This window comes from Streptomyces sp. SAS_270, assembly GCF_052543295.1.
In genome coordinates this window covers 55,814-112,310 of record NZ_JBMNDS010000012.1, presented here as the reverse complement: position 1 = coordinate 112,310, position 56,497 = coordinate 55,814, and the positions used below count along the sequence as shown (strand labels likewise).

52 protein-coding genes (1 of these 52 only partly in view) are annotated in these 56,497 nt (G+C 70.9%); 29 read left to right on the top strand and 23 right to left on the bottom strand.

The window, feature by feature from the left end:
• The first annotated feature begins 64 nt into the window (after positions 1-64).
• From ACN6LB_RS11360 to ACN6LB_RS11330, 7 genes are all read left to right on the top strand, one after another.
• Entirely contained in the window at positions 65-481 is a 417-nt protein-coding gene (locus ACN6LB_RS11360) for a pyridoxamine 5'-phosphate oxidase family protein (protein ID WP_356144076.1), read from the top strand.
• A 198-nt stretch (positions 482-679) separates the two neighbouring features.
• Positions 680-1,174, top strand: a complete 495-nt coding sequence (locus tag ACN6LB_RS11355) for a MarR family winged helix-turn-helix transcriptional regulator (protein ID WP_445025704.1) — start codon at positions 680-682, stop codon at positions 1,172-1,174.
• Positions 1,175-1,336: 162 nt separating this feature from the next.
• Positions 1,337-1,957: a DsbA family protein gene (locus ACN6LB_RS11350; RefSeq protein WP_445025743.1), complete on the top strand. Its 621-nt coding sequence runs from the start codon at positions 1,337-1,339 to the stop codon at positions 1,955-1,957.
• Positions 1,958-1,991: 34 nt separating this feature from the next.
• On the top strand, positions 1,992-2,798 hold the full coding sequence (locus ACN6LB_RS11345) for an MBL fold metallo-hydrolase (protein ID WP_445025703.1): 807 nt from the start codon (positions 1,992-1,994) through the stop codon (positions 2,796-2,798).
• Between the two features lie 5 nt (positions 2,799-2,803).
• Complete coding sequence (locus tag ACN6LB_RS11340) at positions 2,804-3,226, top strand: nuclear transport factor 2 family protein (RefSeq protein WP_445025742.1); 423 nt, start codon at positions 2,804-2,806, stop codon at positions 3,224-3,226.
• 196 nt (positions 3,227-3,422) lie between these two features.
• Entirely contained in the window at positions 3,423-5,492 is a 2,070-nt protein-coding gene (locus ACN6LB_RS11335) for a pectinesterase family protein (RefSeq protein WP_445025702.1), read from the top strand.
• A gap of 113 nt (positions 5,493-5,605) precedes the next feature.
• A complete protein-coding gene (locus ACN6LB_RS11330; protein WP_445025701.1) occupies positions 5,606-5,986 on the top strand; it encodes an ANTAR domain-containing protein in 381 nt (126 codons plus the stop codon).
• Between the two features lie 167 nt (positions 5,987-6,153).
• Here the strand turns inward: ACN6LB_RS11330 and ACN6LB_RS11325 are convergent, their stop codons facing one another.
• From ACN6LB_RS11325 to ACN6LB_RS11310, 4 genes are all read right to left on the bottom strand, one after another.
• Positions 6,154-6,945 (bottom strand): SigB/SigF/SigG family RNA polymerase sigma factor, encoded by a 792-nt coding sequence (locus ACN6LB_RS11325; RefSeq protein WP_356149469.1) that lies wholly within the window; start codon positions 6,943-6,945, stop codon positions 6,154-6,156.
• 350 nt (positions 6,946-7,295) lie between these two features.
• On the bottom strand, positions 7,296-8,132 hold the full coding sequence (locus ACN6LB_RS11320; protein ID WP_445025700.1) for a VOC family protein: 837 nt from the start codon (positions 8,130-8,132) through the stop codon (positions 7,296-7,298).
• Positions 8,133-8,241: 109 nt separating this feature from the next.
• Entirely contained in the window at positions 8,242-8,544 is a 303-nt protein-coding gene (locus ACN6LB_RS11315; RefSeq protein ID WP_445025699.1) for a DUF3040 domain-containing protein, read from the bottom strand.
• A 381-nt stretch (positions 8,545-8,925) separates the two neighbouring features.
• Positions 8,926-9,303, bottom strand: a complete 378-nt coding sequence (locus tag ACN6LB_RS11310) for a DUF6479 family protein (protein ID WP_356149478.1) — start codon at positions 9,301-9,303, stop codon at positions 8,926-8,928.
• A 202-nt stretch (positions 9,304-9,505) separates the two neighbouring features.
• Between ACN6LB_RS11310 and ACN6LB_RS11305 the strand changes: the two genes are divergently transcribed.
• Together ACN6LB_RS11305 and ACN6LB_RS11300 are read left to right on the top strand one after the other, a co-directional pair.
• Positions 9,506-9,967: a CBS domain-containing protein gene (locus tag ACN6LB_RS11305; protein ID WP_445025698.1), complete on the top strand. Its 462-nt coding sequence runs from the start codon at positions 9,506-9,508 to the stop codon at positions 9,965-9,967.
• 169 nt (positions 9,968-10,136) lie between these two features.
• Positions 10,137-11,432 (top strand): ArsB/NhaD family transporter, encoded by a 1,296-nt coding sequence (locus ACN6LB_RS11300; RefSeq protein ID WP_445025697.1) that lies wholly within the window; start codon positions 10,137-10,139, stop codon positions 11,430-11,432.
• Here ACN6LB_RS11300 and ACN6LB_RS11295 read toward each other — a convergent pair.
• From ACN6LB_RS11295 to ACN6LB_RS11285, 3 genes are all read right to left on the bottom strand, one after another.
• Positions 11,414-16,252: a DNA repair ATPase gene (locus tag ACN6LB_RS11295; protein WP_445025696.1), complete on the bottom strand. Its 4,839-nt coding sequence runs from the start codon at positions 16,250-16,252 to the stop codon at positions 11,414-11,416. The two genes, ACN6LB_RS11300 and ACN6LB_RS11295, sit on opposite strands and share 19 nt — an antisense overlap.
• Before the next feature lie 97 nt (positions 16,253-16,349).
• Positions 16,350-18,431, bottom strand: a complete 2,082-nt coding sequence (locus ACN6LB_RS11290; protein ID WP_445025695.1) for a flotillin family protein — start codon at positions 18,429-18,431, stop codon at positions 16,350-16,352.
• 81 nt (positions 18,432-18,512) lie between these two features.
• Entirely contained in the window at positions 18,513-19,130 is a 618-nt protein-coding gene (locus ACN6LB_RS11285) for a hypothetical protein (protein WP_445025694.1), read from the bottom strand.
• A gap of 227 nt (positions 19,131-19,357) precedes the next feature.
• Here ACN6LB_RS11285 and ACN6LB_RS11280 point away from each other — a divergent pair, with 227 nt between their 5' ends.
• The 3 genes from ACN6LB_RS11280 to ACN6LB_RS11270 all read left to right on the top strand — a co-directional run bounded on the left by ACN6LB_RS11280 (position 19,358) and on the right by ACN6LB_RS11270 (position 22,443).
• Positions 19,358-20,416 carry a PucR family transcriptional regulator gene (locus ACN6LB_RS11280; RefSeq protein ID WP_445025693.1) on the top strand — a complete coding sequence of 353 codons (1,059 nt, stop codon included), beginning with the start codon at positions 19,358-19,360 and terminating at the stop codon, positions 20,414-20,416.
• Between the two features lie 164 nt (positions 20,417-20,580).
• Complete coding sequence (locus ACN6LB_RS11275) at positions 20,581-21,321, top strand: DUF4142 domain-containing protein (protein WP_356137580.1); 741 nt, start codon at positions 20,581-20,583, stop codon at positions 21,319-21,321.
• Between the two features lie 198 nt (positions 21,322-21,519).
• Complete coding sequence (locus ACN6LB_RS11270) at positions 21,520-22,443, top strand: ribonuclease BN (protein WP_445025692.1); 924 nt, start codon at positions 21,520-21,522, stop codon at positions 22,441-22,443.
• A gap of 49 nt (positions 22,444-22,492) precedes the next feature.
• Here ACN6LB_RS11270 and ACN6LB_RS11265 read toward each other — a convergent pair whose 3' ends face one another.
• The 3 genes from ACN6LB_RS11265 to ACN6LB_RS11255 form a co-directional block, all read right to left on the bottom strand.
• Complete coding sequence (locus tag ACN6LB_RS11265) at positions 22,493-23,401, bottom strand: transferase (protein ID WP_445025691.1); 909 nt, start codon at positions 23,399-23,401, stop codon at positions 22,493-22,495.
• The gene (locus ACN6LB_RS11260; protein WP_445025690.1) at positions 23,398-24,663 is read right to left on the bottom strand and encodes a glycosyltransferase family 4 protein; all 1,266 of its coding nucleotides are present in this window, start codon (positions 24,661-24,663) and stop codon (positions 23,398-23,400) included. Before ACN6LB_RS11260 ends, ACN6LB_RS11265 begins: the two co-directional genes overlap by 4 nt.
• Before the next feature lie 97 nt (positions 24,664-24,760).
• Positions 24,761-26,365 carry a protein kinase domain-containing protein gene (locus ACN6LB_RS11255; RefSeq protein ID WP_445025741.1) on the bottom strand — a complete coding sequence of 535 codons (1,605 nt, stop codon included), beginning with the start codon at positions 26,363-26,365 and terminating at the stop codon, positions 24,761-24,763.
• Between the two features lie 262 nt (positions 26,366-26,627).
• Here ACN6LB_RS11255 and ACN6LB_RS11250 point away from each other — a divergent pair, with 262 nt between their 5' ends.
• Complete coding sequence (locus tag ACN6LB_RS11250) at positions 26,628-27,458, top strand: aldo/keto reductase (RefSeq protein WP_445025689.1); 831 nt, start codon at positions 26,628-26,630, stop codon at positions 27,456-27,458.
• Between the two features lie 163 nt (positions 27,459-27,621).
• Here the strand turns inward: ACN6LB_RS11250 and ACN6LB_RS11245 are convergent, their stop codons facing one another.
• Positions 27,622-29,067, bottom strand: a complete 1,446-nt coding sequence (locus tag ACN6LB_RS11245; protein WP_445025688.1) for an MFS transporter — start codon at positions 29,065-29,067, stop codon at positions 27,622-27,624.
• A gap of 109 nt (positions 29,068-29,176) precedes the next feature.
• Between ACN6LB_RS11245 and ACN6LB_RS11240 the strand changes: the two genes are divergently transcribed.
• The 4 genes from ACN6LB_RS11240 to ACN6LB_RS11225 all read left to right on the top strand — a co-directional run bounded on the left by ACN6LB_RS11240 (position 29,177) and on the right by ACN6LB_RS11225 (position 33,332).
• A complete protein-coding gene (locus tag ACN6LB_RS11240) occupies positions 29,177-29,761 on the top strand; it encodes a helix-turn-helix domain-containing protein (RefSeq protein ID WP_445025687.1) in 585 nt (194 codons plus the stop codon).
• Positions 29,762-30,012: 251 nt separating this feature from the next.
• The gene (locus ACN6LB_RS11235) at positions 30,013-31,383 is read left to right on the top strand and encodes a phosphatidylinositol-specific phospholipase C domain-containing protein (protein WP_445025686.1); all 1,371 of its coding nucleotides are present in this window, start codon (positions 30,013-30,015) and stop codon (positions 31,381-31,383) included.
• Between the two features lie 118 nt (positions 31,384-31,501).
• The gene (locus ACN6LB_RS11230; protein ID WP_445025685.1) at positions 31,502-32,515 is read left to right on the top strand and encodes a hypothetical protein; all 1,014 of its coding nucleotides are present in this window, start codon (positions 31,502-31,504) and stop codon (positions 32,513-32,515) included.
• A 337-nt stretch (positions 32,516-32,852) separates the two neighbouring features.
• Positions 32,853-33,332, top strand: a complete 480-nt coding sequence (locus tag ACN6LB_RS11225) for an ATP-binding protein (RefSeq protein ID WP_445025684.1) — start codon at positions 32,853-32,855, stop codon at positions 33,330-33,332.
• A 142-nt stretch (positions 33,333-33,474) separates the two neighbouring features.
• On the opposite strand, the gene ACN6LB_RS11220 is transcribed toward ACN6LB_RS11225, so the two are convergent.
• The gene (locus ACN6LB_RS11220) at positions 33,475-34,206 is read right to left on the bottom strand and encodes a GAF and ANTAR domain-containing protein (protein ID WP_445025683.1); all 732 of its coding nucleotides are present in this window, start codon (positions 34,204-34,206) and stop codon (positions 33,475-33,477) included.
• A complete protein-coding gene (locus ACN6LB_RS11215) occupies positions 34,206-35,057 on the bottom strand; it encodes a GAF and ANTAR domain-containing protein (RefSeq protein ID WP_445025682.1) in 852 nt (283 codons plus the stop codon). The genes ACN6LB_RS11220 and ACN6LB_RS11215 overlap by 1 nt, the downstream gene beginning before the upstream one ends.
• A gap of 834 nt (positions 35,058-35,891) precedes the next feature.
• Between ACN6LB_RS11215 and ACN6LB_RS11210 the strand changes: the two genes are divergently transcribed.
• Together ACN6LB_RS11210 and ACN6LB_RS11205 are read left to right on the top strand one after the other, a co-directional pair.
• The gene (locus ACN6LB_RS11210; protein ID WP_445025681.1) at positions 35,892-36,302 is read left to right on the top strand and encodes a MarR family winged helix-turn-helix transcriptional regulator; all 411 of its coding nucleotides are present in this window, start codon (positions 35,892-35,894) and stop codon (positions 36,300-36,302) included.
• Complete coding sequence (locus ACN6LB_RS11205; protein ID WP_445025680.1) at positions 36,299-36,787, top strand: hypothetical protein; 489 nt, start codon at positions 36,299-36,301, stop codon at positions 36,785-36,787. Before ACN6LB_RS11210 ends, ACN6LB_RS11205 begins: the two co-directional genes overlap by 4 nt.
• Here the strand turns inward: ACN6LB_RS11205 and ACN6LB_RS11200 are convergent.
• The 3 genes from ACN6LB_RS11200 to ACN6LB_RS11190 all read right to left on the bottom strand — a co-directional run bounded on the left by ACN6LB_RS11200 (position 36,780) and on the right by ACN6LB_RS11190 (position 38,658).
• The gene (locus tag ACN6LB_RS11200) at positions 36,780-37,313 is read right to left on the bottom strand and encodes a potassium channel family protein (RefSeq protein WP_445025679.1); all 534 of its coding nucleotides are present in this window, start codon (positions 37,311-37,313) and stop codon (positions 36,780-36,782) included. The two genes, ACN6LB_RS11205 and ACN6LB_RS11200, sit on opposite strands and share 8 nt — an antisense overlap.
• 158 nt (positions 37,314-37,471) lie before the next feature.
• Positions 37,472-38,140, bottom strand: a complete 669-nt coding sequence (locus tag ACN6LB_RS11195; protein WP_445025678.1) for an SDR family NAD(P)-dependent oxidoreductase — start codon at positions 38,138-38,140, stop codon at positions 37,472-37,474.
• Positions 38,141-38,274: 134 nt separating this feature from the next.
• Entirely contained in the window at positions 38,275-38,658 is a 384-nt protein-coding gene (locus tag ACN6LB_RS11190; protein WP_445025677.1) for an STAS domain-containing protein, read from the bottom strand.
• Positions 38,659-39,092: 434 nt separating this feature from the next.
• Here ACN6LB_RS11190 and ACN6LB_RS11185 point away from each other — a divergent pair, with 434 nt between their 5' ends.
• From ACN6LB_RS11185 to ACN6LB_RS11170, 4 genes are all read left to right on the top strand, one after another.
• Positions 39,093-39,836 carry an ANTAR domain-containing protein gene (locus ACN6LB_RS11185; RefSeq protein ID WP_445025676.1) on the top strand — a complete coding sequence of 248 codons (744 nt, stop codon included), beginning with the start codon at positions 39,093-39,095 and terminating at the stop codon, positions 39,834-39,836.
• 214 nt (positions 39,837-40,050) lie between these two features.
• Positions 40,051-40,920: an AAA family ATPase gene (locus ACN6LB_RS11180; protein WP_356137546.1), complete on the top strand. Its 870-nt coding sequence runs from the start codon at positions 40,051-40,053 to the stop codon at positions 40,918-40,920.
• Entirely contained in the window at positions 40,917-42,332 is a 1,416-nt protein-coding gene (locus tag ACN6LB_RS11175) for a VWA domain-containing protein (protein ID WP_445025675.1), read from the top strand. The genes ACN6LB_RS11180 and ACN6LB_RS11175 overlap by 4 nt, the downstream gene beginning before the upstream one ends.
• A 54-nt stretch (positions 42,333-42,386) precedes the next feature.
• On the top strand, positions 42,387-42,821 hold the full coding sequence (locus ACN6LB_RS11170) for a cupin domain-containing protein (protein ID WP_445025674.1): 435 nt from the start codon (positions 42,387-42,389) through the stop codon (positions 42,819-42,821).
• A gap of 237 nt (positions 42,822-43,058) precedes the next feature.
• Here ACN6LB_RS11170 and ACN6LB_RS11165 read toward each other — a convergent pair whose 3' ends face one another.
• On the bottom strand, positions 43,059-44,393 hold the full coding sequence (locus tag ACN6LB_RS11165) for a glycoside hydrolase domain-containing protein (protein WP_445025673.1): 1,335 nt from the start codon (positions 44,391-44,393) through the stop codon (positions 43,059-43,061).
• A 494-nt stretch (positions 44,394-44,887) separates the two neighbouring features.
• Positions 44,888-45,943, bottom strand: coding sequence for a glycoside hydrolase family 5 protein (locus ACN6LB_RS11155; RefSeq protein ID WP_445025672.1), 1,056 nt, complete (start codon positions 45,941-45,943; stop codon positions 44,888-44,890).
• An 824-nt stretch (positions 45,944-46,767) separates the two neighbouring features.
• Between ACN6LB_RS11155 and ACN6LB_RS11150 the strand changes: the two genes are divergently transcribed.
• From ACN6LB_RS11150 to ACN6LB_RS11140, 3 genes are all read left to right on the top strand, one after another.
• Positions 46,768-47,859 (top strand): LacI family DNA-binding transcriptional regulator, encoded by a 1,092-nt coding sequence (locus ACN6LB_RS11150; protein WP_445025671.1) that lies wholly within the window; start codon positions 46,768-46,770, stop codon positions 47,857-47,859.
• Positions 47,860-48,021: 162 nt separating this feature from the next.
• A complete protein-coding gene (locus tag ACN6LB_RS11145; RefSeq protein ID WP_445025740.1) occupies positions 48,022-49,185 on the top strand; it encodes an MFS transporter in 1,164 nt (387 codons plus the stop codon).
• A 96-nt stretch (positions 49,186-49,281) separates the two neighbouring features.
• A complete protein-coding gene (locus ACN6LB_RS11140) occupies positions 49,282-49,932 on the top strand; it encodes a hypothetical protein (protein ID WP_445025670.1) in 651 nt (216 codons plus the stop codon).
• 91 nt (positions 49,933-50,023) lie between these two features.
• Here ACN6LB_RS11140 and ACN6LB_RS11135 read toward each other — a convergent pair whose 3' ends face one another.
• The gene (locus ACN6LB_RS11135) at positions 50,024-50,647 is read right to left on the bottom strand and encodes a histidine phosphatase family protein (RefSeq protein ID WP_445025669.1); all 624 of its coding nucleotides are present in this window, start codon (positions 50,645-50,647) and stop codon (positions 50,024-50,026) included.
• Positions 50,648-50,756: 109 nt separating this feature from the next.
• On the opposite strand from ACN6LB_RS11135, the gene ACN6LB_RS11130 reads away from it, so the two are divergent.
• On the top strand, positions 50,757-51,500 hold the full coding sequence (locus tag ACN6LB_RS11130) for a maleylpyruvate isomerase family mycothiol-dependent enzyme (protein ID WP_445025668.1): 744 nt from the start codon (positions 50,757-50,759) through the stop codon (positions 51,498-51,500).
• A gap of 42 nt (positions 51,501-51,542) precedes the next feature.
• On the opposite strand, the gene ACN6LB_RS11125 is transcribed toward ACN6LB_RS11130, so the two are convergent.
• Positions 51,543-51,947: a MarR family winged helix-turn-helix transcriptional regulator gene (locus tag ACN6LB_RS11125; protein WP_356137528.1), complete on the bottom strand. Its 405-nt coding sequence runs from the start codon at positions 51,945-51,947 to the stop codon at positions 51,543-51,545.
• A gap of 85 nt (positions 51,948-52,032) precedes the next feature.
• Here ACN6LB_RS11125 and ACN6LB_RS11120 point away from each other — a divergent pair, with 85 nt between their 5' ends.
• Positions 52,033-53,538 (top strand): MFS transporter, encoded by a 1,506-nt coding sequence (locus ACN6LB_RS11120; RefSeq protein ID WP_356137526.1) that lies wholly within the window; start codon positions 52,033-52,035, stop codon positions 53,536-53,538.
• 72 nt (positions 53,539-53,610) lie between these two features.
• Positions 53,611-53,886 carry a DUF6332 family protein gene (locus ACN6LB_RS11115; protein ID WP_356137524.1) on the top strand — a complete coding sequence of 92 codons (276 nt, stop codon included), beginning with the start codon at positions 53,611-53,613 and terminating at the stop codon, positions 53,884-53,886.
• Here the strand turns inward: ACN6LB_RS11115 and ACN6LB_RS11110 are convergent.
• The 3 genes from ACN6LB_RS11110 to ACN6LB_RS11100 all read right to left on the bottom strand — a co-directional run.
• On the bottom strand, positions 53,847-54,512 hold the full coding sequence (locus tag ACN6LB_RS11110) for a response regulator (RefSeq protein ID WP_445025667.1): 666 nt from the start codon (positions 54,510-54,512) through the stop codon (positions 53,847-53,849). The genes ACN6LB_RS11115 and ACN6LB_RS11110 overlap by 40 nt on opposite strands.
• Positions 54,509-55,780 (bottom strand): histidine kinase, encoded by a 1,272-nt coding sequence (locus ACN6LB_RS11105; RefSeq protein ID WP_445025666.1) that lies wholly within the window; start codon positions 55,778-55,780, stop codon positions 54,509-54,511. The genes ACN6LB_RS11110 and ACN6LB_RS11105 overlap by 4 nt, the downstream gene beginning before the upstream one ends.
• Positions 55,781-55,880: 100 nt before the next feature.
• A protein-coding gene (locus tag ACN6LB_RS11100) for an MFS transporter (protein ID WP_445025665.1) crosses the window boundary here: on the bottom strand, positions 55,881-56,497 show its 3' portion. 607 nt of this gene lie beyond the right edge of the window; 617 of the gene's 1,224 nt are visible here — the last part of the coding sequence; its start codon lies beyond the right edge, outside the window — the gene reads right to left on this strand; it ends in the stop codon at positions 55,881-55,883.

The window sequence follows — 56,497 nt, the reverse complement described above, 5'->3', positions numbered from 1 at the left end:
TCGCAGTCGTGGGAGACCGGGGGCTCGCCGAGCGTCGGTGTGCGGGGCGGGCCGAGGGGGCGTCGTGAGCGCCGGCCCGCCTCCCCAGGTGCGCATGGTCGAACTGGGCCGCCACGAGGCCCTGAAACTGCTGGGCAGCGCGCAGTTGGGCCGGGTGGCCTTCACCGACCAGGCGCTGCCCGCGATCCGGCCGGTCAACCACGTCATGGACGGCGACACCATCGTGATCCGCACCCACAGCGGTTCGGCCCTGCTGAAACGCACGCTGGACTCCGAGGTCGTGGCCTACGAGGCCGATCTGCTCGACCCCGCGGCCCGCACCGGCTGGAGCGTGGTCGTCACCGGCATCGCGACCCGGGTGTCGGACCCCGACGACCTGGCCCGCTACCAGGCGCTGCTGGTCCCATGGGTCGACGCCGAGATGGGACATGTGGTGTGCATTCAGCCGGACATCGTGAGCGGGTATCGGCTGGAACGCTGAGGCGGGCGGACGCGGCGCATCAGGCCCCGGGTCGTTGTCCACGTCCGAGAAGTTGATCGCCACCCGCACCCGGCAGGCCGTGCCGCCGGGGAACCAGCCACTCGACGCCACCCGCAGCGGGCCGATCCACGGCATGATCAGTGCGGCACATGTCCGGCAGGCAGAGCAGGCGGAGCAGGAAGAAGGGACGGCGGTCGCGTGCGCGGTGACGCGGAGATCTCGACGGCGAAGGAAGCCGCCGACCATGATCTGATCCTGGCCTTCGGCCGGCTCCAGGGGGCGGCCAACCGGCTGGAGTACATCCTCGGGCGGGCGATAGAGGCGGAGTGCGGGATCAGCCACCTCATGTACGAGGTCCTGCTGATCCTCGGACGGGCGGGCGGACCTGGGCTTTCGATGCGGGCCATCGGCCGGGAGCAGGTGATCAGCACGGGCGGGGTCACCCGCCTGGTGGACCGGATGGAGGCGGCCGGGCTGGTGGAGCGCACCGACGACCCCGACGACCGCCGCGGCCGGCTCGTGCGGCTGACCCCGCTGGGCGAGGAAACGGCCGTACGCGCGTCCCATGTGCACGTGGAGAACATCAAGCGCTACTTCCTCGAGCCGCTTCCCGAAGACCATCACGAGCGCTTCGCGGAGGATCTGCGGATCCTCAGCCACGCGGCCCGTGACCTGCTGCCCCGCATGCCCTGAGCCTCCGGGACCGGCCGGGCGACCAGCTCCTCTCGGGGCGCGCCCCTTTCCCCGTCATGTGAGACTCAGGTCACACCTAGGGTGAAATATCTGACTGCGCAGATACTGTTGTGTCAGATGAATCGCTCGCGTCGGGTGAGCGCCCCACCGGTAGAGGTCCTCATGAAGCTCGTCTACGTCTTCGACGCCTACTGCGGCTGGTCGCACGGGTTCTCCCGCACTCTGCTGGAAACCACCGAGCTCCACCCCGCGCTGCCCGTGGAGGTCGTCTCGGGAGGCCTGTTCACCGGGTCACGCCGGGTGCCGATCCGCGAGTTCGGCTACGTACAGGGCGCGAACGCCAAGATCGCCGAGCTGACCGGGGCCGAGTTCGGCGAGGGCTACGCACGACTGATCGCCGACGGCTCCTTCGTGATGGACTCCTCGGCCGCCGCCCGTGGGGTCGCCGCCCTGCGCCAGGCCGCCCCCGACCGGGCGGCGGAGCTGGCCACGGCGCTCCAGCGGGCCTTCTACGTCGACGGCCACAGCCTGTCCGACGCGCGGACGTACCGCACGGTCGCCGAGGCGGCCGGACTCGACGCCGAGTCCGTGGTCGCGGCCTTCGCCTCGCCCGCGGCCGAGGCAGCCGCCCTCTCCGACGTCAACCGCGCCGCCGAGCTGGGCGTCGACGGATTCCCCACCCTCCTCGCGGTGGACGGCGAGCGCGTCACCGTGCTCGCCCGCGGTCACGCCACCACCGACGAGGTGTCCCGACGCCTGTCCGCCCTCACCACCGTCTCCTGATCCGCTCCCCCTACCTCACCCCCAAGGAGCTTCCATGAGCACGCTCGACTTCACCGTCCTGGACCTCGACTTCCCGGCCGGCAGCAAGAACAAGACGGCCACCCTCGTCACCGGTGAGAGTGAGGCACTGCTGGTCGACGCCGCTTTCACCCGCGCCGACGGACACCGGCTCGCCGCCGCCGTCCTGGACTCCGGCAAGACGCTGACCACCGTCTTCGTCAGCCACGCCGACCCGGACTTCTACTTCGGCGCCGAAGTACTCGCCGACGCCTTCCCCGAGGCCGTGTTCGTGGCGACCCCGCTGGTCATCGAGCACATCCGCGACTCCTACGAAGGCAAGCTCAAGGCGTGGGCGGCGCTCGGCCCGAACCTGCCCACCCGGCTGATCGACCTCGAGCCGCTGACCGGCGACCTCACCCTCGAAGGCCACCGCTTCCAGCTCAAGGGCGGCATCGCCGAGCTGCCCGACCGCCACTACCTGTGGCAGGCCGAACAGCGCGTCCTGCTCGGCGGGGTGCTGCTGTTCCAGCAGGAACACGCCTGGGTCGCCGACACCGCCACGCCCGAACAGCGCGCCGCCTGGATCGGCCTACTGGACGAGATGGCCGCCCTCGACCCGCAGCTGGTCGTGCCCGGCCACCGGCTGCCCGGGACGCCTGCCGACGCCACCGCCCTCACCAACACCCGCGCCTACCTCGTCGCGTTCGAGGAGGAGCTCGCCAAGGCCGCCGACGGCGCCGCGCTGACCGACGCGCTCGTCAAGCGATACCCCGACCACGGCATGCTGATCGCCGCCCAGATCGGCGCGAAGGTCGCCAAGGGCGAAATGAAGTGGGGCTGACCGAGATGACCGACCACCTCACCGACTTCGCCCGCTCCACCGCCCCGGCCGACGTGGTCCGACGCCAGTACCTGGCCTCGGCCGCCGGCGACCTCGACGCGCTGCGGGCCACCCTCGCCCCCGACGTGGAGTGGACCGAGATGGCGGGCTTCCCCCTCGCGGGCACCTACCGCACCCCCGAGGGCGTCACCGCGAACGTGATGGAGCAGCTCGGCAAGGCGTGGGACGGCTGGGCCGCCCATGACGACACCTACGTCGTCGACGGCGAGAACGTCGTCGTCCTCGCCCGCTACACGGCGGCCAACAAGGCCACCGGCAAGGCGATCGCCGTACGGGTGGCCCATCACTTCGTCGTACGCGGCGGCCTGATCGTGCGCTTCGAGCAGTTCGTGGACACCGCCAAGGTCCGCGACGCCATGGCCCCGTAGGACGCCGGGCAAGGTGCGGTCACGCCGGGCGAGGAGACACCCCTCGTCCGGCGTGAGCGCCTGCCGACCGAACAGCCACGCGCCGCACGCAGCCGGCGAATCGTCCACGACACGGTGCCAACATTCCCGGCAACCTTTTCTCGACGGGTGACGACTGATCAACAACCGTCCCCCGCACAGGAAAAGGAAAAGCGTAATGAGTGAGCTCCGTGGCAAGGCCCGGCACCGCAGGCGCAGAACCGCTCTGATCGTCGGCATCCCCCTCGCTCTGACCGCCGCCGGCACACTCGCCTACGGAACCGTCTTCGGGGTGTTCGGCGAGGACGCCCAGCCGAAGGCCTCCGCCGCCACCGTGCCCGCCTGGGCCACCGCGACCGCCGACGGCTTCGCGTCGGTGAACGCACTGGGCCAGAACGGGACTTACGGCGGGCGGGGCGGCACGATCGTCACCGTGAAGACCCTCGCGGACCTGGAGAAGTACGCGACGGCCCAGGATCCGTACGTCATCGTCGTGGCCGCGGCGATCACCATGGACCCCAAGGGCAAGGAGATCAAGGTCGCCTCGAACAAGACGATCATCGGCTCCGGCAGGTCCGGACACATCGTCGGCGGCGGCTTCTTCCTCGGCCAGGGCGTGCACAACGTGATCATCCGCAACCTGACGATCCGGGACGCCTACATGGGCACCTGGAACGACAAGGAGCACGACTACGACGGCATCCAGATGGACGGCGCCCACCATGTGTGGATCGACCACAACGACATCCATCACATGGCCGACGGCCTGATCGACAGCCGCAAGGACACCACTTACCTGACGGTGTCGTACAACAAGCTGAGCAACGAGAACAAGGCGTTCGGCATCGGCTGGACCGACAACACCACCGCGGACATCACGATCCACCACAACTGGATCCGCGAGACCGAGCAGCGCAACCCGTCGACCGACAACGTCGCCCACGCGCACCTCTACAACAACTACCTGCAGGACGACGCGGGCACCGACATCACGTCCTCGTACGGCAACTACGCGCGCGGCAAAACGAACATGCTGCTGGAGAACTCCTACTTCCAGGGCATGAACAACCCCGTCATCCGGGACAGCACCGCCACGCTCGTGCAGCGCGGCAACGTCTTCTCCGGCACCAGCGGCCGCAACGAACAGGGCGGCAGCGGCGCGGCCTTCGACCCGAAGACCTATTACAGCTACACCCCGGACAAGGCGGCCGACGTACCGGCGCTGCTCAAGTCCAAGGCGGGGCCCCAGAGTTCACTCGGCACGACCGCCACGACGACGAGCACCTCGTCAGGTACGACCCTGACGGTGGCGGCGGACGGGTCCGGCCAGTACAGGACGGTCCAGGCCGCCGTCGACGCGGTGCCCGCGAACAACGCCTCCCGCGTCACGATCGCGGTCAAGCCGGGCACGTACCGCGAGACGGTCAAGGTGCCCTCCAACAAGCCGCACCTCACCATCCAGGGCACGGGCAGCAGCCGTAAGAGCACCGTGATCGTCTACAACAACGCGGCCGGTACCAAGAAGCCCGACGGCACGACGTACGGCACGGCCGGCAGCGCCACCGTCGCGGTCGAGGCCGACGACTTCCAGGCCCGCAACCTGACGGTCACCAACGACTTCGACGAGGGCGCGAACCAGAACGTCACCGGCCACCAGGCCGTCGCCCTGCGCACCGCCGCCGACAAGGTCCTCCTCGACAGCGTCATCGTCAACGGCGACCAGGACACCCTGGAGATGGAGACCGCCGGTGCGGACAAGCTCGGCCGCGTGTACGTCACCAACTCCTACGTCACCGGCAATGTCGACTTCGTCTTCGGCCGGGCCACCGCGGTGATCGACCACTCCGTCATCACGCTGAAGAAGCGCTGGGACGGCTCCTCGGCCGGTTTCGTCACCGCGCCGAGCACGGCGGCGAACCGCAAGGGCTTCCTGATCAACAACACCACGGTGAACGGCGACGTCTCGGCCGCCAGTTTCTCACTCGGCCGCAACTGGCACCCCGGCGGCAGCACCACGGTCGACCCCCAGACGACGTTCCGCAACTCCAACCTGAGCTCCGCGATCAGGTCGGCCCCGTGGTCCGACATGGGCGGCTTCTCGTGGAAGGACGACCGCTTCGCGGAGTACAAGAACACCGGCGCAGGTGCGGGCGCCGCGAGCAGTGACCGCCCCCAGCTCACGGATTCCCAGGCCAAGGACCAGACGGTCGCGGCCTGGCTCGGCGACTGGACGCCGACCGCTTCCTGACAGGGGCTTTCGGGCAATCCGAGGCTCCGCGCACTGGCATCCGGGGGCCGGAATGGCGACCATGGAGTCGAAGGAGGGTATGAACTGTCCCGCACGCGTACTCGGAGGCGATGATGCCCTCAGACGTCCGCCCGGCCGGCACCGAGCCGCCCGGCGGTCCCGACGAAGGGGTTTCGTCCGTCGACGCGACGACGGACGAGATCTTCGAACTGCAGGAGGAGATCGGCCAGCTGAAGCAGGCCATCACCTCTCACGCCGTCGTGGACCAGGCGATCGGCATGATGGTCGCCCTGGGCCGGGTCACCCCTGATCAGGGGTGGGTCGTCTTGCAGGAGGTCTCCCAGCACACGAACGTGAAACTGCGCGACATCGCGGAGATGATTATCGCTTGGGGCGGCGAGGGAGACATGTGGCCCGATGTCCGCGCCGCCCTGGAGGAGACGCTCGACAAGTACGGGCCCACCCAGATCCCCGACGATCCGCCCGACTCGTAGACACTGCCCGGCCCTGGGGTGTTTCGGCTGCACCACGGGGTCAACCCGAGAGGAAGCGACGCACTGCGAATCGTTCCCGGGAGGGTTCGGCAGTGAGCTCGCCGCCCGGCCGCCCGGAACAGGGAGACCTGTTCCGGGCGGCCGAGTGTGACGCACCGCTTCCTGGGCTATGCCGCGTCGGCGAGCACCTCCTCGCGGAGTTCGGCGCAGCACCCGGTGATGAGCCGGGAGACGTGCATCTGCGAGATTCCGAGCTGCTCCGCGATGCGGCTCTGGGTCATGCCGCGGAAGAACCGCAGGTAGAGGATCGTGCGCTCACGCTCGGGCAGTGCCTGCAGGCAGGGCTTCAGCGCCTCGCGGTCCACGACGAGGTTGAATCCGGGGTCGGGTTCGCCCAGGGCGTCGCTCAGCGCGTAGCCGTCCTCGCTGCCCGGCACCTCCGCGTCCAGCGACAGCGTGGTGAAGCTGTCGAGGGCCTCCAGGCCGGTGCGTACCTCGTCCTCGCTCAGCTGGGCCTGTGCGGCGATCTCCTCGATGGTGGGCCGACGGCCTGAGGTGGTCTGCGACAGGTCCTTCAGGGCGGTGCGCACCTGGTTGCGCAGGTCCTGGACGCGACGCGGCACGTGCAGGATCCACATGTGGTCGCGGAAGTGCCGCTTGATCTCGCCGGTGATGGTGGGCACGGCGTAGCTCTCGAAGGGGCCGCGTGCGGGATCGTACCGGTTGACCGCCTTGACCAGACCGAGCGCGGCGACCTGCCGCAGGTCTTCCAGGGCTTCACCCCTGCCGCGATAGCGGCCGGCTATGCGGTCCGACATCGGAAGCCACGCGCAGACGATGTCGTCGCACAGGACCCGCCTCTCGGGGCCGTCGGGCAGACCGGACAGCCTCTCGAAGAACAGGGCGGTGTCCGGAGCGTCGTCGTGCGGGTGCTGCTTCGTTCTGGACTTGATCCGCATGGTGCTTGCCAACTCCCTCAAGGGGTGCTGCGTGGACAGTCACCGCGGGAGGGCGCACACGAACCTCAGAGGCACACCCGCAACCTGTCGAAACAGGCTCCGCGGAGGTGCCTCCTGTCCGAAGCACTAAGGGGTGAATTCCCCCTCTTCGAGATCTAAAACGACATTTCGAACATTCTTCCATCGAGGTCACACAGCGCAGTCATGCAATTCCAAATGGTGACGGCAGAAAAGTACGCGGTGGAATGCGCAGCGGAATGCGGGGCCCATGCTCTTCGAATGTCGCGCCGAAATTCGCGCCGAACGGGGCTGTCCCTCGAAGGAGTGAACACGCGGGGAGGCAGCAAGCGCTACGGGCGTTCCGCCGGGTCCGCAGCCCGGGCCCCGGTCCGCTCGGCCTGCTCGGTCACCGTGAAGCGGGCGCCGTCGGGATCGCCGAGGACGGCCTCGTCCGGGTCGGTGCGGCGCTGCAGCACATAGCCGCCGTGGGCCCGTGCAGCCGCCGCGCACGCCGCCACGTCGGCGACCGCGAAGTGGACCCGCCAGTGCGGCCTGATCGCGGGATCGGGCGCCGCCCCCACCGCTCCGGAGTGGATACGGGCCACCACGTCTCCCCCACTGCGCAGGAGGACCTCGTCACCGTCGTAGTGCACCTCGCAGCAGCCGGGGCGATCGGAGGCCCAGTCCAGGACCTCGCCGTAGAAGATGGCGGCGTCGAAGGCGTCGCGGGTGTGCAGGCGCACGAAGGCCGGGGCGGCGCGGCGCCACTTCTCCCAGCCGGCGACGAGTTCCCCTTCCCACACGCCGAAGACCGCCCCGTCACGGTCGGACAGCAGCGCCGCGCGTCCCGGCGGGAGGGCGATGGGCCCGACCGCTCGGGTGCCGCCGCGCTCCTCGACCCTGGCCACGGCCTCGTCGGCACTGGGTACGGCGAAGTACGGGGTCCAGGCGACAGCCATCTGCCAGATGGAGGCGACCGCGGCGATCCCGGCGACCGGCACCCCGTCGACCTGCGCGATCCTGAACCGCTCACCGAGGTCGGCGGGGCTCCACTGCCAGCCGAGGACCGCCCCGTAGAAGTCCTCCGTGGCCTCCACATCGCGTGTGGTCAGGCTGACCCAGCAGGGGGCACCGAACACCGAATGGCTGGAGACCACCTGACGCCGCAGGGTCCTGTTGTCGCTCATCCCACCACTGCTCCGTCTCGCCGACACTCTTTCCAGCATCGCGCGGGTCGGCGCCGTCCGCAGCACACAGGCCACCCGTCAGAGCCCGGAAAGGGCCCGCGCGGGGTATTCATCGCGACGCCTTCACTGATATTCCGTGCGGTGTGGTGCACCTGCACAGCAGCCGGAAAGCCTGCAGCAGAGCGAAAGGCCACACTGCTGCGAATGCCCAGATGACGGCCGGGTCCGAGGTGCGGATACCCGCCACCATCAGGAAACCCGAGGCCGCAACCAAAAAGCCCACCGCAGTGGGCAGCCATATCGAGCGGCGCGGGGTGCGCAGGGGGCCGCCTGTTCGGCGGCCCCGCCTGAGCGCGGACTCGATGTCCTTGAGGATGAGCCACTCGCGCAGCGACAGTCTTACGTCGTCCATGGCACTGAGCTCAGTCCATGCCTCGTACGATGTTGCTCTCCACGTCATCGGCGGGCATCTCACCGCCGGCGTCCCGATCGGGAACGCGACTCGCGGGAATCACCGTCGCGCTGTTCTTGACTCCGTGCTCGTCATGGTCCGATCGGGCATCTGTCCTGGTCCGGGTATCCATCAGGACACCTCCTCTGTCATCGCCCCGAGTACCCCGGCGGCGACCGGCAACACGCCTTCCGTCAAAGGCCGAAGCGGCGTCGCGGACCTGCCCTGGCGGCGGCCGAGGGTGTCATCGCCGGGCCGCCCCCGCTAAGCGCGCGAAGAGGCGTCCACGCAGGGCGAAGCCGGCGCCGGTGGTGTGCCGACGCCGGTGACGGCGCGGTCGGGTCAGGTCCTGCCGGGGCCGCCGCTGCCGAACGAGCCACTGGAGCCGGGGCTCCAGCGCCGCCGGTGCTGATCGCCGCTCTTCCTGCTCGCGACGTTGCCGACGCCCTTGATCTCGTACGGGGTCAGCGGATGACCGCTGTCCGCGGACTTCGGCATCTCGTCGGGCTCCCGCATCTCCGAGACCTCATGGACCGCCCCGTACTCGGGCAGTCGGGGCTGCTCCTCCGGGAGTGGAGGCGGTGATTCCGCGCTGCGCACCTTCATGCCGAACCGGACGGCCCAGACCAGGGCACCGGTGATCAGAATGCCCGCCACCACCGGCGCGATCCCGTGGACGAGCCAATCCGACACGGCCAGTACTTGGCTCAAAGTGTTCATGAGGTCCGAGTACCCCACACCACCGGTTTACCTGTGCGCACGGAAATCTTCCGGACGTCCGCGCAGGTCGTCGTCGGCGGGCCACCCCGGGCCGTCCTGCCCGGACTGGGCCACCGACATCATGCGCCACTATTTACTGGCGGCAGGACCACTGACGGCAGGGTTACCGGCAGCGGGGCGCAGCGGGAGACGGGAGCCGATCGTGCGGGCACGTGACCTGGCGGTGGAGTACGAGACGGTCGGCGTCGACGCGGACGCCATGGCGGCGGCGCGGCTGATGGCCGAGCGCCGGCTGCCGGCCCTGCTGGTCGTGGATGACGACGGCGCGCCGAGGGCGATCCTGCCCGCGTCCCAGATGATCAAGATCCTGGTGCCGGGGTACGTGGTCGCCGATCCGACGCTGGCCGCGGTGGTCGACGAGCGCCATGCAGACCGGCTCTGCGAGTCCCTGAAGGGCCGGACCGTACGCGACTGTCTGTCGAAGGACGTGCCCGCGCCGCCGGTGGCCGACCCGGACGCCACTGCGCTGGAGGTGGCGGCGCAGATGGCACAGGTCCGCAGCCCCTTGGTCGCGGTCGTGGACAAGGACGAGACCGGCGCCCGCCTCCTCGGCGTCATCACCGCCTCCGATCTGCTGCAGCGGCTCCTCGGCGCGACTGCGTGACGGAAGCGGCACCTTGCCGGGGCCCGGCAGCCCAGGGGCTCCACTGCTGCGCGTCAGGAGGCTGTGAGAGAAGCGTCAAGGACGAGTAAGGTGCCCTCGGTGTGCCGGGAAGTCTGGTCGGCGAGGAGGGGACAACTCCCTCTTCCCGGCGGCACTTCGGCGGAGAATCGTGAACGACTGGCACGGCTGGGCGGCGATCGTCGTCTTCGTCGGGGCGTACGCCCTCATCATCAGCGAGAAGGTCCACCGGGTCGCCGTGGCCCTGGGCGGCGCTGGGCTGATGCTGGCGATCGGGGCGACGGACGACGTCTCGGCGTTCTACTCCGAGGACTCCGGCGTCGACTGGAACGTCATCTTCCTGCTGATGGGCATGATGATGATCGTCGGCGTGCTCAAGAAGACAGGCATGTTCGAGTACCTGGCGATCTGGGCGGTCAAGCGCGCCCGCGCCCGGCCGTTCCGGGTGATGGCCATGCTCGTGGTCATCACGGCATCGGCGTCCGCCCTGCTCGACAACGTGACCACGGTTCTGCTGGTCGCCCCGGTGACCCTGCTGGTGTGCGAGCGGCTCGCACTGCCCGCCGCGCCGTTCCTGATCGCGGAGGTGATGGCCGCGAACATCGGCGGCACCGCGACGCTGGTCGGTGACCCGCCCAACATCATCATCTCCAGCCGCGCCGGTCTGACCTTCAACGACTTCCTCGTCCATCTCGCCCCGCTCGCCGCGGTGTTGGTGGTGGTGCTGCTCGCCCTGTGCCGGGTGATGTTCCGCTCGACCTTCGCCTACGACGAGGACCGCGCCGCGGAGATCATGGCACTGAAGGAGGGTGAGGCCATCCGTGATCGGCGTCTGCTGGTCCAGGGATTGGTGGTGCTGACCCTGGTGGTGGCCGGGTTCGTCCTGCACCCGGTGCTGCACTACGAACCGAGCGTCGTGGCCCTGCTCGGTGCGGGCCTCCTCATCGCCGTCGCCGCCGTCGACACCCATGACGTGCTGGCTGAGGTGGAGTGGCCCACGCTCGCCTTCTTCGCCGGACTCTTCGTCATGATCGGCGCACTGATCGACACCGGCGTGGTCAGCCGGATCTCGCAAGGGCTCGCGGACGTCATCGGAGGCAGTGAACTCGGCGGCTCCATGGCTTTGTTGGGCGGTTCGGCGGTGCTGTCGGGGATCGTGGACAACATCCCCTACGTCGCCACCATGGCGCCCATCACCAACGACCTGGTCCATGACATGGGTGCAAACGGCCATGTCATGTGGTGGGCCCTCGCCCTCGGCGCCGATCTGGGCGGCAACGCGACCGCCATCGGAGCGTCCGCCAACGTCGTTGTCCTCGGCATCGCCGAACGCAACCGACAGCCCATCTCCTTCTGGCAGTTCACCAAGTACGGACTGGTGGTGACCGCGGTGACGGTCACCATCTCCCTCGGCTATGTGTGGCTGCGCTACTTCGCCCTCGTCTGACCCGTGGCGGGGCCGGTCGCGCGGATGATGGCGGACTCGACAGCGGCGACCCGGTCGGCCAGCAGGCCGAGGGCGGCGACCGCCCGGGCCAGAGGATCGGCCTCCGGGCCGCCGAGGGCCTGCGTGCGGACGTACGTTGCCTTCAACTCGGCCCACCGGTCGGCCTGTTCGGGGGTGAGCGTGCCGCGCAGCTCGCCCAGCTTCAGCAGGTTGGCCTCGGCGCCGGTGGTCAGGGTCTGGGCCTCGGCCGCGTAGTGGTCGTCGAGGACGGCCGCGAGCTCGGCGCCGTTCATGACCGGCTGGATGCGCTGGGCGATCTTGTTCATGTCGCGGTAGGAGCCCTGGAGCCGGAAGGGCGGTTCGGTGCGGGTGGCGTCGGCCTGCGCGGCGGAGGCGATATGGGCCCCGTTGACGGCGAGGACGGTGGTCCGGACGGTGAGCAGATGGCGCAGGACGGCGAGGACCTGGTCCAGTTCGGCGGGGGCGTAGGGGTGGGTGAGCCGGTCGGCGCGGGCCGTGGGATCGGCGGCGGCCAGCCGGAGCAGCAGGTCGAGGTCGGTGCGGTCGCGGCTCGCGAGCGGGGCGAGCACCGGGTTGGCGGTGAGCGCGTTCTCGACGAAGCTGAGCGCGAAAACGTCCTCCTTGCCCGTCAGCACATCACCGAGATTGCGCACGTCGGCCCGGTTGGCAAGCATGTCGGGGATGCGGAAGACCGCGCCCGACTCGGTGCAGGGGTTGCCCGCCATGCAGACCGCGAAGCGCTTGCCGCGCAGGTCGTAGGTGCGCGACTCGCCGTTCCACACGCCCTCGATCCGGCGGGTGGCGTCGCACAGCGGGATGAACCTCTGCAGCAGTTCCGGCGAGGTGTGCTGGATGTCGTCCAGGTACAGGAGCGTGTTGGTGCCCGCCTCCAGCGCGAAGTTGATCTTCTCGACCTCCTGGCGGGCCGTGGCGTTCGGGGCTTCGGCCGGGTCCAGCGAGGTGACCGCGTGGCCGAGCGCGGGCCCGTCGACCTTGACGAGGAGGAGGCCGAGGCGGTCGGCGACGTACTCCATGAGGGTCGTCTTGCCGTAGCCGGGCGGGGAGACGAGCAGCAGCAGGCCCCCGGTGTCCGTACGCCGGGACTCCCCCGTCGTACCGAGCTGTTTGGCCAGGTTGTCGCCGATGAGCGGCAGATGGACCTCGTCGATGAGGCGGCCTCGCACGAACGTCGTCAGCACTCGGGGACGGTAGGCGTCGAGGCGCAGACGGGAGCGTTCCGCGGCGACCAGGGTGGTGCGACGGCGGGCGTAGGTACGGTGGCCGGGGGCCTCGGTGGCGCGGAAGTCGCGTGTGCGGGCGAGGAGTTCGTCGATGCGGAAGGTGAGCGATCGGCCGGTGAGGCGCGGGTGGGTGCCGAGCAGACCGTCCACGGTGGCGGTGAGCGGCGCGTCGGACTCGTAGCGGACGAGGTCGGGGCAGAGTTCGGCGGCGACGGCCTCGGCGAGGTCGCCGGGTGGGAGGTCCGTGCCGGTGGAGGTCGTGTACGCGGACAGCCAGGCCTCCACCAGTTGGCGGCGGGCGTCAAGCCCGTCAAGTACGGCGAGGTCGTCGTCGTAGGCCGAAGTGCCCACCGTGCGGCGGAACTTGTCGAGCAGCGTGCGGGTGCCGGAACTGATGACGAACCCTTCCGGTCCGGACGTCAGCTCCTCGAAGAGGTACGCGGCGGCCGGCCCACCGGTCACGGCCGCCAGCTCCGCCTGGAAGTCGGCGATCGCCGGGGCGAGCCCGAACGTCTCCCGGGCCCGCGCCAGCGACACCGCCCGCCGCGTCCAGCCCTGCCGCTGCTCGGCGGTGGTGGCGTGCGCCCAGTACAGCTGTGCGGCGGCGCGTGCGGCGGGTTCGTGACGCAGGGCCCCTGCGCCCTCGTGCAACCGCAGCAGCGCGGTGAGGATCGCGGTGGCGTCATGGTCGTGCACGCCGCGTTCGTGGCCTTCGTCGTACGACGCCTGCGCGGCCCGGCGTACGAGTGCGGGCAGGTCGGCGTCGGCCAGGGCGGCAGGGCCGTGCTCGGCCAACAGACGAGCGGCCAGGTGCTCGGCGCGGTAGACGGACGGGGACTCCGAGGGCAGCGGGCGGTCCCAGTAGGGGCGGGTGGCCGCGAAGTCGGGGTCGGTGACCGGGGCGCGGTAGTCGGTGCCGGTGAGGGCGAAGGCGAGGCCGTCGCCGTGCGGGACCAGGGCGAGATCGAGGGGCTGGGTGTTGACGGCGAAACGGTGGCGGCCCAGGCGCAGGGTGCGGCCGTCGTGGGCGTACAGATCGGTGCGGTCGCGCAGGACGCGGGTCGCCTCCTGGCGGGCGGCCTGCAGGCGGCCGTCCAGTTCCTCCGCCCTTACCGGGTCGCCGAGTCCGCGCAGTTCGTCGGCAGTTCGGCGGAGCTTCGTGACCATCGGATCGGAGGCGAAGTAGGTGCTGATCTCGTCGGCGCCGGTGAGAGCGGCGGCCCGGCGGGCCACGGTGTCCAGGACCCGGCCGCCGGCGGCGGCCAGCTGTTCGGCACGGCGGGCGCGGGCGTCGGCGAGGGACTGTTTGCGGGCGGTGAAGGCCTCGTAGACCTCGGTGCGCTTGTCCGCCAGCTCGCCGAGGAAGTCGTCGAATTCCGTGAAGCGGGCTTCGAGGTTCTCCAACTGAACGAGCACGGCGGCCAGTTGTTCGTCGCAGGACTCCTCGCCGTCCACCACTGCCAGCGCGCTCGTGACCGACTGGCCCAGCAGCGCGAACTCGGCGGTGAACTCGGCGCGCCCCTCGCGGTCACGGAGTTCGCGGTGGCGGGCGTCGAGGCAGGCGCGGGCACGGTTGATGCCCGCCAGCACCTCGGCGACGCGTTCCAGGATCGACGTACGGAGGATGGCGTCGCCGATGTCGAGGCCGGCGACGACCTCGGTCACGGTGCGCAGGCCGTGGGCGAGGTCGTCGAGGCGGGCGGCGAGGGGTGCGGCCTCGGCGACCGTGGGGAGGGATGCGGCGTCCGCGACCAGCCGTTCCAAGTCCTGGTGGGTGGCGGTGAAGGCGTCCTCGCGGGCCAGGAAGGCCACGGCGCGCTGCCCGAAGCCGGCGAGGTCCGCCCCGGCCTCGGCGGCCAGCTGGTCGATACGGTCCGTGTCTGCGTAACGCAGCTCCTTCAGATTCAGCAACTGTCCCTGGGTGCGCCGTAGTTCGCTCAGGCCGGCCACCCAGCCGGCCGCGTCACGGGGAGCCTCGCCGCGCAGCCGTCGCACGAGTGCGGTCAGGCGTCCGGCGGCTTCGGCGAGCGCTTCGGCGGCCTGCCGGGTGAGCGCCCGGACGGTGTCGAACTCCGCCACCACCTGCTCGGTGGTGACACGCATGGCGTCCAACGGGGCACGCAGGTCACCGAGTTCGGGATCGCCGAGCCAGTGGTAGGTGTCGGCAGCGCGGACGCAGGCGGCGCGCAGCGCCTCGTACACCTCGGTCGTCGGTGTCGTCCCGGTGACGGAGCCGGCCAGGGAGAGGCAGTCGGAGATGCCGCGCACCAGGTCGGCGTTGCCGATGCGGGACATTGGCCCGGTGCCGGTGGGGTGGGTGGCGGCGTGGGTGTCGGAGACGTACGGGGACATCCACAGCTGGAGCGGGTGCACGCGCGCCGGCTCGTCCGCCCCTGCCGCAGGGTCCGCGCGCAGCACCACGAGCGTACCGTCGTCGAGGAGCGCCCAGCCGTGGCAGGACAGCGGAGTCGCGATCTCCTTGCGGATCATGTTGTACGGGAGGAGCAGGCTGCGGCCCGCGGCGCGCGCGTGGTAGGCGAACAGCACGTCCTCGCCGTTGGGTGAGCGCACCTCACGCTCGAACGCCAGCTCCGCGGTGTTGAGTTCGAAGGTCTTGTGGCCGCCGGTGGCCAGGCAGTAGCCGCCCGGGAAGACGATGCCCTGGTCCTCGGGAAGACGGCGGCAGGACTGCCCGATGCCGTCGAGGCGGACCACCTCCTTGGTGAGTGTGTTGAACACCAGGTGGCGCCACGCCTCCTCCTTGTAGGGGCGAATGCGCAGGACGATCAGGGCGCCCACGCGCGCGTACGCGATGTCCGCGTCGGCGAGCGACTGAAGCGGTTCGTCGACCGGCTCCGCGTGGACGCCCTCGCCGGTCTCGGTGTTGTCCTCGGTCTTGACGGTGAGACTGCCGCCGACCGTGTCGACGAAGACCTCGCCCTGGATGGAGACATGCGGGTGGCGGCCGAGGACGTGGTCGTCGCGGGTGGTGTCCGTCCACGCGAAGTCGTGCGACGGCGGGAAGACATGATCGCGCTCGCCCTGGGCGTCGCGGAACGTGGCCCGGCCGTCCTCGGTGAGGCTCCAGCGCAGGACCCGGATGTCGCCCGGCTCCTCACCGGTCCGGAAGACGGCCAGCAACCCGCCGTCCACGTGGCGCAGTTGCAGCAGGTGTGCCTGCCGGTAGTAGCGGTACAGCGCCGCGAACTCACGGACGAAGCCGGGGTCGTCGAGGAGGCCGGGCACCGCGTCCTCGGGCAGCCGGTTCAGGTCGCGGTCGTACAGCGCGAACACATCGCCGACGGCCGTCTCGGGCCTGGAGCCGAGGAACACGTTGGAGCCGAACAGGAGCCTGTCGCCGACGCAGACGATGTCCCGGGGCACGCACTGGTGCTCGGTGAGCAGCCGCTCCGTCCCGGTCAGCGTGAGCCGCATCGAGCCGAACTCCTCGACACGGCGGGCGTTGAGCGCCTCGGCGCGCCGGGCCAGGTCCGCGGCCTGTGCGGCGAGGCGGTCGCGGAGCACCTCGTACGGACCGGTGACCGGGCCGGTTGCCATGGATCGGCTTCCCTTCGGGCAAGGAGCGGATGGGGTGCGGACGAGAGGCCCGGAGCCGCCGTCCCCTGTGCGGCGGCCCCGGACCCGGCGGTGACGGTCAGACCCTGGCGCTGCCGTTCAACGCGGTGAGCGGCAGGTCGGACAGACCCAACTCGCCTGCCTTGTCCATGAGTTGCCGCAGCTGACCGGCGTTCGCGCCGCCGCCCGACTTCATGAGACCCATCAGCAGCGCGGAGACGGTCAGGTTCTGCACGTCGGCCGTGGAGACGGAGCCGAGGATGCGGCCGAGGTCGTCGGGGAAGCTCGACGAGCCGTCCAGCCAGGGCCCGGCCAGCGACCGCGCGGTCGCGGAGTTGTCCACGAAGGCGTCGACGCCCTTGCCGAGAGAGACCGAGTTGACCAGCCGGTCGAAGAAGACGGAGTCGCCGCCGACGATGTCGATGTCGGCGTTCTCCAGGCCGGTCGCGAGGACGGTGGCCTGCGCCTCGGCGACCTGCCGCTGGGCGTCGAGCCCGGCCAGCCGGATCTCCTTCTCCGCCTGCAGGCGGAGCCGGTACTCCTCGTGGCCGCGGGAGGCGTCGTCGAGGGCGGCCATCGCCGCCGCCTTCTGGGTGAGACCCTCCGCCTCGGCCTTGAGCTTCTCCCCGATGGCCGTGGCCTCGGCGAGCGCCTTGGCCCGTGCGCCCTCGGCCTCCGCGCGCAGCCGTGCCTCGGTGCCCTCCGCCTCGGCGCGCATCCGCGCTCCGGTGGCCTCGGCCTCGGCGCGGCCCGCCTTCTCGATGACGTCGGCCTCCTTGTCGCGCACCTGGACCTCGGCGAGGCCGGCCGCTGCGCTCTCCGCCTGGACGCCCTCCGCGAGCCGGAGCTTGGCGCGGGCGTCGAGGTCCGCGGACTTCAACCGGGCCTCGGCGAGGGTGAGTTGTTCGGCCGCGCGGTGCTTGGCGGCGGCCTCCGCCGCCTCGGCCGCCTTGATGTCCTTGACCAGCTTCTCCTGGGCTTCGGCCTCCGCCGCGATGATCACCGACTGACGGCCGCGCTCGGCCTCCTCGACCACCCGCAGCTTCTTGATGGCCTCCTCCTGCTCGGCGACCGTGCGGTCCACGGCGATCCGCTCCCGGATGACGTCCGCGACCTCGCGGCGCTCGGCCTCGACCTCCTTGTCCTTGGCGATCCCGGACAGTGAGGTCTCGCGCTCCCGGGCGATGACCTCGAGGAGCCGGTCCTTCTCGATGCGTTCGTTCTCGACGGCGATGACCCGCTCACGGTTCTTCTGCGCGACGGCGATCTCCCGCGCCTGGTTCTCGCGCTGGACACCGAGATGCTCCTCGGTGCGCAGGAACGCGGTCTGCGCGCCCAGGCGTTCCTCCTCCTGCACCTTCGCCGTGGTGGCCTCCTCGCGGGCCCGCAGCGTCTCGACCTCGCGGCGCTGCTTGATCTCCGCCTCGGCCTGGCGGCGCTCCAGTTCGAGGATGGTCTCCCTGGCGTCGACGTTCTGCCGGGTGATCTCCTTCTCCTCGGTGCGCTGGAACTCGTTGGTGCGCACATGCTCGACCGTGGTCAGTTCGGTGATCTTCCTGATGCCCTGGGCGTCGAGGATGTTCGCCGCGTCGAGCTGCGACATCGGCGTCTGCTCCAGGAAATCGATCGCCGCGTCGTCGAGGTGGTAGCCGTTCAGGTCGGTGCCGATGACCTGGATGATCCGGTCCCGGAACTCCTCGCGCTTGGTGTAGAGGTCGACGAAGTCGAGCTGTTTGCCGACGGTCTTCAGCGCTTCGGAGAACTTCGCCGCGAAGAAGTCCTGGATCGCCGCGGCGTCGCTCGCGGTCTGCGTGCCGATCGCCTGCGCCACCTTGATGACGTCCTCGACCGTCTTGTTGACCCGGACGAAGAAGCTGATGTGGATGTCGGCGCGGATGTTGTCCTGGCAGATCAGCCCCTCGCGGCCGGTGCGGCGGATCTCGATGGTCTTCACCGAGATGTCCATGTATTCGGCCTTGTGCAGCACCGGCAGGACGACGGCGCCGGTGAAGGTGACGTCGACCTTCTTCGTCTTGGAGATGATCAGCGCCCGCCCCTGCTCCACCTTGCGGAACAGTGTGCTGATCATCAGCAGCGTCGTGATCATGATGAGCAGGACCACGGCCACGAGCACGCCGAGACCCACGGTGATGGCATCCATGAGAGTCCTTGGGGACAGAAGCAGAAGAGTGCGAAGGCGTAACAGGGCGAAGTGCTCAGGTGACGTACTCGGGCGCCGCGCTCACGTCGGCCCGCGCGGATCGAGCGCGGTGTCGTAGGGCGCGACCCAGAAGAACTCGCCGGCCTCGTCGTAGGCGTACAGCAGTCCCGTACAGCCGCTGCCGAGCACCTCACCCGCGGTCTGGCGGACCTGGACCACCGCCGTGGAACCGTCCGCGGCCGCGACCTCGGCCTGCCCGAAGCCGGCGTCCACCCGGCCCGTGCGGATGGTGCAGGTCAGGCCGACGAAGTCCAGGCGGGAGGGCCCGGGGCCGTCGGGGAAGAGGCGCTGCAGCGGCCGTACGAGCAGGCGGGTCAGCCGCCAGGCGAGCAGCGGCGCGGCCGCCAGGATCGCCAGCCGGGTCAGACCGCGGACGAGGGCCGAGGGCATCAGCGGGTCGAGCAGCACGGTGGCGCTGAGGCTGAGGAACCAGGCGAACGCCGTCAGCAGCGAGAACGGGATCGTCACCGGCACCCCGCCGAACCTCAGGGCGGGGGCGTGCGGATGGGCGTGGGCGTCGAAGCCGTGCGACTCCGCGGCGCCGATGGCCACCAGCAGCCAGAAGGCGACGACCACCATGAGGGCCGACGTGAACAGGACGGTCGGAAAGCCGACGGAGGCCGCGAGAAACGCACTCACTCACCCCACCCCCGACCTTCCTTGCCGTGCACGGCTCCCCTCCGGGTTTCGGTGCCGTACACCCTGCCGGTGTCCGGCACCGAAACCATCCGCCGTGCTCCCCTCGGGCCATCCTGCATGCCCTGAACTCGCCCTCGCATTGCCGGTTTCCGGCAGTGTTCACTAGGGTCTGCATGCCGGTGACCGTCAAGAAAACGTCACCGGGGCATCAGGAAACCGGGGGCGAAGTGACGGAGCGGGACATACCTGGGCAGTATCTGGACGGCTATGCCCAGCTCCTGGCGGACGTCTCGGCCACCGGCCGGCGTCTCACCCGCGACGAGATCGAGTCACGGCGCGCCCTCGGCGAACAGGCCGCCCACGCGGGCCACACCCTGCGTGTCCTCATCACCGCGCACCTGACCGCCACCCGCGTCGCCTGGCCCGACACGCCCGGCTCCTCCGACAGCACCCTCGCCGCTGTACAGCAGGTCATCGACGCCTTCGCCGAGGGCTACGAACGCGCCCAGCGCGTCGCCGTCCGCCAGGAGGAGGCGGCACGGCGGGAGTTCATCGACGATCTTCTGTACGGCCGCAGCGATCTGGGCCGCCTCGCCGAGCGCGCCGAGCGCTTCGGCCTGCGGCTGTCCCACACGCACGCCGTCGCCGTGGCCCAGGGGCCGCTCGCGTACGACGAGGGCGCCGCGGCGTCGCGCCAGGTGGAACAGTCCCTCATCGCCCGTTTCGGGGACCGCAGCATCCTGCTGACCACCAAGGACGGCCGGATGCTGTGCATCGCCCCGGGCGACCAGGACGACGTGCTCGCCTACTTCGCCAAGCAGGCGTACGCGGCCACGGAGGGCGGACGCATCGCCATCGGCCGCGCCCAGCCCGGCGCCGGCGGTGTCGTCCAGTCCTACGAGGAGGCCCTCAACGCCCTCGACCTGGCCGATCGCCTGGAGCTCGACGATCCCGTCCTGCACGCCGCCGACCTGCTCGTCTACCCCGTCCTCACCCGTGACCGCCAGGCCATGGCCGATCTCGTCCTCAGCGCCCTCGGCCCGCTCACCGGCGCCCGTGGTGGCGCCGGGCCGCTCCTGGCCACCCTCGCCGCCTACTTCGACTGCGGCTGCGTGGCCGCCGAGGCCGCCCGCAGGCTGTCCCTGAGCGTGCGCGCCCTGACCTACCGGCTGGAACGCATCCACCAGCTCACCGGGGCCAACCCGGCCGACCCGGCGCACCGTTACACGCTCCAGACCGCGGTCATCGGTGCCCGGCTGCTCGACTGGCCCGCCCAGCGCCTCTGAGCTCTCCGCCGGCGCGGCTGCGGGAACCCTGACCGCCCACTGGATCTCTCACCTCATGTGACACACCGCACAGAGCAGAGCGCAAAATCTTCTCTGCTCGATGATGGATCCGTGCGGCACATCCGTATCCCTGGGCGTACGAGTCGCTCAAGGTCGGAGGCGTCATGCCCATCTCCCGTAACGTGGCAGGGTCCGTTTTCGTGTTCGGCGCGCTGGGGCTGACCCTCACCGCCCTCGCGTACCCCGCCATGCTCGGGGTCCAGACGACGTCCAGCTCGCAGGACCGCATCATCGCCAACACCCAGTGGGGGCCGCTCACCGAGGCGGACCGCGACTTCGTGGTGAAGGTGCGTGCGGCCGGGCTGTGGGAGTACCCCCTCGGTGAGATAGCGCTGCAGAAGGGCACGACTCCGGAGATGAAGGAGGCGGGCCGGCACCTGATCGTCGGGCACGCCGGGCTCGACGCCGCATGCCGCAAGATCGCACCCGAGCTGGGCATCACCCTGCCGAACCAGGCGTCCCCGCAGCAGCAGCAGTTCGTGGCGACGGCGTCCGCGGCCAACGGCAAGGAGTTCGACTCCACCGCGGTCAACATCATGCGTGTGACGCACGGCCAGATCTTCCCGGTCATCGCCAAGATCCGCGCCAACACCAAGAACTCCCTGGTGCGTCAGCTGGCCGTACAGGCCAACTCCACCGTCCTCGACCACATCACGGTTCTGGAGAAGACCGGACTGGTCAACTTCGACCAGGTCAACTTCCAGCAGACCACCCCGCCCAAGCTCCCCAAGGACCAGATGACCCCGCCGGCCCCGCAGCCGGGCTCCCCCATCCTCGTACTCAAGCCCCGCCCGGACCTGAACGTGAACACCGCCTCACCCGCGCCCACACCGACGGTCCGCTGAGGGGCCGCCGAGGCGGGCCCCCTACCCCAAAACAGCGTGGCGACACCGGTGAGCGCCCGCTGAACCGGTTCCGGCCGGGCGACGCAGGATTCACCTGCGCATTCCTGGTTAGCCGGACGGTGTGAGCGACAAGGCGTGCGTCGGCGAAGCGAGCGGGGCGGCCGGCCCGCGAGCCCGCCCCCGGGTACGGAGACACCCGTGAACCGGCCGGGGAGCAGGGCCCACGGCGGATGGCAGCGGCTCGGCCTCACCGAGCTCCTCCGGCGCGGCAAGGAGCTGGAGCTGCTGCACCGCTCCATGGGATTCGCCACGTTCGCCCTGGTCACCCTGGCGCCGCTGCTGATCGTGGTGGCGGCGGCCGATCCGCTGGGGCACGGCGGATTCGCGCTGTGGCTGGTCGACGGGATGGGCCTGTCGGGCCGCTCCGCGCACGCCGTCACGCATGTCGTCAGTCCGCCCCGCAAGGTGGTCGACACCGCCACGGTCTGGAGCGTCGCGCTCCTCGCACCGTTCGGCCTGGCCTTCGCGTCGAGCGTGCAGAACGGCTACGAGAAGATCTGGGGGCTGACCACCCGGCCGTGGCACCGGATCTGGCGGCAGACCGTCTGGCTCGGCATGCTGACCCTGTATCTCTACCTCCAGGTGGAGACCAGGACGGTCCTGGAGGGCACGGCCCGCATCGTCCTCGGCTCGGTGACCGGCCTGCTGTTCTTCTGGTGGGGACCGCGGTTCCTCCTCGGTCGGCGGGTCCGGCGCCGGGAACTGCTCCCCGGCGCCGTCGCCACCATGGCCGGCCTCGTCGGGCTCAGATGGTTCTCCACCCTGGTGTTCACGCCACTCGTCGCCTCGAACGCGATCAGTTACGGCGCCGTGGGCACCATCCTGGTGGTGGAGTCCTGGTTCACCGGCGTCGGATTCGTGATCTACGGCGGCGCCCTGCTGGGCCGCCACCTGTGGCACCGGTTCGGGCCCGCCGAGGAGTCCTCCCGCCGGACCGAGCCGGACGGGCCCGGCTCGGAGGGGAACGGCTCGGAGGGGAACGGCTCGCAGGCACCGGGCCCGGAGACGGCCGACTCCTCCGACGCGGACCGGCAGGCGTCCTCCCCTCACTGGACCCGCTGAGGCCGCTTCCCGCCCCTGGACGCTGAGGCCGCCTCCCGTCAGGCGTGGGTCAGTCCGCCGTCCGCACCTCCACGGCAAGATCGTTGTCGACGGTGTAGTAGGGGCGCACCAGGGCAGCGCCGACCGTGGCCGCCGGGTACACGAAGATCTCCTTGCGGTCCGCCACGTCGTCGAGCAGCCGGGCGACCCGCACGAGCGGGGCCTGCGCCGCAGGCCGGACGAAGACGTCCCAGACACGGTTGCCACCGCCCCCGGTAGCCAGCTCCTCGCAGTCGAACGTGAAGGAGAAGTCCCGTCCGTCGCCCTCGGCCCGCGCCCCGAGGGTCCGTACGACGCCGTCCCCGCCCCGCAACCGCAGCCGTACGGCGGCTCCATCGGCGAGCGTGGCGCCGTGCAGGCGGGCCCTGACCGTCATTGTCGTCGACCCGGACGTGACAACGATGCCGTCGGCTTCCGCGTGGGCGGTGCGCAGCCAGGCCCGCAGCGCGAGGTAGCCGTCCTTGGTGACGTACGGGACCCGGACGGCCACCGGCGACGGCCGGTCACGGACGTGTCCGTCGACCAGGGAGCGCAGATCCCGCAGCCCGGGGCGCAGCCGCTCTCGCTCCCCTCCCGGTTCCCGCAGCAGGTAGACGTCCCAGCGGCCCTCCGCGAGTGCGGGCCGCGGCTCCAGAACGGCCCGCCGGCGCTCGCCTCCGGCCGGTTCCAGGTCGAGGAGGTGAAGGGTCTTCTCGGGCTGCCCCTTCTTGGGGCGCAGCCGCAGCAGGAGCTGCGGCCGGCTCGCCGAGGGGAGCGGCAGGCCGAAGGTGATGCGGCCGTCGGCGTCGACCGTGCAGCCGACCCGCGGCCGTACGGCGCGCTGCGCTCTCGTCGCCGTCCCTTCCGCGTCGCGCTGCACTCCGGTCCCCGCCCCTTCTCCCACTGTCGCCTCTGCCTCTGCCTCGCGTTGCGCGCTCATCCCCGCCCCCTCCGTACCGTGCGCAGTGCACTGCCGACCGCGGCACGGGCGGCGTCGCGGGCCGCGAAGCCCTGGCTGACCAGGACGCCGTTCATCCGGCCGCGTTCCCGTGCGACGCGTCGGCCGCCCTTCCTCGCCGCGATCGCCTCGTCGAGGAGTCGCTCGGCCTGCGCCACCACCGGGCCCGGGGCGAACCGTCCCGCGTTCTCGACGGCCCTGCGGCTCATCCGGTGGCGCCTCTCGTCGTCGCGGACGAGTTCCAGCAGGGCGGCGCCCATCGCGTCACGGTCCCCCACGGGCACCAGCCGGCCGTCCGCACCGTCCTCGATGATCTCGCCCGGGCCGTACGGGCAGTCCGTGCTGACCACCGGCAGTCCACAGCGCATCGCCTCGACGATGGTCATGCCGAACGGCTCGAAGTTGGAGGCGGCCGCGCCGATCGAGCCCTTGACCCACTCCGCCTCCATGGGGGCCGCCGCGCCCATCAGGAAGACGTTGTCGTGCAGCGCCAGGTCCGTCACGAGGCGGCGCAGCCTGTCGTGCTCCTCGCCCTTGCCGTAGATGCGCAGCTTCCAGTCCGGGTGCTCGGCCGCGACCAGGGCGAACGCCTCGATGAGCAGGTCGTAGCGCTTCACCGGGACCAGCCGGCCGGCCGCGACGACCACTTTCGCGGTGCCGTCGGCGACGGGCAGTTCGGGATCGGGAACGCTGTTCGGAAGTGCTTCCACACGGACGCCGGGCAGCCGCATCTTGCGCCGGTAGGCGGCGGCGTCCGCCTCGGTGACCGTGGTGAGCGCGTCGAGCCGGCGGTAGGCGCGGCGCAGAGCGGTGCGCAGCGCCGGCGGGTGGTTGTCGAGGGTGAGGTGTTCCTGCCCGAGGCGCACGACGTGCTGCGGGGCCTGGAGGGCGAGGTGCACGTTGAGCCCGGGCCGGGTGCCGATGACCACGTCGGCGTCGGTCGATTCCAGGTAGGCGCCGATCCGCTGGTCGGTCAGCTCGCTGTACTGCTGGTAGCGGTACTCGGCGGCGGGAAAGACCCGGGCCGGCCGCTGGTACAGCGGATGTTCCTGCTCGTGGCGGAGGTCCACCAGTGGCCGTAGCGACACCCTCGGGTCCAGGGTGAAGTTCGGATCCTCGCGGTGCCGCAGCACGGAGACGATCTCCACGTCGTGGCGCTCGGCCAGCGCCTGGGCCAGGTTGAACGTGGTGGTGATCGTGCCCCCGATCCCGTAGGCGTTGTGTATCAAGAAAGAGACCTTCATGGCGGACTAGACCGCCCCAAGTCCCCTACAGTTGCCCACCGTTACCGCTTCGTGGCCCTCGCCCGCGGTGCTCCGCTCATCCGGCGGAGACGGCACCTCACCCCGCGTTCGTCGTGGTGAACCCGTCCTTGGCCTTGTCGAAGACAGGACGGTAGGTGTCCCAGCGTGCGTCGGGCGCCGAGAGGTAGAGGTCGTACTCCCGGCCGCCCTCGCGTCCGAAGCCGAAGTCGATGGCACGGAACAGCCGGGCCCGTCCCTGGAAGGTGAACTCCCAGACGGCTGCGGGCAGTTCGCGGTACGAGGTCTTCTCCAGGCGCAGCTTGCGGTAGGTCGAATAGTTGACCTTGGTGTTCGCCTCGATGCTCTCGAAGTGCGTCACGGGGTTCGGCCCCGCGGGATCCACCATGCCGATGGTGAGCTCCGCCAGGCCGGACGGGTCGGTGTACTTGACCTGCTCGGACGTCTTCGTCCTGGCCTTCCACCCGTCCGGCACCGGGAAGGACACACCGAGGCCCTTGTCGCTGACGAGGTGGTAGCCCTGGGGCACGGGCGGAGGGGTGTACGTCGGCGTGGCCGAGGCGGAGGCCCCCGCGCCCCCGCCCCCGTCGCCGTGGAGCGCGTAGTAGAGGCCGCCCGCCACGGCCGCGGCCACGGCCGTCACGGCCACGACGGCGCGGAGTGGCCCGCGCCGCTTGCCGCCGCGGCGTCGGCGGCCGCCTCCGTCCCGTGTCCGGTCGGCGTCGGGTCCCTCGGGCGTGGTCGGCTCCGGTGCCACGCGGGTGGCCGCAACCCCACCATCTCCGAAGCCGTTCCCGTCCAGCGGGCCGTTCCCGTCCCCGAATCCCTGCCGGGCGCGGACCGTCGGCGCGGCCGCGGCCATCGGCCCGCCCTCCCGTACGACGCGCAGTGCCCGTTCCGTCTGCTCGGCGCTCGGCCGCTCGTCGGGTTCCTTGACGAGCAGCGCCTCGATGAGGGGCTCCAGCGCTCCGGCCTGCTTCATCGGCGGCAGCGGGTCGACGGCGATCGCGTACGCCGTCTCGACCGCCGTGACCTTGCGGAACGGGGGCCTGCCCTCCACCGCCTGATAGAGCGTCGCTCCCAGCGCCCACAGGTCGGAGGCCGGGCCCGGGGTGCGTCCGCGCATCCGCTCAGGCGCCATGTAGTCGATGGAACCGACCATCTCGCCGGTCTTGGTCAGCGTGGACGTTCCGGTGGTCAGGGCGATGCCGAAGTCGGTGAGGACGACGCGGCCGTCGGCGGCGAGCAGGACGTTGCCGGGCTTGACGTCCCGGTGCAGTACGTCGGCGGCGTGCGCGGCGCGCAGCGCGGCGACCATGCCCTCCCCGATGCGGGCGGCCTCCTCGGGCGGCAGGGTCCGGCCGCCCTTGAGCAGGTCCGCGAGCGTTGCGGAGGGGATGTACTCCATGACGATGCAGGGCAGTCCGTCGTCGTCCACGACGTCGTGGACCACGACCACGTGCGGATGCGCGATCCGGGCGGCGCTGCGCGCCTCGCGACGGGTGCGCTCGTACACGGTGGCGAGTTCGTCGTGGCTCAGATGCGGGTGCTCGTGCAGTCGCTTGAGCGCGACCTGCCGGTCCAGGACCTCGTCCTGGGCACGCCAGACCGTGCCCATGCCGCCCTGTCCGATCCGCTCCACCAGCCGGTACCGCCCGGCGACGAGCCGTCCCTCGTCCGACACAGCCCAGCCTCCGGCAACCTTGTTCACGTCCGATCGGTTCCGCCACAATAACCGCCGCAAATTTCCGGCATGCCGACGGCACCCGTGATTCCCGGTCTCTTACGGCGTCACGGACAGCCCCGGCCCGGCGCGGCGCACGCCCGCCGCCGTCGACGCAGGCTCGTCGCAGACACCGTCCACTTCGTTCGCGCCGTCCGCCCGGCTCCGTGCGGCGAGTCCGCCCATACTGGCTGTACCGCACAGTCAATGGGAAGGGCCGATCGTGATCAGCATCCGGGCGCACACGCTCAACGACAGTACGAGGATTCCCGCCCTCGGGCTGGGCACCTGGCCGATGGACGACGCACAGGCGGAGCAGGCGGTGGGCGACGCCCTGGCCATGGGCTATCGCCTCGTCGACACGGCGACGAACTACCGCAACGAGACCGGGGTCGGCCATGGTGTCGCCCGCAGCGACGTCCCTCGCGAGGACGTGGTGGTCACGACGAAGCTGCCGGGCCGCCATCACGGCTACGAGGAGACGCTCGCCTCGTTCGAGGAGTCGCGCAGGCGTCTCGGGCTGGAGTACGTGGACCTGTACCTGATCCACTGGCCGCTCCCCCGCGTCGGCAAGTACGTCGACTCCTGGAAGGCGATGATCAAGCTCCGCGAGGACGGGCTGGTCCGCTCGATCGGCGTCTCCAACTTCACGCCCGAGCACCTCGAACGACTGGAAAAGGAGACCGGCGTCCTGCCGTCCGTCAACCAGGTCGAGCTGCACCCCTTCCTCCCGCAGGACGAACTGCGCTCCTTCCACGCCGAGAAGGGCATCCTCACCGAGGGCTGGAGCCCCCTGGGCCGCGGCACCCGGCTGCTGGACGACCCCGCCGTCGCCGCGGTCGCCGAGGCCCACGGAGTGACGCCCGGCCAGGCAGTGCTGCGCTGGCACACCCAGCTCGGCGCGGTCCCGATCCCCAAGTCCGGCGATCCCGGGCGCCAACGCGAGAACCTGGACGTGTTCGGCTTCGAGCTCTCCCTCGCCGAGATGGGGGCCATCGCCGACCGTCCGGAGAAGCGTATGGGCGGGGATCCGGAGGTGCATGAGGAGTTCTGACGGGCCGCACCACCGATTCGGCAGACGGTCGTACGGCCACGGCAGGCACGGCCGTGGCGTACGGGCTGACGGGCCGGTACCCGGTCGGGCAGTGCGCCTGAGCAGGAACGGCTTCCGCGCACACCCGGCCGGGCACCTCGCGGGTGCGGTGGCCCCGTGCGGCTCACTTCACCTGCGGGGATGCCGTGTCGGCGGTGTCCTTCCGCGGGCGCGACGCGTGGGCCACGAGGAACAGGAAGAGTCCGCAGGCCGCGACCAGGACCCAGCCCGGGCGGGACGCATGGGCGAGCCTCGCCGGCCCGACCCCCGTGACCAGCCCGCCGGCGACGGCGATACCGAGCGCGGAGCCGAACTGGCGCGCGGTGGACGTGATCGCTCCCGCCACACCGGCCCGGGCCGGAGGCAGCCCGCTCACCGCGGTGTTGGTGATCGGCGCGTTGGCGAAGCCGAACCCGATGCCGATGAGCAAGTAGGCCGGCAGGAGCAGCCGTACGTTCGTGTGCTGATCGAGCCCGACCAGGCAGAGCCCGCCCGCCGTGATGAATCCGCCCGCCAGGACAAGCGGCAGCCGCGGGCCGACACGACCGACCAGCCGGCCGGACACGGGGGCGCAGACCGTCGCTCCGACGGCCATGGGCAGGGTCGCCACCCCGGCGGCCAGTGGTGTCCAGCCCCGCGTGTGCTGGAGGTAGAGGGTGTTGAGCAGCAGGGTCGCGTTCAGGGCGACGAACACCGCCACGGCGCCCAGCACCGCGCTGCTGAAGGCCGGACGCCGGAAGAGCCGCGGGTCCATCAGCGGCTCGGGCCGACGGGACTCCGCCCACACGAACCCGACCGCCGCCAGGGCAGCGATCGCGTACGCGGCCAGCGCCGTGGCCGATGTCCAGCCGATGTGCGGCCCCTCGATGAGAACACCGACCGAGACCCCGATGACCACGGCCAGCAGGGCCTGTCCCGGCAGGTCGAGCCGGCGGGCCCGCGGCGCCCGGGACTCGGGCACGAAGACCGTGCTGAGCACCAGCGCGGCGACGATGACCGGCGCATTGATCCAGAACACCGACCGCCACCCGAGCCCCTCGATGAGAGCGCCGCCCGTGACGGGGCCGACAGCCATGCTGAGCCCGAAGACCGACGCCCAGACACCGATCGCCTGCGCTCGCTCCTTGGGGTCGGGCATCGCGTTCACCACGATCGCGAGCGCCACGGGACTGAGCATCGAGGCGCCGACCCCCTGAACGGCACGGGCCGCGATGAGCACACCCACCGAAGGGGCGACCGCACAGAGCAGCGAGGCCGCGCCGAACACGACCAGTCCGGACTGGAAGACCCGTCGGCGTCCGAACCGGTCGGCGAGCGCACCGGAGGAGACCAGGAGGCCGGCCAGGACGAGGGTGTAGGCGTCCACGGTCCATTCGAGACCACGGGTCCCGACGTCCAGGCCTCGCCCGATGGCGGGCAGGCCCACGTTGACGATGGTGGTGTCCAGGCCCACCAGGAACATGCTCAGGCAGCAGACGGCCAGCACCGTCCAGCGCCTGCGCGCACTCAGAACGGGCTGAGCGAGTTCAACGGGCTTTACGGGCTGAACTGGCTGAATCGTCGCGGTCATGGCCCACCTCTCACATCCGGGAGCATCTGCCCGGCCATGCTCCGGCCGGACCGCGGCAGCGACCCATCGAATTTGCGAAGACCGCAAAACGAGCCCGCACAATGGCTCCATGGACGAGGAGCTGGAACAGATACTCGACGGCATCGGACCCCGGCTGCGCACCCTGCGCCGGGACCGGCGGCTCACGCTGGAGTCGCTCGCGGTGACGACCGGGATCTCGGTGAGCACGCTGTCCCGTCTGGAGTCGGGCAAACGGCGCCCGACCCTGGATCTGCTCATCCCGCTCGCGCATGCGCACCGCGTCGCGCTCGACCAACTGGTCGCCGCACCGGCCAGCGGTGACCCCCGGGTTCACCTCAAGCCCCTGCGCAAGAGCAACGGCAGCGTCCTCGTGCCCCTGACCCAGTACCCGGGCCGGGTGCAGGTGTTCAAGCAGGTGCTTTCTCCCCGCGAGCCGAAACTTGTCACCCACGACGGCTACGAGTGGCTCTACGTTCTGGCGGGCGAACTGCGCCTGATCCTCGGAGAACGCGACTGCACCCTGCGTCCCGGCGAAGTGGCCGAGTTCGACACCAGGGAACCGCACTGGTTCGGCCCGGCGGACCTCAACGCCGTAGAGATCCTGCATCTGTTCGGACCGCGCGGCGACCAAGTAGTCGTCCGCGCAAGCCCCTCCACGAACGATCCCGCCTGATGCCGTGGGACCTGTTTCAGCCAGGGTCACCGGGCGTCTTGACCGTGCGATTGGTGTAGTCCACTCTTGCCGCTGCACGGGGGTCGGAGACTGCCGTCCGGAGGCTGATGATGAGCGTTCCCAAGCGTGCCCGGTTGCCGCGAAGGGCCCCGTGGCGGCTGCCGCGAAGACCTCTCGGGCGGGCGCGAGGAGCCGTCGCCTGCGCGGCGGCCACTGTGGTCGTCGCACTACTCGGCCCCGGCGGTACGGCCATGGCGCAGCCCTCGACGTCCACGGACGCGTTCAACAGCCTGACCTCGCAGAGCCACCCCGACTGGATGGGCGGAGCGTCCGACGCCCTCGGCCTGGGGAACATGTCGCTGCCGGGCACACACGACACGCTGGCCATCCACGGCGGTTCCCTGTTCCCGTCCGCGTACGAGGCCCAGGAGAACCACGGCGACAGCGCGGCAACCCTCACGGCCCAACTGAACGCCGGAATCAGGGCGATCGACATCCGCGTACGCGTCGTCAACGGCGGGACCGCGTTCGCCATTCACCACAGCGACGTGTACCAGAACGCCAACTTCGACGACGTACTCGCCAGGACCCGGGACTTCCTCGCCGCACACCCCACAGAGACCGTCCTGATGAACCTGCACGGGGAGTGCGACGCGGACACCACCGAGGGCGGCAGCGGCAGCGGTTCGATCGGCCACTGCGCCGACGACCCGTCGAACACGACGACCGAGGACCGAACCCGCATTTTCAACGGATACGCGTCCCGCTACCCGGGCCTGTTCTACGCGCCCACCGTGACCGGCAACTCCACCGCGGCGACACCCACGCTCGGGCAGACCCGCGGCCGCATCGTGCTGACCCAGTTCACCGGACCCCGCGGGCAGGTCTACGGCGGCTACGGGCTGACGCAGCTGACCAGCGGCGACTGGGGCCAGTACGTGGAGAACGACTGGACCCAGTGCGGCCTGGACACCAAGTGGAACGAGGCCCGGGCCAACCTCGCCAAGGCGGCCGGCGACTCCTCGGGCGCCCTGTACATCACCTACACCTCCGCCAACTGCGCCCCGTTCGGGGCCACTCCGGCCGACGTCGCCGGTGGCTACGGCGGCGGCTCCGGCCTGGACCAGCGGACGCTGGACTACCTGAGCGGCGGCGGTTCGGGCCGTACGGGCATCCTGATGACCGACTTCCCCGGGCACGCGCTCATCGCCGCGATCATCCGCCGTCAGCCGGGCGGCCTGAGCGGCTCCGTCTCCTCGGGCCTCACCGGCAAGTGCCTGGACGCGTACGGCGGTTCGGACTTCAGCGGCACCAAGGCCGACCTGTGGACGTGCAACGGCAGCGCCGCCCAGCACTGGACCGCGGCTGCGGACGGGAGCGTACGCATCGGCGGCGCATGCCTCGACGTGACGGGAGGAAGCAGCGCCGACGGAGCCCTGGTCCAGCTGTGGACCTGCACGGGTGGCGCCAACCAGCGCTGGACCCAGGGCGCGGGCGGGCGGCTGATCTCGGACCAGTCCGGCAAGTGCCTGGACGTACCGGGTTCGTCCACGGCCGACGGAGCGCAGCTGGAGATATGGACGTGCCACGGCGGCGCCAACCAGCAGTGGTTCCTGCACTGAACCTCACCCCCGACGCCACGAGCGTGGCGGACCGCGAAACGCGTACGGATCACGATCGATACGATATGGACACGATCGATGCGATTGTCTGTACGAGCGTGGCAGGGGGAGAAGCGACTTGCTCCGAACGGCGGAGGGACGTCGTGGCCAGGACGGGGACGACGTTGCCTCGGGCGAAGGGCGGGACGGCGAGGGACCGCCACCGGCCTCGGATCCCGGGAGCGACGACAGCAGCGGCCCCGTCGGCAACAGCACCGGTGACGACAGCCCGCACAGAACCGGCGGCGACGTGCCGGGCAGGGCGGGCGCCGCGCTGCGCCGGTTCCTCCGGTTCGTGGGGCGCACGCTCTACGGGGAGTTCCAGGGCATGGTCGTCGATCCGGTGCGGCAGCTGCTGCGCCGCGGGCCGTCCGCGCTGTCGCTGGCGCTCGTGGCCGTCTTAGGGGTCATCTTCTTCCACGCGATCGCCCAGCGGCAGGCCGGCGCGGAGGTGGTGCGACTGATCGGTGGCGTACAGGGCGACCTGTCCCTTCCGCTGGCGCTGCTGCGTACGCCCGTGTCGCTGTACGTGCCCGCCCTCGACCTGCCGGTGTGGGCGGGCATCACCCAGCTCTTCCTCGCCTTCGCGCTCGCCGAACTCACCCTTGGCCGGGCCCGCACGCTGGCCGTCGCCTACGCCACCACTCTCATGGGCACCCTCACGGTCCGGGTGATGCTCGCTCTCGGGCCTGGCTGGTGGGGGCTGGGGCTGCCGCCCGAGGCGGGCCAGGTGCTCGACACCGGGCCGTCCGCCGCGGTGGTGGGCCTGTTCACCTACCTCTCGGTCGTCCGGCGCGCGCCCGTCGTCTTCACCCTCACCGGCGGTTCGATGGTGTGGGAATCGATCACCCACCCGAACCTGGCGGGGCGCGAACACCTCATCGCCGTCGGCGGCGCGATCCTCCTCGGCCTTCTGCACGGACGCGGCCAACCCTGGCGGGACGCACTGACGGCCCGGCTGCGGTCCTGGACATCGCGCGGCAAAGAGCCCGAGGACACACTCTCCGCGGCAGACGAGTCGCACCCGTCGGCTCCGGAGCCTGTTCCCGCCTCCCCGCCCGGGATCCCGCACAGCGGTCGATGCCACGGCTGACGGTTTGGCGACCGGCGAAGTTCGGCCGTTTTTCGCACGCACGTGCGTGTGCCCGGCGCATTATCCGAACGTATCCGCGACAAGACGGACGGGGTCGGTCCATCCGTTGTCCCGTCCGTGACAGCCCCGTTGAACTGTGGCGCGGGCCGGCGCGCCCCGCGGGCGGGCGCTCTCCCCCGTACACGTCATCACAGGCGGAATCCGGTAGGAGGCCCGGATTCCGCCTGCCCGGCGGTGTCGCGTTCCTGCCGGGGCCGCCCGACGCGGACTGTCGCCGGGCGGCTGCCATGCGCTGCACTTTGTGCGGAAACCGTGTGCGCGGCAAGGGGGATGTGCGGTGAGACGCGACGCGTTCCGGGTGCCCAGGCATCCGTCCTCGGTGGGCCTGGCCCGGCTGCGTGTGTGCCGGCATCTCGCCGTGTGCGGCCACGAGACCGGCAGCGAGGCGGCGGACGCGGCGCTCCTGGTCGTCTCCGAGCTGGTGACGAACGCCGTACGGCACGGCCCCGTGCTGGAACGGGAGGTGGAGATCGCCGTCACGGCGCTGCACGACGGATCCTGCCTGGTGGAGGTCCGCGACGAGAGCACGACCGTGCCTCACGTTCGCCCCGCGAACGACGGGCAGGGCGAGCAGGAGGAGAGCGGCCGCGGGCTGTCTCTGGTCGGGGCGCTGGCCGAGGCCTGGGGTGTGGCACGGCACCGCGACGGCCGGGGCAAGACCGTCTGGGCCCTGCTCCCCTCCCCCGCCCCACCACGCGCGACGCACTCCGAGGTGTGCGCACTGAGCCACGCCGACATCGGCACAGCCGTGCGCTGAGGCTCCGGAAGCGCCGACGCCGCCCGGCGTGCGGAACGCATCTCTTACGACAGCCAGGGCGTGGCGGTCGAGCACGGTCCCCCCGCCGTCCCGCCCCCGCGCCCTGGCGCCCCACCCCGAGCCCGCCGGGGGCGGCGTCCGATCAGCGACTGGCGCCGAGTACCTCTTCCAGCCGCAGCGTGCGCTGGACCAGGGCTCGGGCGGTGTCGATGAGACGGCAGTTGTTCCCGGCGGCGTAGACGTGCAGGGCGGACAGCGCCTCGGAGGGGCCGAGGCCGCCGTGCTCGGCGATCATGCCGGTGGCCATGTCGACCATGGACTTGACCGCGACGGCGACCTGCAACCGCGTGTGGATGTCACTCGGCCTGGTCCGCTCCACGCTCCAGTGGATCAGCGCGAGGGCGGCCACGTCGGCCAGCGCCTGCGCCAGCACCAGATCGGCCTGGGGCAGCCCGCCCGGAATATCGAGCAGCAGGTTGACCGCGCCGATCGTCTGGTGGTTGACGCGCAGGGGCAGCGCGTGCGCCGAGCGGAAGCCGGACCTGCGCGCGAGCGGCGCCCACTCCGGCCAGCGGTCGGTGTGCGCGTCGAGGTCCTGTGAGTCGACCGGCACGCCCTTGCGGTAGCACTCCAGGCACGGTCCTTCTCCGGCCTGCAGTTCCAGGAGTTCGAGGAAGCCGGTCCGCTCGTCGGTGACCGCCATGGTGCGCAGGTCACCACGGCTGGTGGCCATCATGATCCCGACCCCGTCGGCCCCGATGATCTCCACGCAGTGGCGGGCCAGCCGGTCCAGCAGTATGACCGGGTCGACGTCGTCGGCGAGGGTGTCGGACAGCCCGACGAATGCCGCGGCGAGCCGTTGTTCGCGGTTCATCACCGTTCACCGTCCAGTCCCTCTCGACCGCCGCGGTGCGGGTAGTCGTCCCGACTGCGCCTCCCCTGCGTCTCCGGCCAGAAACGCAGCTTGCGTGCGACGACGTCGTGGGCCACCTGGCTCACCGAACGCCCCTGTGCGAAGGCGCGCGCCCGCATGCGGTCCAAGGCCTGTTGCGGATCCGCGTCGAGTTGCACCATCACCATGCCGACCGCCTGGTGCACCTCGGTGTGGTCCGCCTGCGAGGCCTCTACCCATGACGCCACTCCGTCTCCGGCCACCTGTTCGACCACGTCGTGCTCCGTCTGTAGATTCAGCACGGCGAAAGTGACCGCGTCCCGCACCAGCAGGGCGATCCGCAGGGCGCGGTCCGACAGGGATCCGGTGGTGTCCCGGTACAGATCGAGGGTGCCGATCGCCATTCCGCCGATGCCCAGCGGCAGCGAGAAGACCGCCCGCGCCCCCATCCCGACGGCCTGCTGGGCGAAGAGCGGCCAACGGCGCGCGTCCCTGCCCGTGAGGTCGGGAGCCAGTACGGGCACGCCCAGGTCCAGCGCGCTCTGGCACGGCCCGTCCCCCAGGGTGTACTGCGCCTCGGCCAGCTGCCCCGACGTGTCGTCGCTTGCGCACCAGGTCGCCCGCATGACCCCGCCTCCGGAGAGGGAGACGGACGCGCCGGTCACCGGCACCAGTCCCACGCAGGCGCGGCACAGCGCCTCGGGCACCAGCCGGGCATCGACATCAGCGGAGGCGGCCGACAGCGCGCCGGTGATGCGCCGGTGATCCTGCTCCTCGGTCGGTTCGCCGCCGTCAATCTGATCGTCGCGGTGGTCGCTATGCTCGGGCCGCATCCCTATCACCCCTGCCCGGTCGCGTGCGGTCCGCGCACATGATCCATCACTATCGGCCATGAGTCAGCCCCAGGGAGCGTTGTGTGCGGAAGCCGTCGGCGAGCCGGTCACCGACGGCTGCGGCCTGGCCTTCCGGCCTGCGCGTCCACAAGGGGTCTACGTGCCGAGTGCCCACGTCTCCGTCAGGCCACCGCCCCAGGGGGCATCTTTCTTGACCATGCCACCGCCCGCGGGCGCCGATGTCGCGCCACGCCTACGTCGAGGCTTCGCAGGCGCAGTTGGCGGGAGGGCGCAGGTGACGTCATCCTGCGCCGGGGAATCGCTGCCGCCGACGCCCGTGGGCCGTACGGCAGCAGCGATTCAGGATGTTCACACCCGTGCGGCGCCGATCCGCTCCCTGGCGATGCTGCGCGGCCATCGCCGATCCTCCGTCACGGAAGCACGGGATTCCCCGTTGTGAGCCGGGGTCAGTACGGCAGCAGGCGTCCCGACGGGGTCCGCCGGTCGATCGTCGTGTCGCGCGGGGTGGTGGGCCTGCGGGTGGGGCGGATGCGGATCTGTCGGTTCATGACTGCCTCCTCATGCCTGACACGACCAGGTTCCGCGCTCACGCGGCCCGGCACATCGTGCCCGCGGAGGCTTCTGCCCTGCCCCCCGAGCAGCAGTCACCAGGAACGACGTACTCCCGGGGGAGGACGCTGACCCCTTACACACAGTCCTGGCCCTGCCTCGGCCATGCTGTTTCAGCGCTGCCCTCACGACGTACCCACCGCCGTGCGCATGGCAAACGGGAAGGGCCCCCCTATACCTGCGGCAATTTCCTGGGGCCCTGTCATGCACCACCCCTTGCCCTCGCTCTCCAGCGGGCCACCCACGCCACCCTGCAGGCCCTCTCCGCGGAACTCGCGGATCTGGACCTCACCGCGTCCGAGATCAACGCTGGCCAATCTGGCCGACGGCCACGGGCGCACCGTCTCCGAGCTGGGCGCCGCCGTCGGCACCCGTCCCACCACCCTGACCAGCGTCCTGGACCGGCTGGAGCGGCGCGGCCACATCTCCCGGGGCGCCCGCTCTGGAGACCGTCGCGCCGTACTCGTCGAACTCACGCCCTCCGGACGCCGGACCGCCGCCAGGATCCGGCAGGCGTTCACCGACCTGGAGCACCACGCGCTCGCGGCCCTGCCCGCCGAGACGGTCACCGCCCTGCGCACCGCTTTGCAAGCCCTGACGGAGGTGTCCTCGTGACGCCGCAGCCACCCCGACCACCCGACGACGACGCCTCCGCCTTCGAGGAGCTGATGGCCGAAGTCATGGCAGCCGCCGACCGGTTCGGACACCGCGAGCACATCCACCTGACCTGGCCGGCCGTGCGGCGCTGCGGTGTACCCGCCGCGATCAGCCTGGTCGGTGAGGGCATCCGCCGCACCGCCCGGTACGCGGGCGCACCGCAGAAATACCACGCGACCGTCAGCCGGGCCTGGGTGGAACTCGTCGGCCATCATGCGACCGCGCGCCCCGCGGACACACCGGGCGGCGGTGACGGCGTCGGGGACAACGGGGGTGACGGCGGGGGTGGCGACTTCACCGCCTTCGCCGAGCATCACCGCGCGCTGCTCGACAAGCGGCTGCTCACCCGCTTCCACCGCCCGTCGACGCCGGCCGCCGCGCAGGCGAGGACCGGATGGGTGGAGCCCGACCTCGCACCGTTCCCCTGGAAGCGCCTCACCTGACGTAGGGGTCGGTCGGCGGTGGGGAAGGCGGTCCGGGGCCGTCGCGACGGGCGAGTTCGCGCTCCAGCCGGTCGAAGCGCTCGTGCAGGGCCCGTGCGGTCTCGTCGCCCATGCGGTGCGCGGCGCGGCCCGCGGCCTCCGCGACCTCCGCGACCTCCGCGAGGTGTCCTCGGCGCTTCCCCTCCCGGCCGACGAACCAGGTCGCGAGGGCCGCCGTCACCATCCCGTACGTGGTGATGCCCACGCCCATCACCACGGCGGCGACGATCCGGCCCCACAGGGTGACCGGGTAGAAGTCCCCGTACCCGACCGTCGTCGCGGTCTCCACCGACCACCACAGAGCTCTCGGGTACGACGTGAGCGTGGCGCCCCGCGCACCTTCCTCGGCGGCGACCACCGCCCGGGAGCCGACGAGCAGTGTCACGGCGAGTACGGCGGTCGCGCCGCCCGCCGCCTTGAGGTGCAGCGAGCGCCCCTCGCGTCCGAGGAACAGTTCGATCGCTCTGCCGAGGAATCCGGGCAGCATGTCAGCGGCCTCCGCCGGTCCGGGTGGGGCGCCGTGCGTCGCTGCGCCCGCGCCATGGAGCCAGTCTGCGGGCGGTGATCCACGCGGGCATCCCGGGCGGGGCCGGCGCGCGAGCCGTAGCGGCCGGCGCGCCGAGGCCCCCGCCCGGTCGCGCGCCGTCAGGCGGCGTCGAGATCGTCCGCGAAGTGCCGGAAGCCGTGCCGGTCGCGGTGAATGGTCCACAGGAGGTCCGCCAGCACGGCCGGGTCCTTCCTCGGGTGTCCGGGAACGATCGCTCCCGGGACGATGAGCTGCCCGACGTGGATGCCGTCGTCGGCGAGCGTCTCGTGCAGGAGATGGCCGTACGCGCTCTCGGCGGCGAAGGCGATCGAGGTGCCGGCGCGCTCGGGGTGCGGAACCGCGGCGGTGCCGCCGTTGACGAAGAGGACGGTGCCGCGACCCAGCCGCCGCATGCCGGGCAACACCTGTCCTACGGCGGCCACGGGCCCGTACACGGAGAAGGCGATCGGCCCTGCCAGGTCGGCCGGGCCGGTCTCCAGGACCGGCCGCATGAAGTCCTTGTGCGGAACCGGACTGTACTGCAGGACCTCGATCGGGCCCAGCGCCCTGCCCGCGGCTTCCAGCGCTGCCGCGAGAGCGTCCGGATCATGTACGTCGGCGGCGAAACCGGCCGCGGTCACACCGTCCCGGGTGAGACCGGCGGCGAGCGCGTCGAGGTGCTGCTGACTACGGGAGATCAGGGCGACGTCGTGTCCCGCGCGGCCGAACCGCCGGGCGACGGCCGCTCCGAGGCCGGGGCCGGCTCCGACGATGGCAAGGGTGGTCATGTGTCCTCCTTGGGTGCGCCCTTCATGGGATCACGCGCGCGGCGCGGCGCCCCTGCGACGCGGCTGTCTCCCCTGCCGTCGGCCGCGTCTTCCCCTGCGATCCGGCCCCGCAAGTGCGGACGGGGTCGGGCGGATCATGCCGGCACGTCCGTGTCGTCCGGCGTGTCGTCCGCCGCGAAGGGGACGGGCAGTTCACCGAGCACGGTGAAGACGCCGTCCACACCGGTGATGCGCAGGACCCGCAGGATCTGCGGACTGTCGAGGACGAGCCGTACCCGGCCCTTCCGCCGCGGCGACCGCTCGCTGATCCGCAGGAGCAGCCGCAGCCCGCCCGCGTCCAGGAAGGTCACCGACCGCAGATCGACCAGAACGGCACGCCGGCGACGGCGGAGAAGGGCTGCCACGCGCGGAGCGAGTTCCAGATCCGCCCAGGCGTCCAACTCCCCGTGGAATTCAAGGAGCAAGGTGTCCGCCACCATATGGTGACGCAGTGCGAAGGTGAAGTGACGGGTGTCCATGGGCCCACCCCCAGGTGTGCTCCTCCCGCGCGGAGCGACGGCACGTCAGATGGCGCGACTGATGGATGCGGCGCCAGACGCCACCAGGGTCCGGGGTGGCACCACAGTGGTAACCCCATCGTGCCCGTAACGGACCTGTTCGTACCCTCTGTCGGGCCGTTTTCGGCAGGCGATTCCCGGGCGTACGAGTCCCGGGACGCCGTCACTCCAGGACTTCACGCAGTGGCATCGGACGGACGAGCCACCTTGCGTGCACGTGACCCGAGCTGACAGAGAATCCGTTCGGCAGGCATCAACTCACAGTAACGGGGCAGCAGCTCGATGTGCTTGCCTGCTGGGTCGAGCGACCGCTTCGGAAGCCCGAGCGTCCGCTCATGAGGCCGTGCTCTGGGGCGCGGTCCCCATCGAACGACCAGCAACCGATGGATGGAGCGATGGCACCCCCGGTTCACGAACACCAGGCCGCCGAAGCACTTCTCGCTCTCGCCGCCGCCCCGCACCAGGGTGAGGACGAGGGCGATCTCCTACGGCGACTGGCCTGTAGCGCAGTGCATGTCACCGGCGTGGACGCAGCCGGCTGCAGTCTCGCGGACGGCGGCCCGGGCCGACCCCACCGCCTGGCGGGATCCGACGACATCGCCGTTCAACTGGAGCACGATCAAATGGAGTTGCAGGAGGGGCCGGGTCTCGACACGGTCCGCTCCGGCAGCCCCTTGACCGACCTCCCGATGGTCCGTACGCACGGCCGCATCCGGTGGCCGCGGTTCACCCGCCGCGCCCTGGATGCGGGGTTCACGGCTCTCTCGGCCCTGCCCCTCACCCACCAGGACCGCGTCTTCGGGGCCTTGGTCCTCTATCACCGACAAGGCGTCCTGCACCCCGAGGACGTGCGATGGAGCCGACTCCTCGCCGACGCCGCGGGCGTCGGCCTGGCGCACCGCAGTGTTCTGCACGAGGCCCAGTGCCGCACCGAGCAGTTGCAGGCCGCGCTGCACAGCAGGATCGCCATCGAGCAGGCCAAGGGCATGCTGGCCGAACGCCTCGGCTGCACGTCCACCGAGGCCTTCGCCCTGATGCGGCGGCATGCGCGCACTCACCGCGTGAAGGTCACCGATCTCTCTGCCGAGATCGTGAGAGGACCGGCTGACACAGGACCTTTCCCGAAGCCCCCGCACTGAGGGTCGGACATCCGCCCTCCCCCTCCGGACCCTCCCGAACCGCGGAACACAGAGCCAAGGACTACCAACCCTTCGCCCGCCGGCGCCGGGCCGTGACGTTCGACGCAAACAGCGTCTGCCTCTTGTGGACGGTGCACGGGACCTGATCACGTAGCAGGGAAGACGCAGCACGCCGCCGTCGAGCACGGTGGGTCGAGACCCGGGGGCACACCGCATGACGACCGGTTACTTCACATCCGTCGAGGACGTCTCCGCGCGCCTCGCCGAGACCGGCTATCTGGCCTCGCCCGCCGTCGCCACCACCGTCTTCCTCGCCGACCGCCTGGGCAAGCCCCTGCTGGTGGAGGGGCCGGCGGGGGTGGGCAAGACGGAGCTGGCGAAGGCGGTGGCCGAGGTCGCGGACGCGCGCCTGATCCGCCTGCAGTGCTACGAGGGCGTCGACGAGTCGCGCGCGCTGTACGAGTGGAACCACGCCAAGCAACTGCTTCGTATCAGCGCCGGTCGCGACGAGACATGGGACGAGGCGCGCACGGACATCTTCGGCGAGGAGTTCCTGCTGCCGCGCCCGCTGCTCACGGCGATCCGCGGCGACGAGCCGAAGGTGCTGCTGATCGACGAGACCGACAAGGCGGACGTCGAGGTGGAGGGCCTGCTTCTCGAAGTGCTCAGCGACTTCCAGGTCACCGTGCCCGAACTGGGCACGATCGCCGCGACGCGCCGCCCGTTCGTGGTGCTCACCTCGAACGCGAGCCGTGAGCTGTCCGAGGCGCTGCGCCGGCGCTGCCTCTTCCTCCACATCGGCTTCCCCGACGAGGAGTTGGAGCGTCGTATCGTACGGCTCAAGGTGCCGGGTCTGGATGCCGCGCTGACCGAGTCCGTCGTACGGGTGGTCGGGGCGCTGCGCGAGATGGATCTGCGCAAGGTGCCGTCCGTCGCCGAGACCATCGACTGGGCGCGTACGCTGCTCGCGCTCGGCGCGGACACCCTCGACGAGACCGTCGTACGCGACAGTCTCGGTGTGCTCCTCAAGCACCAGGAAGACATCCTCAAGGCGGCCGCCAAGCTCGATCTGGACGCCGTGTGAGTGCGCCGGCCGGAGTGCCGGAGCGGCTGACCGGGCTCGTTCAGGCGCTGCGCGGGCACGGCATCCGGATCGGCACCGGCGAGACCGTGGACGCCGCGCGGGCTCTGGAGGCGCTCGGTCTGACCGACCGCGCGTATCTGAGGGAGGGCCTGGCTTCCGCGCTGCTGCACGGCACCGCCCAACGGGCCGTGTTCGACCCGGTCTTCGACCTCTACTTTCCGCGCAGTGTCGGAGCCCCGGTTCTCGACCGCGACGGCGAAAGCGATGACGAGGGGGCCGTGCGCCGCGGCGACCGGGACGATCTGCGGGATCGGCTGGCGGCCGCCCTGGCCGCCAACGACCAGGCGTTGATGGGGCAGTTGGCCGCGGAGGCGGTGGATGCCTTCGGTGCGTACGGGAGTTCACCGGGATCCTCGTCCGGGTCGGACGGCTGGTCGTCGTACCAGACGCTGGACCGGCTGCGTCCGCAGACGCTGCTGGCCCGCGTCCGCGCGAGTGTCCGTGCACAGGGCGCGCAGTCCTCCGCGGCCGCCTTCACGGACCGTCTCCTCGACGACGAACTCCGGCAGCGGATCGAGGAGTTCAGACGGCAGGTGCGCACCGAGGCGCGCCGCAGGGTGGCCGAGCGGCGCGGCAGGGACGAGATCGCCCGCCGGGCCGTCGTCCCGACCGCCGACCGGGTCGACTTCCTGCTCGCCGGACGCACCCAACTCGCCGAGCTGCGGCGGACGGTGCATCCTCTCGCCCGCAAGCTCGCCACCCGGCTGGCCGCGCGCCGCCGCCGTGCCTCGCGCGGCACCATCGACCTGCGCCGCACCCTGCGCGGCTCGCTGTCGACGGGTGGCGTGCCGATGCGTCCGGTGCTGCGCCGACGCCGCCCGGTGCGTCCCGAACTCGTGCTGCTGTGCGACGTGTCCGGATCGGTGGCGGGGTTCTCCGACTTCACGATGCTGCTGGTACAGGCGCTGCACGACCAGTTCAGCAAGGTACGAGTCTTCGCCTTCGTCAACCGGATCGACGAGGTGACCGGCCTGGTCGTGCGCGGCGCCGCCGACGCGGAGGGCCTCGCAGGCCGCATCCTTGAGCACGCCACGCTGACCGGCTGGCACGGCAGCAGCGACTACGGTGTGGCGCTGGGCGAGTTCGCGGAGCGGTACGTCGACGCGGTCGGCCCCCGCAGCTCCGTGTTCGTCCTGGGCGACGCCCGTACGAACATGAGCGACCCGAACCTCCCGGCACTTCGCCGCATCGGCGAACGGGCCCGCCGCGTCTACTGGTTGAACCCCGAGGGCACATCCCAGTGGGGCACGGGCGACTCGGCGGCCCTCGACTACGCCGAGGTCGTCGAGATGCACGAGTGCCGCAACGTCCAGCAGCTCAGCGGACTCGTGGCACGGCTGCTTCCGGTCTGACCCGGGCATATACGGAAGGAACTCGTGTCCCTCGACCGGTAAAGGACCACTCCCATGCGATACAAGGCTCGTACGGCACTGGCCGCGCTCACGCTCCTGGCCACGACCTTCGTCGGTGGAACCGCGCACGCGACGCCGCCCGGCCCCGGCGTCACCGCCAAGATCATCGCCCAGTCCACCGTGGGCGGCACCGATTACACCCTGCGCGAGATCACGGTCCCGGCCGGCGAGAGCACCGGCTGGCACTACCACGACGGCCCGCTGTACGCGGTGGTCAAGCAGGGCACGTTGAGCCACTTCGACTCGACCTGTGCGTCCGACGGTGTCTACAGAGCAGGGAGCACCATCGTGGAGCCGAGCGGCTCCGATCACGTCCACATCGGCCGCAACCTCGGCAGCGCACCGCTCGTGCTGGACGTCCTGTACGTCCTGCCGCACGGGGCGCCGTTCTCCGAGGACGCCCCCAACCCGGGGTGCTCGTTCCAGTGACCCTTCTACGGCGGCCCGGACCGTGGTGTCGAGCCATTGCCGCACGGTGAGTTCGTGCGCAGCAGCCGCCAGGGCGTCCGGGACGGCGGGGGGAATCCCACCGTGAGCGCGGTGAGCACCATCAGCGGGACGTGGCCCGACTGCCCGAGACGGTCGCGGAGTTCGCCGTCGGTCACGATCGGGTGAACGCGTCGGCGAAGCCCTCGATCAAGGTGGCCGCGACAGTGGCGCGTGGGGTCAGCAGCGCGGCACGGGCTTGCTGTACGTGGTGCCGCTGGGCGTGGCCACGTAGTGGTCCGACACGTAGTGCCCGTTGTCGAGTCCGTCCCAGACCTTGTTCGTTCCCACGACCGAACCGGGGCGCTGGCAAGTGACCCACGCCAGCGCCCCGTTGGGCGAGGTACCCACGCCGGAGTATCCGGCGCCGGGGCCGCTGCGCTCCGTGAGGCCGCTCGCCGACTCGACCTGATACGGGTACGTGCAGCGGGGCAGGGGCGGGCTGTAGCCGGTCGCGGACGGGGTGTCGACGTAGTGGTCGGCGACATAGAACCCGTTGCCGAGCTTGTCCCACACGGGGGTGCCGCCGACCTTGGGGCCGGGTGCCTGGCAGACGACCTTGAGGGCCGCGCCGGGCGCGTACGTCGCGGCGACGGGGTAGGTCGTCGAGGGGCCCGTGCGGGCGTTGACCGTCGCGGTGCCGGTCGCCTTGTACGGGAGGGCGACCGTGGCGACGGGCGCGTCGACCCGGTCGGTGTCGATGTTCACGGTGGCGCCGCCGTACGTCTCGTTGTGGCTGCCGCGGTACTGCTTGGCGCGCTGGTGCCGGGCCCACTTGGAGTCGGCGACACCGGCCCAGCCCTTGAGGGAGTCGAGCCCGTCGTAGCGCGCGACCCACAGGGCGTCCGGTCGTGCGTATGTCGACGACGTGTAGACGTCGGCGAGTTGCCTGGCGCCCAGGGTGAGGTTCATGTAGACGCCGGAGAGATACCCGAGCCGGTGCAGTTCCTTGGTCCAGGCCGAGGCGTAGTTCAGTACGGAGACGCGACACGTGCTGTTGTTCTGGGGATAGTCCTCGATGTCGTTGTAGAGGGCGCTGCCGGCCACCATGCCCAGCTTCTTGGCCGCAGCCACCGCTTGCCCGGCGGCAGCGGCGCCCTGTGACCGGGCTGTCGCCGGGCTCGTGCTGATCTTCGTGTCGGACGGCCGGGCTCCGCACGGCGGCTGCAGGCCCTTGTGGATGGGCAGCAGACGCCACTTCAGCTTCGCCACGGAGGCCACCCACGCGGCGGTCAACTGCGGTTGCGCGCATGTGCGGTTGGCGCCCGAGACGTAGACACCGAGGGCGCGGTACGGCGACGCGCTCCAGGCCTTCATGGTGGCCAGGGAAGGGGCCGTACAGGTGTCGAAGGCGAGCCCGGAGTAGCGGGTGGCGCTCGCGGCCGCCGGATAGCCGACCGGTGTGGCCGGTTCGGCCGCCGCGGGCGGGGCGAGTACCACCGCGGCGGAGCCGCCCAACACACAGGCGGACGAGACGGCGAGAAGTCGTCGAAGGGCGGAGCGCGGCTGCGGCATGACGGTTCCCCTGAGCGGCTCGGTGGAGTTGGCGCCAGGGTGGGCGCGCCCTCCATGCACGGAAAGAGGCCGATCGGCCCGACTTGTACACCGATCGACCCCTGTCCCGGGTTACGCGTCCGCGGAAGCCCGTTGGCGGCTCGTTCCGGTCCGTCCGCCGCTCCACCCGGCGAACTCCCCTGCCGTGGACCGCCGCACGGCCTCGAACGGCTTGTCGATGTCGTCGAGCCGATGCAGCCGATAGGAGTAGGAGCAGTCGCGGTGCGCGAACAGCCTTGCGCTCGTCGTGCGTGTGCGCGCCCCGGCCGTTGTCGCCGCCGAGGCCCATCTGCCGGTGACTGAGCCGCAGTACGACCGCGCCGTGTGGTGAGCCGATAGTCGTGCCGGACTCCTGGGGTGGATGCAGAACGACGACATGGCGGGACCACCGCACAGACGCGGTCGGCCGCGATGCGAGAGCATCACGGCCGACCGTCCCTTGAACAACGAACCCGTCAGGGGCTGACAGGCTTGCCGCGTCCCCAGCTCCAGGCCAGCCGGTCCGCACCGGACTGGTTGGTGGTGGCCAGCCACGGCCGGGCGGCGTCGCCGATCAGCTTCTGCAGCGAATACGTGTCGTCGGTGCGCAGGCCCGGCCAGTAGACGGACCCCATCTTCAGCTGACGGAAGGTGTCGGTGTCGGCCTGGATGAAGTTGATGGAGTTGTTGTCCGGAGTCGCCTTGTTGTAGTCGAGACCGGTGGTCATCGGTGCACCGAACTCGTCGGCGACGGTCCGGCTCGCGCAGTTGCCGATGCGCTCCTTGAGGTCGGACACCCACTGGTCGTAGGTGGCGTACTCCTTCCAGAACCCGTAGTGGTGCAGCGAGAGGTACGTGCCCTTCAGGCGCGGGTCGGCACAGACCGAGGTGACGTGGTCGTTGTAACCGGCGCCGCTGACGAACACCCGGTTGCGCGGGACCGACGGATAGGTGCCCAGCCACTTGACGGCGAGGTCGGCCCACTCGGTGTCGGTGTAGCCGTGCGGCTCGTTCATCGGCTCGAAGTAGACCCTGGAGTTGCCCTTGTAGGCCTTGACCACGGTGTTCCACATGGGCCAGTAGGTGGCGGGGTCGTCGATGAAGCCGTCCTTGCGGGCGCCCGTGCCCTCCCAGTAGGAGACGATGACCTTGAAGCCGTGGGCCGTCGCCGCGTCGATGACGCCCCGGTAGGACTTCCAGTAGGGGCCGTTGACCGTGTACGGGTTGATGGGCAGCCGGACCGTGTTGGCACCGAGGTTCGCGCGGAACGCCGAGATGACCCGGCTCGCCTTGGCGTACGTCTGGGCGTAGGTGTCGGAGGTCGACAGGCCGGACAGGACGACGGGGTCGTCGGCGTAGTTGTCGCGGGGGTCGGCCCAGTTCACGCCCTTGAACTGGGTCGTGTCGCCGCTCGGAGCGGCGGAGGCGGGGCTGCCCACGAGCGTCGTACCGCCGATCGCGGCGATCGCGACCGCCACGACGGCGGCACGTGACCGTGAGGTGGACCGGGTTCTGGCGGGGGTCTTGCGCATCAGCTTGCCCTTTCAGGAGATGGCGGCTCGGCGCATGGGGAGTCTGCGCGTGGAGAGCAGCCGTCGGAGGTGTTCAGGGCCGGACGGGCGGTGTCGGCTCGCCGTCGGCGGCCCCGTTGATGGACCGGCGGGTACCGGTTCCCACCGCGCTGGGCACGAGGGAGAAGGGGAGGCCGTCAGAGGCCGTCACGTCATTCGCGCGTGACTCCGGTGGCGTGGAATCAGCAGGTTCAGCGGAGCCGGGGTGGAGGGGAGGGCGCCACCCACTCGGTTCTCCGCGTCGGCGTCGGCCCGCTCAAGGAAGGCGCAATGCGCGGTCCTTGGCGGAGGCTGCCTTCGCGACGGGCGGCCCTCGCGACGGGCGGCGGTCGTCCGCCGTCGAGCTGTCGGCCGGTCGACGGGCGCCTGCCGTCGAACCGACGTCCGGTCGTCAGGCGTACGGCGCCGAACCGGCCCCTCGTCGATGGGCGCCTGTGTCGGCCCGGCGGCCGTTCGGCGTCTGCCGTCCCGAAGCGGGCGGCCGCGAGGCGCTGCGCATCCTCGTCGGTGCTGGGAACCACCGTTGCGCTCCTCCCTGCTCCACCATCGCGACGTCATGTTTACGTAAACATGCTGCGGACAGAACACCCGCCGAGTCTCCCGCCGGGCTGCTCCCCTAGCGATGTTTACGTAAACTTCGGGGCGTCGGAATCGTGGCATCCGCCCCAGCGGTCGTCAAGGTTTCCCACGCGTAACATCCGTTGCACCGCCTACCGACGTCCCGGGCCGAGGGAAGCGGGAGTCGAAGGAAGCGGGAGTTCAGGGAAGCGGGAGTTGAGGGGACGATGGACTTGAACCACCGGGAGGAGCCGGTCCCCGTAGCCGCGGGCGGCGCCCAACGGGGCGGCTCCGGCGTGCCCGGCGGACGCCGTAAGCAGCGCGTGTCCATGGCCGATGTCGCCAAGCTCGCGGGAGTCTCGTCCCAGACCGTTTCGCGGGTCTCCAACGGCCATCCCGGGGTGATCGGTTCGACCCGGGAGCAGGTACTCGCGGCGATGCGGGAACTGGGCTACCGGCCCAACAGCGCGGCCCGCGCCCTGCGTTACGGCCAGTTCAACACCATCGGCGTGATCCTCTTCAGCCTGTCCTCGACGGGCAACAGCCGCACCGTGGAGGCGATCGCCACGCACGCGGCGGCCGAGGGGTATGCGATCACACTGATCCCCATCGACGTCCCGACCCAGGACAACGTGCTGGGCGCCTTCACGCGGATGGGCGAGCTGGCTGTCGACGCCGTCGTCGTGATCATGGAGATCCACCTGCTCGACACCGGCACGGTGCAACTGCCGCCCGGCGTGCACGCCGTCGTGGTGGACTCCGACGCCGGGGACCGTTACAGCGTGGTCGACACGGATCAGGCCGACGGTGCCCGCAAGGCCGTCCGGCACCTGCTCGACCTGGGCCACCGCACCGTATGGCATGTGACCGGCCCTGAGGCGTCCTTCGCGGGCCAGCGGCGCACCCAGGCCTGGCGTGCCGTGCTGGAGGAGGCGGGGTGTCCGGTGCCGCCGCTCCTGCACGGCGACTGGTCGGCCGCGTCCGGCTACGCGGCCGGTCTCACGCTCGCCGGGAAGCCCGACTGCACCGCCGTGTTCGTCGCCAACGACCAGATGGCCCTGGGGCTGCTGCGCGCCTTCCATGAGCGCGGCCTGGCCGTCCCCGCCGACATCAGCGTCGTCGGCTTCGACGACATCCCCGACGCCGCCTATTTCGTCCCACCCCTCACCACCGTCCACCAGGACTTCGCCGAAGTGGGCCGCCGATGCGTCCAGGGCGTCCTTGAGCAGATCCGCACCCGCGGCGGTTCCCCGCCCGGGACCGACCTCGTCCCGACCAGCCTGATGATCAGGCAGAGCACCGCGCCACCACGAAGATGACGCGCCGAGCGGCCCCGCCCACCCGGTCCGCATCGGCACCATGTCGCCCGCTTCAGCACAACCGTCATGTGCGGGCAGGCGCTTACTTCCTTGTCCCGGCCACCGACTGCCACCTAGTCTGACTTTGTGCCGCTAATAAACAAACTCATCCTGCACAACGCCGTGCCGGACCGCTCCCTCACCCGACTCCGTATCGCCCTCACCGCCTTCTTCGCCCTCGACGGCTTCGTCTTCGCCGGATGGGTCGTCCGCATCCCCGCGATCAAGGAGCAGACCGGCGCCTCCGCCACCGCCCTCGGTCTCGCCCTCCTCGGCGTCTCGGCCGGAGCCGTCGTCACCATGACCCTCACCGGACGTCTGTGCCGCCGCTACGGCAGCCACCCCGTCACCGTCGCCTGCGCGGTCCTGCTCTCCCTCAGCGTCGCCCTGCCCCCACTCACCCACTCCGCGCCCGCACTCGCCGCCGTACTGCTGGTCTTCGGCGCCGCGTACGGCGGCATCAACGTCGCCTTCAACAGCGCAGCCGTCGACCTGGTGGCCGCGCTGCGCAGGCCGATCATGCCCACCTTCCACGCGGCCTTCAGCCTGGGCGGCATGATCGGGGCCGGGCTCGGCGGGCTGGTCGCGGGGTCCGTGTCCCCCACCCGCCACCTGCTCGGCCTCACCGTGATCGGTCTGCTCGTGACAGCCGCCGCCGGGCGCACCCTCCTGCGTATCGAGCCGCCGGTACCGGCCGAACAGACGGACCGCGAGGACCCGGGCCCACGCCGTTCGGGCCCCGGCACCCGTGGACTGGTGGTCGTCTTCGGCCTGATCGCACTCTGCACGGCGTACGGCGAAGGGGCCCTGGCCGACTGGGGTGCGCTGCACCTGGAACAGGATCTGCACGCCCACCCTGGCGTCGCCGCGGCCGGCTACTCCTGCTTCGCGCTTGCCATGACGCTCGGCCGGCTCAGCGGCACCGCGCTCCTGGAACGGCTCGGTCGCACCCCTACGGTGGTGGCCGGCGGGGCGACGGCCGCCGTCGGCATGCTGCTCGGCTCGCTCGCCCCCTCGGTCTGGGCGGCCCTGCTCGGCTTCGCGATCACCGGGCTCGGCCTCGCCAACATCTTCCCCGTCGCAGTCGAACGCGCCGGCGCGCTGGCCGGTCCGAGCGGGGTCGCCGTCGCCTCCACCCTCGGATACGGCGGCATGCTCCTCGGCCCGCCCGCCATCGGGTTCATGGCGGACTGGTACTCGCTGCCCACCGCGCTCACCAGCGTCGCCGTGCTGGCGGCGCTCGCCGCCGGCATCGGGTTCGCCACCCGGCGCGCGGCGGCCGGCTGACGCCTCGCGGCGTTCACTCGAATGGCGGGGCGAGGGGATCCCTGGGAGCCTGGGAGGGGAGGGGCACGCCCTGTGAGCGGGGGTAGGAGGTCTCTCGTGCGAGTCGCACCGTTGAGCGGCCTGTTGGCCGTGGCACTGACCGTCGTCTCATTCCTGCTGTTGGGCGACACGCCGGACGTCGACACCCCTGGCAGGCAGGTCGGATCGTACTACGACGCCCACCAGGGACGGACGTTCGTGAGTCTGTATCTGCTGGTGCTCGCAGGGGCGTTGTTCATTTTCTTCGCGGCGTATCTGGCCCGAGTCGTCCGCAGCACGCCGTCCAGTGTCGACTGGCTGCGCAGGGTGGTCCTCGCCGGTGGTGTGCTGATAGCCGCGGGCTTCTGGACAGGGGCCGGCATCAACCTGGCCCTCGTGGACCTCGCGGACAAGTCGAGCGCGGGCAGGGACACGCTGCAGGCCTTGAACGCGCTGAGCGAGGACTTCTTCATCCCGTTCGTCGGCGGGATGGGTCTGATGCTGCTGGCCGCCGGCCTGGCCACGGTGCGCGCCCCCGTCGGCTCCCTGCCCCGATGGCTGGGCTGGGCCGGCATCGTCCTCGGCATCCTGGTCTTCATCCCCTGGGTCGGCTTCTTCGCCTTCATGCTCTCGGGACTCTGGGTCATCGTCACCGCCGTACTGCTGGCCCGCCGCCCGCACCCCGACACCCCCGTCGACGTGGCAACGCCTCCGCTCTCCCCTCTCTGAGGAGTGAACGCCACGTCGGCCCCGGCGACTTGACCGGCTCCGTCGGCACCTCTGCAACGCCAGATCAGCACATCTGTGCCACCGGCAACGCTCAGACCTGGAGCTCCGGCGGGAAGCCCGTCCAGCGCAACGGGGCGGGCAGGTGGCCCGTGTCGTTGTAGAGAAGGACGGAGGCCGGGCGCCCGGGGGCGTAACGGATGACCGTCAGCGCGGCGTTGGCGTGGTTGAGAGCAATCCAGCGCCACTTCGGGGCGTCCAGAGCGGCACGGACGATCCAGCCGATGAGGAAGTTGTGGGTGACGACCAACTCGTGGCGCGACTCGCTCCCTTCGACTGGTCCGGTGAACCGCCGGAGCGCCTCTTGGGCCAGGGCCGGTCCCAATTCCCGTTCCTCAGCAGGGAATTGGGCAAGACGAGCGAGGGTGGCGTCGCCGGACTCGGCCGTGATCTCGCCGGGTTCGGGCAGGTACGGAATGTAGTCACCGGCCGCCTTCGACATCCGCAGGTCGACACCGTCGAGGCGGCCGTGCACCAACTCGGCCGTCTCCTCGGCCCGTCGAAGCGGGCCGTGATGGATCACCGAGACAGGGCTGTCCCGGAGACGTTCACCGAGGAGCACCGCCTGCCGGCGTCCGCTCTCCGTCAGCGCGCTCTCGTCGGAGGACGCCTCTGCATGCCGGGCGAGGTACAGATAGCGGTCGGCCGTTCCGGTCACGTGAACCCCTTCATCGAACGTTCTTGATCTTGCGGATGCACGAGGGGACGCAGAGAGAGGCTGCCTGGTTCCGGGCCCTGAAGCGCACTCGATCCGGCAGACTCGCCGCATGAAGACTGCGGAGTTCGTGGCCACCCTGGACCGGGAGGGCCGGCTGCTGGCCGAGGCCGCCGAGCGGGCGGGAACCGATGCGAAGGTGGCGACCTGTCCGGGCTGGCAGGTACGCGACCTGGTACGGCACACGGGCATGGTGCATCGGTGGGCGACGGCGTTCGTCGCCGAGGGGCACACCTCGTACCATCCCGACGGTGGGCTGCCGGACCTCGACGGCGCCGAACTCCTGGCCTGGTTCCGGGAGGGCCACCGCCGACTCGTCGACACATTGGCCACCGCCCCCGCCGACGTCGAGTGCTGGAGCTTCCTGCCCGCGCCCTCGCCGCTGGCCTTCTGGGCGCGGCGGCAGGCGCACGAGACGACCGTCCACCGGGTCGACGCGGAGTCGGCGCTCGCCGAGGCTCCGACCGCCATCGCGACGGACTTCGCCCTGGACGGGATCGACGAGCTGCTGAACGGCTTCCACGCCCGCGCCCGGAGCGGAGTCCGCACGCAGGAGCCGCGCGTGCTGCGCGTACGGGCGTCGGACGCGCCCTCGGACGCGGTGTGGACCGTACGCCTGTCGCAGGACGCCCCGGTGACCACGAGGGACGCTGCCGGAGAGGCGCACTGCGAGCTGTCCGGGCCGGCCGCGCGGCTGTATCTCTCGCTGTGGAACCGGCTGCCTTTCCCTGCCCTGGCAGGTGACGCCACGCTCGCCGCGCTGTGGCGCGAGAAGTCCGGGATCACCTGGAGCTGAACCGAGCGGAACGGAGCCCCGGAAGTCAGCCGGTTCGAAGGGTCAGTCGGGCGGGCCCTGGACCAGCATCCGCGTCAGCACCGCGCGCTGCACGGGCAGCACCTCGTCGTGCAGGTCACGGCCCTTGGGGGTGAGGGCCACGCGCACGCCGCGCCGGTCCTCCGGGCACATGCAGCGCGTCACGAGCCCGTCCTTCTCCAGACGGCCGATGAGGCGGGACAGGGCGCTCTGACTCAGGTGCACGCGCTCGGAGATCTCCTGGACGCGGTAGGTACTGTCGCCGTCCGCCGCGGAGCTCTCGGCGAGCACGTCCAGTACCTCGAAGTCACTGGCGCCCAGGCCGTGTCGGTGCAGCTCGCGGTCGAGCTCGCACAGGGTGCGGGCATGCACCGCGAGGATGTCACGCCACTGGTTCACGAGCCCCTGCTCGGCGTTGGTCGTCGCCATGGGCGCACGTTAGCAAAGAATCGTCTTTATTGCATTGGAATTAAATGCGTTTGCATTGGATGCGCGTGCATGTAGTGTCTTCGACATGACCTCTCCGCTCACCACCCCCGCGTCCGACGGACGCTGGACCCCTCGACTGTGGGGCACCCTCCTGGTGCTCTGCGCCGCGATGTTCCTGGACGCACTGGACGTGTCGATGGTCGGCGTCGCCCTGCCGTCCATCGGGTCCGAACTCGACCTCTCGACCTCGACACTCCAATGGATCGTCAGCGGCTACATCCTGGGATACGGCGGGCTGCTCCTCCTCGGCGGACGCACCGCCGACCTGCTGGGCCGCCGCCAGGTCTTCCTGGTGGCCCTGGGTGTCTTCGCGGTCGCCTCGCTGCTCGGAGGCCTCGTCGACTCGGGCCCGCTGCTGATCGCGAGCCGCTTCATCAAGGGCCTGAGCGCGGCCTTCACCGCCCCCGCCGGCCTCTCCATCATCACCACGACCTTCGCCGAGGGCCCGCTGCGCAACCGCGCCCTCTCCATCTACACCACCTGCGCGGCCACCGGCTTCTCGATGGGCCTGGTGCTGTCCGGGCTGCTCACCGAGGCCAGTTGGCGCCTGACCATGCTGCTGCCCGCGCCCATCGCTCTCCTCGCCCTGGTGGCGGGCCTGAAGCTGCTGCCGCGCAGCGAGCGCGAGAAGGACCACAACGGCTACGACATCCCCGGCGCGATCCTCGGCACGGCATCGATGCTGCTGCTGGTGTTCACCGTCGTACAGGCCCCGGAGGCCGGCTGGGCCTCGGCCCGTACTCTGCTCTCCTTCCTCGCGGTCGCCGTCCTGCTCACGGTCTTCGTCGCCGTCGAGCGGCGCAGCCCGAGCCCGCTGATCCGGCTCGGGGTGCTGCGCTCCGGCAGCCAGATCCGGGCGCAGCTGGGCGCGATGGCGTTCTTCGGCTCGTACGTCGGCTTCCAGTTCCTGGTGACCCTGTACATGCAGTCGCTGCTGGGCTGGTCGGCGCTGCACACCGCGCTCGCCTTCCTGCCCGCGGGCGCCCTGGTCGCGCTGTCCTCCACCAAGGTGGGCGCCATCGTCGACCGGGTGGGGACGCCGCGGCTGCTGGCTGCGGGCTTCGCCCTGATGGTCGTCGGCTACGCGCTGTTCCTGCGCGTGGACCTCGACCCCGTGTACGCGTCGGTGATCCTGCCGTCGATGCTGCTGATAGGCGCGGCCTGCGCGCTGGTCTTCCCCTCGCTCAACATCCAGGCCACCAACGGGGTCGAGGACCACGAGCAGGGCATGGTCTCGGGCCTGCTCAACACCTCGGTGCAGGTGGGCGGCGCCCTGTTCCTGGCCGTCGTGACGGCGGTCGTCACCGCCCACACGCCCGAGAACCCCTCGCCGCAGGCCGTCCTCGACAGCTACCGGCCCGGTCTGATCGTGGTCACGGGCATCGCGGTCGTGGGCCTGCTGATCTCCCTCACCGGGCTGCGGACACGACCGGCACGGGAGTCGCTCGTGGTCGCCAAGTCCGCACCCGAGGAGGCTGTTTCGGTTCAGAAGGAAGGGGTGGACGTGACGCCTGTGGCGGTCCGCGACTGATTCCGCAGTCAACTCCGCGCGTCCGGTGGGCAGTTCCTTGCCTGCCGGACGCGCTGCCGTGACACTCGCGGTATGGGGAGACGCACGAAGGCCGAGGAGGACGCCGAGACAGTCGAGATCGTCTACGCCCTGTTCGCCGCGGCGATCCTGGCCGGAGCCGCGTTCTTCGGCGTCTCCGAAGTACTCCCCATGCTCTTCGGATCCCTCCGCGCCCGGCACGACCTGCTGGGCCCACTTGCCGCCCTGAGCGCGGTCATCGTCTTCCCCACGGTTCTCGTGATCGTCCTCGGGCGCTTCCGCCGGGCCGCTCAGCCCAGCCAGCCCGGCCGCACCAGGCCCGACTCGTAGGCCAGCACGACCAGTTGGGCACGGTCACGGGCACCGAGCTTCACCATGGTCCGGCTCACGTGCGTCTTGGCCGTGAGCGGGCTGACGACCAGCCGCCGGGCGATCTCCTCGTTGGACAGGCCGATCCCGACCAGGGCCATCACCTCCCGTTCCCGCTCGGTGAGTTCGGCCAGTGACTGCGCGGCCGCCGGCTCCTTGGAGCGGGCGGCGAACTCGGAGATCAGCCGCCGGGTGACGCCCGGCGAGAGCAGTGCGTCACCCTCGACCACCGCCCGTACCGCGCGCAGGAGTTCCTCCGGCTCGGTGTCCTTGACCAGGAAGCCCGAGGCGCCCGAGCGGATCGCCTCGAAGACGTACTCGTCCAGTTCGAAGGTGGTCAGCATGACCACCTTGACGTCCTCCAGCTCCGCGTCGCCGGTGATGCGGCGCGTGGCCGCGAGACCGTCGAGCACGGGCATCCGGATGTCCATCAGGACGACATCGGGGCGCAGTTCGCGCACCTTGCGCGCCGCTTCCTCGCCGTCGGCGGCCTCCGCGACCACCTCGATGTCCGGCTGGGCACCGAGCAGCGCCTTGAAACCTGCCCGGACCAGCGACTGGTCGTCGGCGAGCAGTACGCGGATCACCGGTCCTCCTTGAGCTTCAGCGGCAGCAGCGCCAGCACCCGGAAACCTCCGTCGTCCCGCGGGCCCGCCTCGATCGTGCCACCGAGAGCGGCGGCCCGCTCCCGCATTCCGGCCAGACCGTTGCCGCTGCCGCCGGCGTCCGCCCCGGTCGCGGGCCCATCGTCGTCGATGCGCAGCCGAAGGGCACCCGCCATGCGGTCGACCAGCACGCGCGCGCGGCGCGATCCCGAATGCCGTACGACATTGGTGAGGGCCTCCTGCACGATGCGGAAGGCGGCGAGATCGGTGCCCGGGGTGAGGGCCCGTTGCGCGCCCCTCGTCTCGACGACGACCGTCAGACCCGCGCCGGCGGCCTGCTCGACCAGTTCCGGCAGCCGATCCAGGCCCGGGGCCGGGGCGCGCGGTGCGTCGCCTGGGGTGCGCAGCGTGTCGAGCACCTGGCGTACCTCCCCGAGCGCCTCCTTGCTGGCCGCCTTGATGGTGGTCAGCGCCGTGCGGGCCTGCTCGGGATCGGAGTCGAGCAGCGCCAGGCCGACGCCCGCCTGAACGTTGATCACCGAGATGCTGTGCGCGAGGACGTCGTGCAGTTCGCGGGCGATCCGCAGGCGTTCTTCGTCGGCGCGCCGCTTGCTCGCCTGGGCGCGTTCGGCACGGTCGCGGGCCCACTGCTCGCGGCGTACGCGGGCCAGCTCGGAGAGCGCGACGATCACCACCATCCAGGTGGCGACCGCGATCTCCCCGCCCCAGGAGGCGGCCGAGTCGTCGTTCGGCGGCAGCCACCGGTAGAGCCAGTGCCCGACCAGGAGGTGCGCCGCCCACAGCATGCCGAGCGCTCCCCAGGCCGCCTTGCGGTGCCCGGCGAGCACGGCGCTGAAGCAGGCGACGGCGACGGTGAGGAACACCGGACCGTACGGGTAGCCCGCGCCGAGGTAGACCATCACGCAGGCCGCCGTACCGAAGACCACGAGTCTCGGGTGGCGGTGGCGCCAGAGCAGCAGGCCGGAGCCCGCGACGAGCAGGGCACGGGCGAGGAGGTTCAGCGGCTCACGGTCGCTCTGCGCATGCGCGGCGAAGTTGCTGCCGATGAGCACGAAGACGGTCAGCAGCAGCGTGGTGCGCCACGGCCGGCGCGGGAGGGTGTCCCCTTCGTCGCCGTCCCGGCGGTTCCACCACGGCGGGCCCTGCCACCCCCCTGGCCGCCGTACCGCCGGTGGCCCGCCCCACGCCCGGCGCGGGCCACCGCCCCTGCGTGCGCGCTGCTCGTCCATGACCGTCACGCTAGACCGCACGGGACCCCCACGGCGTCACCCCGGCGTCGTGATCACGCGTACTCCCTGCGTAGTACCCGCAGACGGAGCCGCGTCGCCGCTACACCGGCGCTGCTTCAGGGACTGGCTGAGCAACGACCTGTCGGCGCTGCGCCCAGCGGACAGCGGGTGGTGCGGCCAGGCCCGTCAGGGCGAACAGTGCGCCCACGACGTACCAGCCGGGGCGGCCCCAGCTGATGCAGAGCGCGATGAGCAGGGTCGGCCCGACGGCTTCGGCCAGGCCGGCACCGAGGCCGAACACGCCCAGGTACTGGCCGGTGGCGTGCGGCGGGGCGAGGGCGAACGACACCTCGAAGCCCGCGGCGGAGTGCCACAGTTCACCGATCGTGTGGATCACCACCGCGGTGAGGAGCAGTGTCGCGGCGGCCCAGGCCGGCACCCCGGCGGACAACGAGATCAGCGCGCACGAGGCGAGGAAGGCCACGCCCGCTCTGCGGTAGGCGCCAGCACCCGCCGCAGGGCTGTCGATGCTGCGGCTGGCTCGTACCTGAAGGGCGACGACCATGACGGTGCCGGTGAGCATGGTCCCCGAGATGAGCCAGTGTGGGGCGGTGGTGGCACCCACCAGCCAGAGCGGGATGGCCACGGTGAGCACCTTGAACTGGATGGCCATGACGCCGTCGAGGGCGGTGATCAGCAGGTAGGGCCGGTCCCGCA

Coding starts and splice junctions, on each gene's coding strand:
- ACN6LB_RS11190 (WP_445025677.1), bottom strand. CDS start 38,658: ATGGACACCCGTCACTTCACCTTCGCACTGCGTCACCATATGGTGGCG.
- ACN6LB_RS11245 (WP_445025688.1), bottom strand. CDS start 29,067: ATGACCGCGACGATTCAGCCAGTTCAGCCCGTAAAGCCCGTTGAACTC.
- ACN6LB_RS11155 (WP_445025672.1), bottom strand. CDS start 45,943: ATGCGCAAGACCCCCGCCAGAACCCGGTCCACCTCACGGTCACGTGCC.
- ACN6LB_RS11185 (WP_445025676.1), top strand. CDS start 39,093: ATGGCACCCCCGGTTCACGAACACCAGGCCGCCGAAGCACTTCTCGCT.
- ACN6LB_RS11235 (WP_445025686.1), top strand. CDS start 30,013: ATGGCGCAGCCCTCGACGTCCACGGACGCGTTCAACAGCCTGACCTCG.
- ACN6LB_RS11320 (WP_445025700.1), bottom strand. CDS start 8,132: ATGAGCGACAACAGGACCCTGCGGCGTCAGGTGGTCTCCAGCCATTCG.
- ACN6LB_RS11325 (WP_356149469.1), bottom strand. CDS start 6,945: ATGCGGATCAAGTCCAGAACGAAGCAGCACCCGCACGACGACGCTCCG.
- ACN6LB_RS11265 (WP_445025691.1), bottom strand. CDS start 23,401: ATGAGCGCGCAACGCGAGGCAGAGGCAGAGGCGACAGTGGGAGAAGGG.
- ACN6LB_RS11350 (WP_445025743.1), top strand. CDS start 1,337: ATGAAGCTCGTCTACGTCTTCGACGCCTACTGCGGCTGGTCGCACGGG.
- ACN6LB_RS11200 (WP_445025679.1), bottom strand. CDS start 37,313: ATGCTGCCCGGATTCCTCGGCAGAGCGATCGAACTGTTCCTCGGACGC.
- ACN6LB_RS11180 (WP_356137546.1), top strand. CDS start 40,051: ATGACGACCGGTTACTTCACATCCGTCGAGGACGTCTCCGCGCGCCTC.
- ACN6LB_RS11335 (WP_445025702.1), top strand. CDS start 3,423: ATGAGTGAGCTCCGTGGCAAGGCCCGGCACCGCAGGCGCAGAACCGCT.
- ACN6LB_RS11260 (WP_445025690.1), bottom strand. CDS start 24,663: ATGAAGGTCTCTTTCTTGATACACAACGCCTACGGGATCGGGGGCACG.
- ACN6LB_RS11275 (WP_356137580.1), top strand. CDS start 20,581: ATGCCCATCTCCCGTAACGTGGCAGGGTCCGTTTTCGTGTTCGGCGCG.
- ACN6LB_RS11210 (WP_445025681.1), top strand. CDS start 35,892: ATGCACCACCCCTTGCCCTCGCTCTCCAGCGGGCCACCCACGCCACCC.
- ACN6LB_RS11330 (WP_445025701.1), top strand. CDS start 5,606: ATGCCCTCAGACGTCCGCCCGGCCGGCACCGAGCCGCCCGGCGGTCCC.
- ACN6LB_RS11170 (WP_445025674.1), top strand. CDS start 42,387: ATGCGATACAAGGCTCGTACGGCACTGGCCGCGCTCACGCTCCTGGCC.
- ACN6LB_RS11120 (WP_356137526.1), top strand. CDS start 52,033: ATGACCTCTCCGCTCACCACCCCCGCGTCCGACGGACGCTGGACCCCT.
- ACN6LB_RS11345 (WP_445025703.1), top strand. CDS start 1,992: ATGAGCACGCTCGACTTCACCGTCCTGGACCTCGACTTCCCGGCCGGC.
- ACN6LB_RS11290 (WP_445025695.1), bottom strand. CDS start 18,431: ATGGATGCCATCACCGTGGGTCTCGGCGTGCTCGTGGCCGTGGTCCTG.
- ACN6LB_RS11195 (WP_445025678.1), bottom strand. CDS start 38,140: ATGACCACCCTTGCCATCGTCGGAGCCGGCCCCGGCCTCGGAGCGGCC.
- ACN6LB_RS11315 (WP_445025699.1), bottom strand. CDS start 8,544: ATGGACGACGTAAGACTGTCGCTGCGCGAGTGGCTCATCCTCAAGGAC.
- ACN6LB_RS11130 (WP_445025668.1), top strand. CDS start 50,757: ATGAAGACTGCGGAGTTCGTGGCCACCCTGGACCGGGAGGGCCGGCTG.
- ACN6LB_RS11220 (WP_445025683.1), bottom strand. CDS start 34,206: ATGAACCGCGAACAACGGCTCGCCGCGGCATTCGTCGGGCTGTCCGAC.
- ACN6LB_RS11310 (WP_356149478.1), bottom strand. CDS start 9,303: ATGAACACTTTGAGCCAAGTACTGGCCGTGTCGGATTGGCTCGTCCAC.
- ACN6LB_RS11115 (WP_356137524.1), top strand. CDS start 53,611: ATGGGGAGACGCACGAAGGCCGAGGAGGACGCCGAGACAGTCGAGATC.
- ACN6LB_RS11295 (WP_445025696.1), bottom strand. CDS start 16,252: ATGGCAACCGGCCCGGTCACCGGTCCGTACGAGGTGCTCCGCGACCGC.
- ACN6LB_RS11150 (WP_445025671.1), top strand. CDS start 46,768: ATGGACTTGAACCACCGGGAGGAGCCGGTCCCCGTAGCCGCGGGCGGC.
- ACN6LB_RS11125 (WP_356137528.1), bottom strand. CDS start 51,947: ATGGCGACGACCAACGCCGAGCAGGGGCTCGTGAACCAGTGGCGTGAC.
- ACN6LB_RS11105 (WP_445025666.1), bottom strand. CDS start 55,780: ATGGACGAGCAGCGCGCACGCAGGGGCGGTGGCCCGCGCCGGGCGTGG.
- ACN6LB_RS11215 (WP_445025682.1), bottom strand. CDS start 35,057: ATGCGGCCCGAGCATAGCGACCACCGCGACGATCAGATTGACGGCGGC.
- ACN6LB_RS11340 (WP_445025742.1), top strand. CDS start 2,804: ATGACCGACCACCTCACCGACTTCGCCCGCTCCACCGCCCCGGCCGAC.
- ACN6LB_RS11240 (WP_445025687.1), top strand. CDS start 29,177: ATGGACGAGGAGCTGGAACAGATACTCGACGGCATCGGACCCCGGCTG.
- ACN6LB_RS11165 (WP_445025673.1), bottom strand. CDS start 44,393: ATGCCGCAGCCGCGCTCCGCCCTTCGACGACTTCTCGCCGTCTCGTCC.